Annotated in this window: 42 protein-coding genes, 5 tRNA genes and 5 pseudogenes; 31 read left to right on the top strand and 21 right to left on the bottom strand. The window is 72.9% G+C overall.

All coding sequences use genetic code 11. The annotated features are described in order from the left end of the window. Positions 1-209: 209 nt before the first annotated feature. Complete coding sequence (locus ACTWQC_RS25625) at positions 210-1,145, bottom strand: DMT family transporter (RefSeq protein WP_443318145.1); 936 nt, start codon at positions 1,143-1,145, stop codon at positions 210-212. Between ACTWQC_RS25625 and ACTWQC_RS25620 the strand changes: the two genes are divergently transcribed. Then, positions 1,144-2,598 carry an aminotransferase-like domain-containing protein gene (locus tag ACTWQC_RS25620; RefSeq protein WP_443318144.1) on the top strand — a complete coding sequence of 485 codons (1,455 nt, stop codon included), beginning with the start codon at positions 1,144-1,146 and terminating at the stop codon, positions 2,596-2,598. The genes ACTWQC_RS25625 and ACTWQC_RS25620 overlap by 2 nt on opposite strands. 73 nt (positions 2,599-2,671) lie before the next feature. On the opposite strand, the gene ACTWQC_RS25615 is transcribed toward ACTWQC_RS25620, so the two are convergent. From ACTWQC_RS25615 to ACTWQC_RS25605, 3 genes are all read right to left on the bottom strand, one after another. Then, complete coding sequence (locus ACTWQC_RS25615; protein ID WP_443318143.1) at positions 2,672-3,571, bottom strand: SRPBCC family protein; 900 nt, start codon at positions 3,569-3,571, stop codon at positions 2,672-2,674. Beyond that, positions 3,568-3,912 carry an ArsR/SmtB family transcription factor gene (locus ACTWQC_RS25610; protein ID WP_443318142.1) on the bottom strand — a complete coding sequence of 115 codons (345 nt, stop codon included), beginning with the start codon at positions 3,910-3,912 and terminating at the stop codon, positions 3,568-3,570. Before ACTWQC_RS25610 ends, ACTWQC_RS25615 begins: the two co-directional genes overlap by 4 nt. A 69-nt stretch (positions 3,913-3,981) precedes the next feature. After that, entirely contained in the window at positions 3,982-4,941 is a 960-nt protein-coding gene (locus ACTWQC_RS25605; RefSeq protein ID WP_443318141.1) for a GlxA family transcriptional regulator, read from the bottom strand. 101 nt (positions 4,942-5,042) lie between these two features. On the opposite strand from ACTWQC_RS25605, the gene ACTWQC_RS25600 reads away from it, so the two are divergent. Together ACTWQC_RS25600 and ACTWQC_RS25595 are read left to right on the top strand one after the other, a co-directional pair. After that, the gene (locus ACTWQC_RS25600; RefSeq protein WP_443318140.1) at positions 5,043-5,342 is read left to right on the top strand and encodes a putative quinol monooxygenase; all 300 of its coding nucleotides are present in this window, start codon (positions 5,043-5,045) and stop codon (positions 5,340-5,342) included. A gap of 296 nt (positions 5,343-5,638) precedes the next feature. Further along, entirely contained in the window at positions 5,639-5,980 is a 342-nt protein-coding gene (locus ACTWQC_RS25595) for a DUF4326 domain-containing protein (protein ID WP_443318139.1), read from the top strand. A 34-nt stretch (positions 5,981-6,014) separates the two neighbouring features. On the opposite strand, the pseudogene ACTWQC_RS25590 reads toward ACTWQC_RS25595, so the two are convergent. Together ACTWQC_RS25590 and ACTWQC_RS25585 are read right to left on the bottom strand one after the other, a co-directional pair. Next, positions 6,015-6,387 (bottom strand): annotated as a pseudogene (locus ACTWQC_RS25590) (carboxymuconolactone decarboxylase family protein); the annotation flags it as partial. A gap of 59 nt (positions 6,388-6,446) precedes the next feature. After that, a complete protein-coding gene (locus ACTWQC_RS25585) occupies positions 6,447-6,653 on the bottom strand; it encodes a MerR family DNA-binding protein (protein WP_443318138.1) in 207 nt (68 codons plus the stop codon). 12 nt (positions 6,654-6,665) lie between these two features. On the opposite strand from ACTWQC_RS25585, the pseudogene ACTWQC_RS25580 reads away from it, so the two are divergent. Continuing rightward, positions 6,666-6,800: pseudogene (locus ACTWQC_RS25580) on the top strand (VOC family protein); the annotation flags it as partial. A 155-nt stretch (positions 6,801-6,955) separates the two neighbouring features. On the opposite strand, the gene ACTWQC_RS25575 reads toward ACTWQC_RS25580, so the two are convergent. Beyond that, positions 6,956-7,894 (bottom strand): sigma-70 family RNA polymerase sigma factor, encoded by a 939-nt coding sequence (locus ACTWQC_RS25575; RefSeq protein WP_443318137.1) that lies wholly within the window; start codon positions 7,892-7,894, stop codon positions 6,956-6,958. Between the two features lie 10 nt (positions 7,895-7,904). Then, entirely contained in the window at positions 7,905-9,095 is a 1,191-nt protein-coding gene (locus tag ACTWQC_RS25570; RefSeq protein WP_443318136.1) for an NAD(P)/FAD-dependent oxidoreductase, read from the bottom strand. Positions 9,096-9,377: 282 nt separating this feature from the next. Between ACTWQC_RS25570 and argC the strand changes: the two genes are divergently transcribed. From argC to ACTWQC_RS25545, 5 genes are read left to right on the top strand one after another with little or no spacing between them, the layout of a single operon-like run. Then, positions 9,378-10,406 carry an N-acetyl-gamma-glutamyl-phosphate reductase gene (argC, locus tag ACTWQC_RS25565; RefSeq protein ID WP_443318135.1) on the top strand — a complete coding sequence of 343 codons (1,029 nt, stop codon included), beginning with the start codon at positions 9,378-9,380 and terminating at the stop codon, positions 10,404-10,406. Further along, on the top strand, positions 10,403-11,554 hold the full coding sequence (argJ, locus tag ACTWQC_RS25560) for a bifunctional glutamate N-acetyltransferase/amino-acid acetyltransferase ArgJ (RefSeq protein WP_443318134.1): 1,152 nt from the start codon (positions 10,403-10,405) through the stop codon (positions 11,552-11,554). Before argC ends, argJ begins: the two co-directional genes overlap by 4 nt. Continuing rightward, positions 11,551-12,465 carry an acetylglutamate kinase gene (argB, locus tag ACTWQC_RS25555; RefSeq protein ID WP_443318133.1) on the top strand — a complete coding sequence of 305 codons (915 nt, stop codon included), beginning with the start codon at positions 11,551-11,553 and terminating at the stop codon, positions 12,463-12,465. The genes argJ and argB overlap by 4 nt, the downstream gene beginning before the upstream one ends. Further along, positions 12,462-13,655: an acetylornithine transaminase gene (locus ACTWQC_RS25550; protein ID WP_443318132.1), complete on the top strand. Its 1,194-nt coding sequence runs from the start codon at positions 12,462-12,464 to the stop codon at positions 13,653-13,655. The genes argB and ACTWQC_RS25550 overlap by 4 nt, the downstream gene beginning before the upstream one ends. A 5-nt stretch (positions 13,656-13,660) precedes the next feature. After that, positions 13,661-14,227, top strand: a complete 567-nt coding sequence (locus tag ACTWQC_RS25545; RefSeq protein WP_443318150.1) for an arginine repressor — start codon at positions 13,661-13,663, stop codon at positions 14,225-14,227. 57 nt (positions 14,228-14,284) lie between these two features. Here ACTWQC_RS25545 and ACTWQC_RS25540 read toward each other — a convergent pair whose 3' ends face one another. The 3 genes from ACTWQC_RS25540 to ACTWQC_RS25530 are packed head-to-tail and all read right to left on the bottom strand — an operon-like array spanning position 14,285 to position 17,046. Beyond that, positions 14,285-15,025, bottom strand: coding sequence for an FAD:protein FMN transferase (locus ACTWQC_RS25540; RefSeq protein WP_443318149.1), 741 nt, complete (start codon positions 15,023-15,025; stop codon positions 14,285-14,287). A 31-nt stretch (positions 15,026-15,056) separates the two neighbouring features. After that, the gene (locus ACTWQC_RS25535; RefSeq protein WP_443318131.1) at positions 15,057-15,656 is read right to left on the bottom strand and encodes an FMN-binding protein; all 600 of its coding nucleotides are present in this window, start codon (positions 15,654-15,656) and stop codon (positions 15,057-15,059) included. 4 nt (positions 15,657-15,660) lie between these two features. Beyond that, positions 15,661-17,046, bottom strand: a complete 1,386-nt coding sequence (locus ACTWQC_RS25530) for a ferredoxin reductase family protein (RefSeq protein WP_443318130.1) — start codon at positions 17,044-17,046, stop codon at positions 15,661-15,663. Positions 17,047-17,496: 450 nt separating this feature from the next. Here ACTWQC_RS25530 and ACTWQC_RS25525 point away from each other — a divergent pair, with 450 nt between their 5' ends. From ACTWQC_RS25525 to ACTWQC_RS25505, 5 genes and pseudogenes are all read left to right on the top strand, one after another. Further along, the gene (locus ACTWQC_RS25525; protein ID WP_443318129.1) at positions 17,497-18,690 is read left to right on the top strand and encodes an argininosuccinate synthase; all 1,194 of its coding nucleotides are present in this window, start codon (positions 17,497-17,499) and stop codon (positions 18,688-18,690) included. A 125-nt stretch (positions 18,691-18,815) separates the two neighbouring features. Then, positions 18,816-20,246: an argininosuccinate lyase gene (argH, locus tag ACTWQC_RS25520; RefSeq protein ID WP_443318128.1), complete on the top strand. Its 1,431-nt coding sequence runs from the start codon at positions 18,816-18,818 to the stop codon at positions 20,244-20,246. Positions 20,247-20,275: 29 nt separating this feature from the next. Beyond that, positions 20,276-21,250: an aldo/keto reductase gene (locus tag ACTWQC_RS25515; protein WP_443318127.1), complete on the top strand. Its 975-nt coding sequence runs from the start codon at positions 20,276-20,278 to the stop codon at positions 21,248-21,250. Positions 21,251-21,261: 11 nt separating this feature from the next. Continuing rightward, positions 21,262-21,345: pseudogene (locus ACTWQC_RS25510) on the top strand (TetR family transcriptional regulator); the annotation flags it as partial. 38 nt (positions 21,346-21,383) lie between these two features. After that, positions 21,384-21,886 (top strand): annotated as a pseudogene (locus ACTWQC_RS25505) (MFS transporter); the annotation flags it as partial. A gap of 85 nt (positions 21,887-21,971) precedes the next feature. On the opposite strand, the gene ACTWQC_RS25500 reads toward ACTWQC_RS25505, so the two are convergent. Beyond that, positions 21,972-22,643: a lysophospholipid acyltransferase family protein gene (locus ACTWQC_RS25500; RefSeq protein ID WP_443318126.1), complete on the bottom strand. Its 672-nt coding sequence runs from the start codon at positions 22,641-22,643 to the stop codon at positions 21,972-21,974. A gap of 303 nt (positions 22,644-22,946) precedes the next feature. On the opposite strand from ACTWQC_RS25500, the gene ACTWQC_RS25495 reads away from it, so the two are divergent. The 3 genes from ACTWQC_RS25495 (at position 22,947) to ACTWQC_RS25485 (ending at position 25,511) form a co-directional block, all read left to right on the top strand. Continuing rightward, positions 22,947-24,092, top strand: a complete 1,146-nt coding sequence (locus ACTWQC_RS25495) for a glycerophosphodiester phosphodiesterase (RefSeq protein ID WP_443318125.1) — start codon at positions 22,947-22,949, stop codon at positions 24,090-24,092. A gap of 188 nt (positions 24,093-24,280) precedes the next feature. Beyond that, positions 24,281-24,865: a sigma-70 family RNA polymerase sigma factor gene (locus ACTWQC_RS25490; protein WP_443318148.1), complete on the top strand. Its 585-nt coding sequence runs from the start codon at positions 24,281-24,283 to the stop codon at positions 24,863-24,865. 142 nt (positions 24,866-25,007) lie between these two features. Beyond that, positions 25,008-25,511 carry a GNAT family N-acetyltransferase gene (locus tag ACTWQC_RS25485; RefSeq protein ID WP_443318124.1) on the top strand — a complete coding sequence of 168 codons (504 nt, stop codon included), beginning with the start codon at positions 25,008-25,010 and terminating at the stop codon, positions 25,509-25,511. 38 nt (positions 25,512-25,549) lie between these two features. On the opposite strand, the gene ACTWQC_RS25480 is transcribed toward ACTWQC_RS25485, so the two are convergent. Together ACTWQC_RS25480 and ACTWQC_RS25475 are read right to left on the bottom strand one after the other, a co-directional pair. Beyond that, positions 25,550-25,990, bottom strand: a complete 441-nt coding sequence (locus tag ACTWQC_RS25480; RefSeq protein WP_443318147.1) for a hypothetical protein — start codon at positions 25,988-25,990, stop codon at positions 25,550-25,552. A gap of 19 nt (positions 25,991-26,009) precedes the next feature. Beyond that, positions 26,010-26,378, bottom strand: coding sequence for a hypothetical protein (locus tag ACTWQC_RS25475; RefSeq protein ID WP_443318123.1), 369 nt, complete (start codon positions 26,376-26,378; stop codon positions 26,010-26,012). 112 nt (positions 26,379-26,490) lie between these two features. Between ACTWQC_RS25475 and ACTWQC_RS25470 the strand changes: the two genes are divergently transcribed. From ACTWQC_RS25470 to ACTWQC_RS25440, 7 genes and pseudogenes are all read left to right on the top strand, one after another. Next, a complete protein-coding gene (locus ACTWQC_RS25470) occupies positions 26,491-27,138 on the top strand; it encodes an HAD family hydrolase (protein WP_443318122.1) in 648 nt (215 codons plus the stop codon). Between the two features lie 58 nt (positions 27,139-27,196). After that, positions 27,197-27,385, top strand: a pseudogene (locus ACTWQC_RS25465) (ATP-binding cassette domain-containing protein); the annotation flags it as partial. Positions 27,386-27,644: 259 nt separating this feature from the next. Next, positions 27,645-28,283, top strand: a complete 639-nt coding sequence (locus ACTWQC_RS25460) for a GNAT family N-acetyltransferase (protein WP_443318121.1) — start codon at positions 27,645-27,647, stop codon at positions 28,281-28,283. 141 nt (positions 28,284-28,424) lie between these two features. After that, positions 28,425-29,684 carry a precorrin-6y C5,15-methyltransferase (decarboxylating) subunit CbiE gene (gene cbiE / locus ACTWQC_RS25455; RefSeq protein WP_443318120.1) on the top strand — a complete coding sequence of 420 codons (1,260 nt, stop codon included), beginning with the start codon at positions 28,425-28,427 and terminating at the stop codon, positions 29,682-29,684. A 316-nt stretch (positions 29,685-30,000) separates the two neighbouring features. Further along, complete coding sequence (gene cobT / locus ACTWQC_RS25450; RefSeq protein WP_443318119.1) at positions 30,001-33,747, top strand: nicotinate-nucleotide--dimethylbenzimidazole phosphoribosyltransferase; 3,747 nt, start codon at positions 30,001-30,003, stop codon at positions 33,745-33,747. 376 nt (positions 33,748-34,123) lie between these two features. Next, the gene (gene cobA, locus ACTWQC_RS25445; protein ID WP_443318118.1) at positions 34,124-35,362 is read left to right on the top strand and encodes a uroporphyrinogen-III C-methyltransferase; all 1,239 of its coding nucleotides are present in this window, start codon (positions 34,124-34,126) and stop codon (positions 35,360-35,362) included. A gap of 64 nt (positions 35,363-35,426) precedes the next feature. Further along, positions 35,427-36,245 carry a TrmH family RNA methyltransferase gene (locus tag ACTWQC_RS25440; protein WP_443318117.1) on the top strand — a complete coding sequence of 273 codons (819 nt, stop codon included), beginning with the start codon at positions 35,427-35,429 and terminating at the stop codon, positions 36,243-36,245. Between the two features lie 7 nt (positions 36,246-36,252). Here the strand turns inward: ACTWQC_RS25440 and ACTWQC_RS25435 are convergent, their stop codons facing one another. Further along, positions 36,253-37,527, bottom strand: a complete 1,275-nt coding sequence (locus ACTWQC_RS25435) for a serine/threonine-protein kinase (RefSeq protein WP_443318146.1) — start codon at positions 37,525-37,527, stop codon at positions 36,253-36,255. Between the two features lie 631 nt (positions 37,528-38,158). Here ACTWQC_RS25435 and ACTWQC_RS25430 point away from each other — a divergent pair. From ACTWQC_RS25430 to ACTWQC_RS25420, 3 genes are all read left to right on the top strand, one after another. Beyond that, entirely contained in the window at positions 38,159-38,365 is a 207-nt protein-coding gene (locus tag ACTWQC_RS25430; RefSeq protein ID WP_443318116.1) for a hypothetical protein, read from the top strand. A 968-nt stretch (positions 38,366-39,333) separates the two neighbouring features. Beyond that, positions 39,334-40,446, top strand: a complete 1,113-nt coding sequence (locus tag ACTWQC_RS25425; RefSeq protein ID WP_443318115.1) for a phosphotransferase family protein — start codon at positions 39,334-39,336, stop codon at positions 40,444-40,446. A gap of 71 nt (positions 40,447-40,517) precedes the next feature. Further along, on the top strand, positions 40,518-40,799 hold the full coding sequence (locus ACTWQC_RS25420) for a TFIIB-type zinc ribbon-containing protein (protein WP_443318114.1): 282 nt from the start codon (positions 40,518-40,520) through the stop codon (positions 40,797-40,799). A gap of 66 nt (positions 40,800-40,865) precedes the next feature. On the opposite strand, the gene ACTWQC_RS25415 is transcribed toward ACTWQC_RS25420, so the two are convergent. The 5 genes from ACTWQC_RS25415 to ACTWQC_RS25395 all read right to left on the bottom strand — a co-directional run bounded on the left by ACTWQC_RS25415 (position 40,866) and on the right by ACTWQC_RS25395 (position 41,389). Then, positions 40,866-40,937, bottom strand: a tRNA-Val gene (locus ACTWQC_RS25415). A 29-nt stretch (positions 40,938-40,966) separates the two neighbouring features. After that, positions 40,967-41,038, bottom strand: a tRNA-Val gene (locus tag ACTWQC_RS25410). A gap of 99 nt (positions 41,039-41,137) precedes the next feature. Beyond that, positions 41,138-41,209: transfer RNA gene (locus ACTWQC_RS25405), tRNA-Val, on the bottom strand. 4 nt (positions 41,210-41,213) lie between these two features. Then, positions 41,214-41,284 (bottom strand) — tRNA-Cys (locus ACTWQC_RS25400). A 32-nt stretch (positions 41,285-41,316) separates the two neighbouring features. Continuing rightward, positions 41,317-41,389, bottom strand: a tRNA-Gly gene (locus ACTWQC_RS25395). 197 nt (positions 41,390-41,586) lie between these two features. Here ACTWQC_RS25395 and ACTWQC_RS25390 point away from each other — a divergent pair. The 3 genes from ACTWQC_RS25390 to ACTWQC_RS25380 all read left to right on the top strand — a co-directional run bounded on the left by ACTWQC_RS25390 (position 41,587) and on the right by ACTWQC_RS25380 (position 44,378). Further along, a complete protein-coding gene (locus ACTWQC_RS25390; protein ID WP_443318113.1) occupies positions 41,587-42,648 on the top strand; it encodes a chorismate-binding protein in 1,062 nt (353 codons plus the stop codon). After that, positions 42,645-43,469 carry an aminotransferase class IV gene (locus tag ACTWQC_RS25385; RefSeq protein WP_443318112.1) on the top strand — a complete coding sequence of 275 codons (825 nt, stop codon included), beginning with the start codon at positions 42,645-42,647 and terminating at the stop codon, positions 43,467-43,469. Before ACTWQC_RS25390 ends, ACTWQC_RS25385 begins: the two co-directional genes overlap by 4 nt. Positions 43,470-43,538: 69 nt before the next feature. Beyond that, positions 43,539-44,378, top strand: a complete 840-nt coding sequence (locus ACTWQC_RS25380; protein ID WP_443318111.1) for a GNAT family N-acetyltransferase — start codon at positions 43,539-43,541, stop codon at positions 44,376-44,378. Positions 44,379-44,389: 11 nt separating this feature from the next. On the opposite strand, the gene ACTWQC_RS25375 is transcribed toward ACTWQC_RS25380, so the two are convergent. Then, positions 44,390-44,896 (bottom strand): DsbA family protein, encoded by a 507-nt coding sequence (locus ACTWQC_RS25375; protein WP_443318110.1) that lies wholly within the window; start codon positions 44,894-44,896, stop codon positions 44,390-44,392. 161 nt (positions 44,897-45,057) lie between these two features. Here ACTWQC_RS25375 and ACTWQC_RS25370 point away from each other — a divergent pair, with 161 nt between their 5' ends. Next, complete coding sequence (locus ACTWQC_RS25370) at positions 45,058-45,525, top strand: hypothetical protein (RefSeq protein ID WP_443318109.1); 468 nt, start codon at positions 45,058-45,060, stop codon at positions 45,523-45,525. Positions 45,526-45,553 lie beyond the last annotated feature (28 nt).

The raw sequence follows: 45,553 nt of genomic DNA, 5'->3' as shown, positions 1-45,553 counted from the left end.
TCTTCAAGCGGTCGTCGATGTGCACGTACAGTGCGGTCAAGAGGGTGTCTAACTCGGTCGTCACAACCCGATGTTGGACACCCTCCCCGCGTCCGTGAACCCCGCAATCGGAACTACTCGTCTAGCCTTCGGCAGGGGGGACCCCAGAGGACGATCCGCCGCCTTGCGATGTACCGCACCAGACGACGCGGGACGTCACGCCTGCTTCCTCAGGGCCTTGCCCGCTGTGTGACGGCGATGCAGACGAGGACGGCGAGAGCGGCGAGCGGGGCTGCGGGGGTGAGGTGTTCGCCGAGCAGCAGCACGGACCAGACGAGGGTCAGCAGGGGCTGGGCGAGCTGGAGCTGGCTGGCCCGGGCGACGCCGATCGCGGCCATGCCGCGGTACCAGACCAGCAGTCCGAGGAACTGGGAGCCCGCGGCGAGCCAGAGCAGCCCGGCGACTGCGTGGCCGGTCAGCCGTACGGGCTCGGCGAGGAGCGCGAGCGCGGCGCCGGGGACGGCGAGCGGCAGGCAGGCGATGAGCGCCCAGCCGATGACCTGCCAGCCGGGCAGGTGCCGGGCCAGCCGCCCGCCCTCGGTGTAGCCGGCCGCGCAGATCAGCAGGGCGGCGAAGAGGTAGAGGTCACCGGCCGTCGGTGCGCCGCCGCTCTGCAGCAGGGCGAAGGCGATGACGGCCGCGGCGCCGGCGAGGGCGGCGAGCCAGAAGGTCCCGGACGGCCGGGCGCCCGTGCGGACGGCCGAGAACGCGGCCGTGGTCAGCGGGAGCAGGCCCACGACCACGGCGGCGTGGGAGGTCGAGGAGGTCTGCAGGGCCAGGGTGGTCAGCAGGGGGAAGCCGACGACGACTCCGGCGGCGACGACGATCAGGCCCGCCCAGTGGCGGCGGTGGGGGACCGGGACGCGGAGGGCGAGCAGGCAGCTTCCCGCGATGAGGGCGGCGAGCACCATACGGACGGTGGTCACGGTCCACGGGCCGAGCCCCTCCAGGGCCCATGCGGTCGCCGGGAAGGTGAGGGAGAAGGCGGCCACGCCGAGGGCCGCGAGGACGGATCCGCCGGGTCCGTCCGATGCCCTGGCCGGGCGGCCGGTTCCGCTGGCGACCGCTATCGTCACCGGGGCAGTAGCGCTATCCTGTGCTCTCATGCAAGAGCGTAGCAGTGTGGCTGATCTGGCGGAACGCCTGCGGAAGGACCTGAACCGCTACTCGACAGGCGAGAAGCTGCCGTCGAGCCGGGCGCTGGTGGAGCGCTACCGGGTGAGTCCGGTGACGGTGACGCGGGCACTGGCCGTACTTGCGGGGGAGGGGCTTGTCGTGACCCGGCCGGGTGCCGGTGCCTTCCGCGCCCAGCCGCGCAGCCGGGCGCCCGAACCGGGCGACACCTCCTGGCAGGAGCTCTCGCTGAGCGCCGAATCGGCAGCAGCGTCCGGTGAACCGATCCCGCGCACCGTCGACGCCTCCGGGGTGCTCGCGACGCTCGCCGCGCCGCCGCCCGGCGTCATCGAGTTCAACGGCGGCTATCTGCACCCCGCGCTCCAGCCCGAACGTGCGCTGGCCGCGGCCCTGGCCCGCGCCGGGCGCCGTCCCGGCGCGTGGGGCCGCCCGCCGATGGAGGGCCTGGCGGAGCTGCGCGCGTGGTTCGCGCGGCAGATCGGCGGGCCAGGCGGTCCGGTGGGAGCCTCCGAGGTGCTGATCACCGCGGGCGGCCAGAGCGCCCTCTCCACGGCCCTTCGCGCGCTCGCCCCGCCCGGCGCCGCCGTCCTCGTCGAGTCGCCCACCTACCCGGGGATGCTCGCGGTCGCACGCGCGTCGGGGCTGCGCCCGGTGCCGGTCCCGGTGGACGCCGAGGGCGTACGGACCGAGCTGCTGGCCGCCGCCTTCCGGGCCACCGGAGCCCGGGTGTTCGTATGCCAGCCGCTGTTCCAGAACCCGACCGGGGCCGTGCTGGTGCCGCGGCGCCGGAGCGAGGTCCTGCGGGCGGCGCGCGAGGCCGGTGCGTTCGTGGTGGAGGACGACTTCGCGCGCGGGCTCGTGCACGAGGGCGCGGGGGAGCTGTCGCCGCCGCTCGCCGCGGAGGACCCCGACGGCGTCGTCGTCCACGTACGGTCGCTGACCAAGGTCACCTCGCCCAGCCTGCGGGTCGGCGCGCTGGCCGCCCGCGGTCCGGTGCTCAGCAGGCTGCGGGCGATCCAGGTCGTCGACAGCTTCTTCGTCCCGCGCCCGCTCCAGGAGGCGGCCCTCGAACTCGTCGGCGCGCCCGCTTGGCCCCGCCACCTGCGCACCGTCGCGGCCGAACTGCGGGCCCGCCGCGAGGCGATGGCGAGTGCGCTGGGCCGGGAACTGCCGGAACTGGGGCTCGGCCACGTCCCGTCGGGCGGCTACCACCTGTGGCTGCGGCTGCCGGAGGGCACACAGGAGGACGCGGTGGTCACCGCCGCCCTCCGCGCGGGCGTCGCGGTCGCCCCCGGCAGCCCGTACTTCGCAGCCGAACCGCCCGCGCCCCACCTGCGGTTGAGCTTCGCCGGTGTGGCGGGAGCGGGCGAGATCGCGGAGGGCGTACGGCGCCTGCGGACCGCCTGCGGCGAGGCCATGGCGTAACAGCGGTGCCCCGGGCCGGTCGGCACCGCCCCGCCCGGCGGGCCCCCGCGCCTTGGGCTCGCAGCGCTGCGGATCAGGCCCGCGGCAGCGCGCGCAGCTGCTCCGCGAGCTGGGCGATGCGGGACTTCCACGCCTTCAGGGCGGTATGGCGTTCCGCTGTCAGGTCGTTGGGGCCGGTCTGGGTCAGGACGAGCCGGGCGCCGTGGCCCGTTCCGGTGCTCAGCTCCCAGCGGACGCGGCCGCCGGTACGGCCGCCGGACTCCCACTCGTATTCGAGCAGCGCCGGTGCCTTGACCGACGTGACCGCTCCGGGGTGCACCTTCTTGCTGGTGAAGGCCTGCGGCACGGCGTCGCCGGCCTCGGGCTCCGTGGCGCCCTCGCCGGTCAGCTGCGCCCACACCTGCTCGGCGGGCTGGGTCAGCTGGCGCTCGAAGCGGACGAGCCAGCCGTCGGCCGTGTCCGAGAAGGTTCCGCTGTCCAGGCCGAACTTCTCGACGTACGAGTCGTGCAGCTCGGCTGCCGGATAGCCGGGCTCGAAGGGCCGCTCGGCGACCACCGCCTCCAGGGCGTCGAGGCAGACCTGCCAGCCACTGGCGTAACTGGCCGCGCCGTACCGGTCGTCGAAGATGTGGGTGAAGACGAGCAGAGTGCCCGCCGCGCCCTCGGGCCGCAGCTCGAAGCGCACCAGGTCGTCGCTCTCCCGGGTCGTCCCTGGGGGAGCGTGCTGGCTGAAGGCCAAGAGGCGGGGCGGGTCGAGCTCGGTGACGATCGCGTCCATGGTCGTGCCCGCGCCGTCGTCGAAGTGGATCTTCCCGCCGATGCGCAGCTCCAGCTCGGTGGCCCGGAACGGGTACCACTGGCTGAGGTGCTCCGGCTCGGTGATGGCCCGCCAGACCTTGTCCGGCGGGTGGGCCAGCCGCCGTTCGATGCGCAGGACGGGGCGGCCGTCCACGGTGGTCAGCGTCTCGTTCATGACTGATCCTTCGGGTCGCGGTCGGTACCGGGGTCGTCCGGCATGGCGTCGAGGTGTCGTTCGAGTACGTCGAGCCGCTCCTCCCAGAGTCGCCGGTACGGCGCGAGCCACGCGTCGACCTCCGCCAGGGGATCGGGGCGCAGCTCGTACCACCGCCGCTGGGCGTCCCGGCGGACTCGCACGAGGCCGGCCTCGCGCAGCACGCGCAGGTGCTTGGAGGTGCCGGGCTGGCTCAGGCCGAGGCGGTCGGTGAGTTCACCGACCAGGCGGGGGCGCTCCAGCAGCAGATCCAGGATCTGCCGGCGGGTCGGCTCTGCCAGCACGTCGAAAGGTATGGACACACCTCGAACATACTGCGAGGGCTATATAACCTCAAGGGAATGTAGCGCCCGCGGCACAGGACCGGGGCGTCAGCGTTTGCGCAGGGCGCCCGCGGTCGCGCCGGTGCGTTCGCGGAGCAGGATCCGGAGGGTGTTGGCGTGCTCGTAGCCGACCTTGCGGGCGATGACCTCCAGCGGCAGGTCCGTGGTCCGCAGCAGATGTGAGGCCCGCTCGACCCGGAGGTCCTGGACGAAGCGGACGGGCGAGGTGCCGAGCGTGCGGCGCACGACGCGCTGGAGGGTGCGCTCGCTGACGCCGAGGGCGCGCGCCGCGTCCGTCATGGCGATCGGCTCGTCCAGGTGCAGCCGCGCCCAGCGCTCGAAGGCGGCGACGGTCGGATCGCTCTGCGCGAGGGCGGCGGAGATGGTGTACGACGCCTGGGAGGGGCGTTCGTCGATCACCAGGTACCGGGCGACGAGATCGGCGAGTGCCGGGCTGGTCATCCGGACGACCGCGAGGGCGAGGTCGACGTGCCCGAAGGCGGCGCCCGCCGTCGTCACGCCGTCGGACGGGACCACCATGCGGGTCTCGTCCACCGTCACCGCCGGGTAGCGCTTGCGGAAGACGGGGGCCAGCCACCAACTCGTCGTGGCCCGGCGCCCGTCGAGCACTCCCGACTCGGCGAGCAGGAAGGTCCCCGTACAGGCCGAGGCGACCGGCGTGCGGCGTGCGCGCGTCTCGGCGACGAGGCGGCGGGTGGCCGCGGAGCCGGGTCCCGAGACATGCGCGATCAGCGCGTCCGGCCGCCGCTCGGCCAGCGCCGGAACCAGCAGCAGGTCCGCCCCCTCGGCCTCGGCGACGGGCGCGGTCGTGACCACGTGCCCCGCGCCCGTACGGACGCGGCGGCGGAAGCCGACCGTCGTGACCCGCCATGCGGGTGGCGGCTGCGGGAGTTCGCCGCGCATGGCGTTCGCCCCGTCCAGCACGTCGAGGAGCGCGGCGAGTCCCGAGTCGAAGACACCGTCGTACGCGAGCACGGCTATATCCATGACGGAAACGATATCGGATGAGTCGTTTACGACACTGGGTGCCCGGTGCCCTGGGCCTTAGATTCCCTGGTGTTCACCGAAAACCACCCGTGGAGTGCCCCATGACGAATCTCGGTCTGCTCGCCCGGATCGAAGCCAAGCCCGAGTTCGCCGACAAAGTCGAGACCCTGCTGCGCGATGCGCTGCAGCTCGCCAGGGAGGAGGACCACACCGTCACCTGGTTCGCGTTCCGGGAGAACGCCACCACCTTCGGTGTCTTCGACACCTTCGAGGACGAGCAGGGCCGCTCCGGCCACCTGCAGGGCAGGATCGCCGCCGCGCTGATGGAGGCGGCGGAGACCATGCTCGGCTCGGCACCGGACATCCGCCCCGTGGACCTCCTGGCGGTCAAGCTTCCCTGATCGGGTCCGCCCGCGGGCGCGAGCGCGTCCGGCGTGACGGGAAAGCTATGCGAGCTGTCGCAAGCGACGCTCCCGAGATCGCCGGACGCGCCCGGGTCCGCTGTATCGGCAAGCACAGGCAAGCACAGGCAAGCGCATCGGCAACGGCTCCGCGACGCGGAGCCGGCTCCCGACCGCGCCGATCTGCGGCGGCGAGGGTGGTCGTGGCGGCCGACGGGAAGCTGTACGCGCACGGGACCACCACCTGCGCCCTCTTCTCCCTGCCGGGCGCGGCCTGAAAGGCGAGGATGGAGAGCATGGGCCGGACGACCGTCGTCAATCTCAAAGGCCACCGGGACGATCCGGACTACGCGGACGTGGTCTATGTGGGCCGTCCGATGCATCGCGGCGGATGGGATCTCAAGGGCTCGCCGCTCGCCAGCCCCTTCCGCCCCGGGCCTGACGGCACGAGGGAGGAGGTCGTCGAGAAGTACCGGGCGTACCTCCTCGGCCGCCCCGACCTCCTCGCGCTGCTGCCGGAGCTGCGCGGCCACAGGCTCGGCTGCTGGTGCGTCCCCGAGCCGTGCCACGCCCAGGTCATCGCGGAACTCGCCGACGCCGGTGCGGGCGCACGCTCCGGCGACGCGGGCGGCGTCTGAGGGCGCGCGCTGCCGCGATGTCCGCGGACGGCCGGGGCTGTTGCTGCGCCCCGACGGGGAGTAGGCCGCGCTCGCCGAAGACCTTCTTGGCGACGAAGGTCGCGTTGAGTGCCTTGGGCATGCCGCAGTAGACGGCGGAGTGCAGCAGTGCCTCGACGATCTCCTCGGGGGCGAGGCCGAATTGAGGGCGGCGTTGATGCGGACCTCCAGCTGGGGCTCGCATCCGCCGAGGGCGGTGAGCAGGCCGAGCGTGACTAGTTGCCGGTCGCGCGGGGCCAGGCCCGGACGGTCGTAGATGTCGCCGAAGGCCCAGGCGACGACCTCATGGCCGAGCTTGGGCGAGATGTCGGCCAGGGAGTCGATGACCCGCTGCCGGCCTCCCCGTCTATGCGGGTCAGGACCTCCATGCCGTGGTCGAAGCGGTCCTGGCGGGTCTCGGCGGCATCGCCGGTGGTGGCCGTGGTGCTCATACGTGGTCCGTTCCGGGCTGCTCGTCGAGGAGCCGCTCATCGTGGTCGATCTTCTCGTCCAGGGCCGCGGCGTTCTGCTGCAGGCTGCGAATGCGTTCGGCCAGCCGGCTCCGGTGGTCGCGCAACATGGCGAGCCGGTCGCCGACCGTGCTGTCGCCACCGGCCCGCAGTCGCGCGAAGCTCTGCATGGCGGCGATGGACATGCCGGTCTCCCCGCGATGGACTGGACCCTGCACGAGGTGACCGACGATCATGCGGTGTTGCGCTCCGCCAAGGGTGTCGGCCCGTATCTCGAGTTCCTCCGCACGCCCGGCGTGAAGACCGTGCCAGACCGCGTCCATCTGCCCCTGTGTCGACCGATAGTTGGCCATCGGGGATCCGAACGGCATGGCCGAGTCTGATTCGGGAGAACGACGTGCTCGGCCCCCGTGATGCTGTGCAGCGCGGGGGCCGAAGGGGTGCCGTCCTCGCTCCGACTCAGGTCACTGGATTCCGGTGGCTCTGGTCACCATGCGTTGATGACCGGCGCGTCGGGTTCGTGCTGCCGCCAGGCCTCATTGATGCGCTCGAGCCGGGCCGCGGCGGCGATGCCGCACAGGGACGCGACCTTGCCGTCGCTGACTTCGAACCACACGACGCCCACGACCCGGTCGTCGACCACGGCGAGGGCGGCCGGGGAGCCGTTGACCAGCGCGAGGTGGATCGCGGGGGAGCCGCCGGCCAGCCGCCGCTTCGCGGGCGTGGGCTTGAAGCCGGCCCGCACGTAGGCGGCGATGCGCTCGCGTGTGTTGTACCGCAGCAGCCGCCTGGCCAGTCCGGCGCCGTCCGAGACCATCGTCGCGTCGTCGGTGAGCAGCGCCACCAGCCGTTCGGTGCGCCCCGACGTGGCGGCGGCGAGGAACTCCTCGACGACCCGGCGCGCGGACGCGGGGTCGGCCTCGCCGCCGCGGCGGCGCTCGGTGGCGACTCGGATCCGGGCCCGGTGGACATGCTGCTGGCTCGCGGACTCGGTGATGTCGAGGATCCCGGCGATCTCGGCGTGGCGGTACGAGAAAGCCTCACGCAGGACGTAGACGGCCCGCTCGACCGGCGAGAGGCGCTCCAAGAGGGTCAGTACGGCCAAGGACACCGATTCGCGCTGCTCGAAGGTGTCGGCCGGGCCGAGCATCGGGTCGCCCTCGAGGAGCGGCTCGGGCAGCCAGGCACCGGCCGCTCGCTCGTGGCGCGCCTGCGCCGAGCGGAGCCGGTCGAGGCAGAGATTGGTGACGACCTTGGTCAGCCACGCTTCCGGCACCTCGACCCGTTCGCGGTCTGCGGCCTGCCAGCGCAGGAACGTGTCCTGCACGGCGTCCTCGGCGTCGGCGGCCGAGCCGAGCAGACGGTACGCGAGCGAGGCCAGCCGGCCCCGGCTGGCCTCGAACCGATCGATGGCTGCGCTGTCCATGCGGAACAACCTACGCGGCGACCCTCACACCGGCCCGGTCAGGCGCGGTGGCCAGGCGGCGCTTGCGCTTCGGCATGCCGAAGGTCGGGTGGGCGATGCCCCACCCGGCCCCCTTGAGCACGCCCGACTTGAGCCGCGCAGCGGTCCGGCCGCCCAGGTACCAGGACTTCGACCGGACGTCCCCGTCCACCATCTGGAAGATCGCGTCCCGCCGCCCGAGGCTGATGTGGTTGCCGTGGTACTTCAGCCCGGTGGTCGGGACCTCGCTGCCCGTCAGGCGCGCGATGATCGCGGCGGTCGCCTGCATGTTGGTGAAGCCGGCCGAGGCGCAGGACATCGGCAGCGGCCGGCCGTTCTCGCCGATCGCGTAGGCGCAGTCACCGGCGGCGTAGACGTCCGGGTGCGAGACCGAGCGCATGGTGCGGTCGACGACGATCTGGCCGGTCTCGGCGACCTCCAGGCCGCTGGCGGCCGCGATGGGGTGCACGGCGAACCCGGCCGACCACACGGTCACGTCGGCCGGGATGGACGTACCGTCTGCGGCGATCGCCCGTGCCGGCTCGACGGCTTCGATGCCGGTGTGCTCGTGGACGGTGATGCCGAGCCGGTCGAAGGCATGGCGCAGGTGACGGCGGGCCCTCGGGGAGAGCCAGGCGCCCAGCTCGCCGCGGGCGGCGAGCGCGACCGAGAGGTCGGGCCGGGACTCGGCGAACTCGGTGGCGGTCTCGATGCCGGTCAGCCCCTCACCGACGACCAGCACGGTGCCGCCCTCGCCCAGGCCGGCCAGGCGCTCGCGCAGACGCAGCGCCGAGGACCGGCCGGTCACATCGAAGGCGTACTCGGCCACGCCGGGGACGCCATGGCGGGCTACGGAGCTGCCGAGCGCGTAGAGAAGCGTGTCGTACGCGAGCTCGCCATCGCCGTCCTCGCCGGTCACGGCGACGGTCCTGCGCTCGGGGTCGACGCCGGTGACGCGCGCCAGGCGCAGCCGCACCCCGGTGCCCGCGAATACGTCGGCGAGCTTGCGGAACGCCAGGTCCTGGCCGATCGCGAGCTGGTGGAGCCGCATCCGCTCAACGAAGTCGGGCACGGCGTTGACGACGGTGATCTCGGTGTCGGCGGGGGAGAGCCGGCGGGCCAGGTTTCCGGCGGCGAAGGCCCCGGCATATCCGGCGCCGAGTACGACGATGCGGTGCTTCATGGCGTTGCTCCTGTCTCGTTCGCGTGCCCTTCGAACGGGACGGCGCCCCGATTGCTGACAGGAGCCGGGTGTGACGCGGGTCACCGAACTAAGACGAGCGGCTGAGCCTCCGACAGACGCTTGGACCTGTCCTGGGCAGTCGAAACGGGGCGATGGCCAACTACGGATCGAGATGGCGAACGATCGGTCGGCGTCACACAAGTCAAGCGCCGGCCGGGGCGGCCTGCATTGCATAAAGCTGCCGCAGTCCGTATAGTCATGCCATCGATGAGGAGGATTTCGATGGCAGTGCGAGCGGCAGTGGCGGGAGCGAGCGGATACGCGGGCGGGGAACTGCTCCGTCTGCTGCTCGCGCACCCCGAGGTCGAGGTCGGTGCCCTGACGGGGAACTCGAACGCGGGTCAGCGGCTCGGCGCCCTCCAGCCGCACCTGCTGCCGCTCGCCGACCGCGTGCTCGAGCCGACCACCCCCGCGGCCCTCGCCGGCCACGACGTGGTCTTCCTCGCCCTGCCTCACGGGCAGTCCGCCGCCGTCGCTGACGAGCTCGGCGAGGACGTCCTGATCGTCGACTGCGGCGCCGACTTCCGGCTCCGGTCCGCGGCGGCCTGGGAGAAGTTCTACGGCTCCCCGCACGCGGGCACCTGGCCCTACGGCCTGCCCGAGCTGCCCGGGGCCCGCGGCGCGCTGCAGGGGTCCAAGCGCATCGCGGTCCCCGGCTGCTACCCGACCGCCGTCTCCCTCGCCCTCTTCCCGGCGTATGCGGCCGGGCTCGCCGAGCCGGAGGCCGTGATCGTCGCCGCCTCCGGCACCTCGGGCGCGGGCAAGTCGCCCAAGCCGCACCTGCTGGGCAGCGAGGTCATGGGCTCCATGAGCCCGTACGGCGTCGGCGGCGGCCACCGCCACACCCCCGAGATGGTCCAGAACCTCTCGGCCGCGGCGGGCGAAGAGGTCACCGTCTCCTTCACCCCCACCCTCGCGCCCATGCCCCGCGGCATCCTCGCCACCTGCCATGTGAAGGCCAGGCCGGGGACGACTCCGCTCCAGGTCCGGGAGGCGTACGAGAAGGCGCTCGCCACCGAGCCGTTCACCCACCTGCTGCCGGAGGGCCAGTGGCCGTCCACCGCGGCCGTGTACGGATCGAACGCCGCACTGATCCAGGTCGCCTACGACGAGGCCGCCGGCCGCATCGTCGCGATCAGCGCCATCGACAACCTGACCAAGGGCACCGCGGGCGGCGCGGTGCAGAGCATGAACGTCGCCCTCGGACTGCCCGAGGAGACGGGACTTTCCACGATCGGAGTCGCGCCTTGAGCGTCACGGCAGCAAAGGGATTCACGGCGGCGGGCATCGCCGCCGGGATCAAAGAGAACGGCAACCCCGACCTGGCGCTCGTCGTCAACACCGGGCCGCGCCGCGCCGCCGCGGGCGTCTTCACCTCCAACCGCGTCAAGGCCGCCCCCGTCCTCTGGTCCGAGCAGGTCCTTAAGGGCGGCCGGGTCTCCGCCGTGATCCTCAACTCCGGTGGCGCCAACGCCTGTACGGGACCGCTCGGCTTCCAGGACACCCACGCAACCGCCGAGAAGGTCGCGGACGTGCTCGGTGAGAGCGCGGCCGAGGTCGCCGTCGCCTCCACCGGCCTGATCGGCATCCGGCTGCCCATGGACAAGCTGCTGCCCGGCGTGGAGAAGGCCGCGGCCGAACTCTCTGCACACGGCGGCGAGAAGGCCGCCATCGCCATCAAGACCACGGACTCCGTCCACAAGACGGCCGTCGCCGAGGGCGAAGGCTGGACCGTCGGCGGCATGACCAAGGGCGCGGGCATGCTCGCCCCCGGTCTGGCCACCATGCTCGTCGTCCTCACCACCGACGCCGACCTCGAGGCGCCGGCGCTGGACAAGGCGCTGCGCGCCGCGACCCGTACGACCTTCGACCGGGTCGACTCCGACGGCTGCATGTCCACCAACGACACCGTGCTGCTGCTCGCCTCCGGGGCCTCCGGAGTCACGCCCGGCTACGACGCGTTCGCCGACGCGGTCACCCAGGTCTGCGACGACCTGGCCCGCCAGCTCATCGGCGACGCCGAGGGTGCCTCCAAGGACATCCGCATCGAGGTCGTGGGCGCGGCGAGCGAGGACGACGCCGTCGAGGTGGGCCGCTCCATCGCCCGCAACAACCTCCTCAAGTGCGCCATCCACGGAGAGGACCCCAACTGGGGCCGGGTGCTGTCCGCGATCGGCACCACCTCAGCCGCCTTCGAGCCGGACAGGCTGAACGTCGCCATCAACGACGTCTGGGTCTGCAGGAACGGGTCGGTCGGCGAGGACCGCGATCTGGTCGACATGCGCTACCGCGAGGTCCGTATCACCGCCGACCTGGCCGCGGGCTCCGACTCCGCGGTCATCTGGACCAACGACCTCACCGCCGACTACGTCCACGAGAACAGCGCCTACTCCTCATGAGCACCCGTAAGCACACCGCCCTGCCCAAGGCGCAGACCCTCATCGAGGCGCTGCCCTGGCTGACCCGCCACCACGGCAAGACCGTCGTCATCAAGTTCGGTGGCAACGCCATGGTCGACGAGGAGCTGAAGGCCGCCTTCGCCCAGGACGTGGTCTTTCTGCGGCACGCCGGACTCAAGCCGGTCGTCGTGCACGGCGGCGGCCCGCAGATCAGCGCGCACCTCGACAAGCTGGGCCTGGTCTCGGAGTTCAAGGCCGGCCTTCGCGTGACCACGCCCGAGGCGATGGACGTCGTACGGATGGTGCTCGCCGGGCAGGTGCAGCGCGAGCTCGTCGGGCTGCTCAACCAGCACGGCCCGCTCGCGGTCGGCATGACCGGCGAGGACGCGCACACCATGACCGCGACCAAGCGCTACGCCCGGATCGACGGCGAGACCGTGGACATCGGCCGGGTCGGCGATATCACCGAGATCGACGCGGGCGCCATCCAGGCGCTGCTGGACGACGGCCGGATCCCCGTCGTCTCCTCCATCGCCCGCAGCGCCGACGACGGCCACGTCTACAACATCAACGCGGACACCGCCGCTGCCGCGCTCGCCGCCGCGCTGGGCGCCGAGACGCTGATGGTCCTCACCGACGTCGAGGGCCTGTACGAGGACTGGCCGAACAGCGACGACGTGATCAGCAGACTCACCGCGAGCGAGCTGGAGAAGCTGCTGCCCGGCCTCGCCAGCGGCATGGTCCCCAAGATGGAGGGCTGCCTGTACGCCGTACGCAACGGCGTACACACCGCGCGCGTCATCGACGGCCGCGTCCAGCACTCGATCCTGCTGGAGATCTTCACCGACGAGGGCATCGGCACGATGGTCGTGCCCGACTCGCCCGATACGTCCGAGGAGGGGCACGCATGACCAACCAGGAGCTGACCCAGCGCTGGCAGGGCGCCCTGATGGACAACTACGGCACGCCGCGGCTGCCCCTCGTCCGCGGCGAGGGCACCAAGGTCTGGGACGCCGAGGGCACCGAGTACACCGACTTCGTCAGCGGCATCGCCGTCAACTCCCTCGGCCACGCCCACCCGGCCGTCGTCCTGGCCGTGTCGGACCAGATCGCGACGCTCGGGCACGTCTCCAACCTCTTCGTCGCCGAACCGCCCGTCGCCCTCGCCGAGCGGCTGCTCCAGCTCCTCGGCCGCCCGGGGAGGGTCTACTTCTCCAACTCCGGTGCGGAGGCGGTCGAAGCGGCCTTCAAGATCGGGCGGCGCACCGGCCGTACCCACATGGTCGCCGCCCTCGGCGGCTTCCACGGCCGCACCATGGGCGCCCTCGCACTCACCGGACAGCCCGCGAAGCAGGACCCCTTCCTGCCGCTGCCCGGCGAGGTCACCCATGTGCCGTACGGGGACGCGGACGCGCTCCGGGCGGCCGTCACCACGGACACCGCCCTCGTCGTCCTCGAACCCGTCCAGGGCGAGAACGGCGTCGTCGTCCCGCCCAAGGGCTACTTGGCCGCCGCCCGCGAGATCACCCGCGCCACGGGCACGCTGCTCGTCCTCGACGAGGTCCAGACCGGCATCGGCCGTACGGGCCACTGGTTCGAGCACCAGGCCCAGGGCGTCGAGCCCGATGTGGTCACCCTGGCCAAGGGCCTCGGCGGCGGCCTGCCGATCGGCGCCACCATCGCCTTCGGGGCGGCCGCCGACCTCCTGACGCCGGGTCAGCACGGCTCCACCTTCGGCGGGAACCCGGTCGCGTGCGCCGCCGCGCTCGCCGTCCTCGACACCATCCAGACCGAGGGAATCCTCGACCAGGTCAAGCGCATCGGCGAGCGGCTGCGCTCCGGAATCGAGGCGCTCGGGCACCCGCTCGTCGGCCATGTCCGCGGCGCGGGCCTCCTGCTGGGTATGGTGCTCACCGAGTCCGTTGCGCCCGGGGTGCAGCGGGCGGCGCAGGACGCCGGTCTCCTGGTGAACGCTCTTCAGCCCGACGTGGTGCGGCTCGCCCCGCCCCTGATCGTCGGTGACGACGAGGTGGACGCGTTCCTCGGGGCGCTCCCGGCCGTTCTCGACGCCGCGTACGGGGACCGACGATCCGGAGAATGACGACGATGACCGAGGCGCAGGACAGCGAGCGCGGCAGAGCCGACAACGGAGGGCCCGAGCACGGCGGGCAGGCCGTACCGCAGACCCGTACCGCGCGCCACCGCCGGATCGTCGACATCCTCAACCGGCAGCCGGTGCGATCGCAGAGCCAGCTCGCCAAGCTGCTCGCCGACGACGGGCTCTCCGTCACCCAGGCCACCCTCTCCCGCGACCTGGACGAGCTCGGCGCGGTGAAGATCCGTAACACCGGCGGCGAGCTGATCTACGCGGTGCCGAGCGAGGGCGGTGACCGTACGCCGAAGGCCCCGCTCGGCGAGTCGGCCAAGGAGGAGCGGATGCGCCGCCTCTCCGGCGAACTCCTCATCTCCGCCGAGGCCTCGGCCAACCTGGTGGTGCTGCGCACCCCGCCCGGCGCGGCCCAGTTCCTCGCCTCGGCCATCGACCAGGCGGAGCTGCACGACATCCTCGGCACGATCGCGGGGGACGACACGCTGCTCCTCATCAGCCGCGCCTCGGACGGGGGCCAGGCTCTGGCGGACCATCTGCTGCGGCTGGCGCAGAAGGCGCGCTGAACTGCCCGGTACGCCCTGGGCGTACGGCAGCCCGTACGCGGCCCGCGCAGCCGCGAGTCACCCCACCTCGGCGAACTGCAGGAAGCCCGCCGTGCACCAGGTGCTGCCGTCGAGGCCCACCGCGACCGCCTCCACGCCGGGGAGCTCCTCCAGCCAGTCGCGCGCGGCCGAGCCCCGGGCGAAGGCCGCCGTGGCCCAGGCGTCCGCAGCGGTCAGGCCGCGGGCCAGCACGGTGACGGAGGCGAGCGGGTGGCGGGGCGGGGCGCCGGTACGCGGGTCCAGCACGTGGCAGCCGCGCTCCGCGGTGCCCGAGGTGGCCACGGCCAGCTCCCCGGCCCCTTCGACCACGGCCACGAGCTCGCCCGGCTGCAGCGGATCACTGATGCCGATGCGCCACGGACGGCGCTCCTCCCGGTGGCCGCTCAGCTGGATGTCCCCGCCGCCGTTGATGCAGCTGTCGCCGACACCGCGGACGGCCAGCAGCCGCGAAGCGCGCTCCACCGCCCACCCCTTGACCAGCCCGGTGGGGTCGAGCCCGCCCGCGTACCGGGTGCTGAACCAGCCGTCGCTGCGCGCCTCCGCGGCCTCGCACAGGGCCAGCACCTCGCAGACCAGCGGATCGCACTCCGCCGCGGTCAGCTCGCCGCGGGCCAGCCGGCTCAGCTCGCTCTCCGGCTTGTAGAGCGAGAACAGCCGGTCCACCTCGTGCAGCCAGTGCACGGCCTCGTCCACCGCCGCGGCCGTGCTCGCCCGCGCGGCCGCCTCGCCGCGGATGTCGAACGAGAACACCGTGCCCATCGCGTGTTCGACGCGGCGCAGCCGCCGCCGCTCAGACACCGGCCTTGTCCAGTGCGCTCTGCAGGGAGCTGATATAGCCCTCGCTGGTGTACGAAGCCCCGGACACGGCGTCGATCGCGCTGCTCTGAGCCGCTACCGCCGCCTTGTTGAGCTGGGGGACCGCCGACGACGTGATCTCCTTGGAGCGCGGGGCCGACGAAGGGGCCTGCACCGCGGAGGCCTCCGTGATCCGGCTTCCGGCCACGGTGATCCGGACCTGCACCGGACCGTAGTCGGTCTCCGCGGTGTCACCGGTGACGGTGCGGGGCGCGGCGGCCTCAGGGGGATCGGCGGGCTGCTCCGGCGCCTCCGGCTGCCCGGATTCCTGCGGCGGCTCAGCCGGTTGCTGGGGCTCCTGCTGCCCGCCGGGGTTCCCGCCGCCCAACTGCTCCGACTGCCCCTGGCCGCCGGCCGGGGGAGCGGAGGCGGCGGGGACGGAGGCCGGCGGCGCCGCGGGCAGCCCGCCCACCGGAGCCCCGGCCTGTGTCGAACTGCCGGGCAGCCCCGGCGCCTTGAGCGCCAGCAGCAGCACGACGCCGGAGACCGTGGCGGCGGTGCTCAGCAGCACGCGCCGCATCGGATGCTTCTTCATGGGCTCACCATTCGAAGGACTCGTGGTGGATACGGGGGGCCGGGACGCCCGCCTCCCGCAGGGCGGCGAAGGACTCCTCGGCAAGACCCGGCGGTCCGCACAGATACGCGTCGTGCTTGTCGATGTCGGGGAGGACCCTGCGCAGGTTCTCCGCGCTGATCTCGGGACGGGCGCCGTCCGGTCCGTTCACCGCGTACAGCAGCTTGGCTCCGCGCGCGTCCGCGATGGCCTTCAACTCGTCCCACAGCGCCAGGTCTTCGTGCCGCCGCGCCCGGTAGAGCAGGGTCAGGTCCCCGGGCCGGGCGGGGATCGTCTCGAAGAGCGCGCGCATCGGGGTGATCCCGGCCCCGCCCGCGATGAGCAGCACCTTGGTACCGCGGCCGCGCTGCCTGCGGGCGGCGGTGAGCGCGCCGTACGGCCCCTCCGCCCAGACCCGGGTGCCGGGCTCCAGCCTGGCCAGTGCCGTGCTGTGGTCGCCCGCGGCCTTCACGGTGATCCGGAGCCGGTCGTCGCGGGGTGTGGCGGAGAGCGAGTACGGATTGGCCGTCCAGCGCAGCTTCTTGGCGAGGAACCGCCAGCGGAAGAACTGCCCGGCCTCCGCGCCCAGCTTGTCGAGCCGCCGCCCGGTCATGATCACGGAGACGACGCCGGGCGCCTCGTCGACCGTCGACTCCACGCGCAGGCGGTGCCGGAGGTTGAGGCGTACGGGCGTGAGCACCCGGTACCAGATCACCAGCCCGGTCGCCGTGCCGTACAGCGCGTACCAGACGGTGCGGGCGGCCGGGTCGGTGGCGAATTCGGCGCCGGTGGAGAGCTGGTGCCAGAAGGCGAGGAAGACCGCCGCGTAGGTCAGCAGATGCAGGTAGTACCAGGTCTCGTAGCGGATCCGGCGGCGTACGAGGCCGGCCGAGATACCGGCGACGAGCAGCAGCAGGCCCGTGCCGATGGCCGCCTCGATCATGTCGGGATAGTCGAGGACGACGCTGAAGGCCTGCTCGACGAAGGCGGTGCCCGCCTGTGTCGCGTAGCCGCCCACGATCAGCCCGATGTGGGCGAGGACGAGACAGACGGTGTAGCGGCCCGCCATCGCGTGCCAGCGCGTCACCCGGTCGGAACCCACCCGGCGTTCGAGGGCGGGGACCCGGGCCATCAGCGCGACCACGACGGCGGTGGAGTAGCCGGACAGCAGGCCGGTGATCCGGCCCGCGCCGGTGAGCCAGTCGGCGGTGGCCGAGACCGCCGTGGTGTTCTGCCACCACAGCCCGAGCACCGCGACTGCACCGCCCCACAGGAATGCGAGCAGGGGTTTCTCGGGGGAGCGGCGCGGCCGCATGCGCCGCTCGGCCTGACGCTTGGCGGCCCTGCCCTGGTACGGAATGGTCGTCGTCAACGGTCTCGCCTCCCATGGCGCCCTGCGCGACCTGTGTTGACGAGTGATACGGAGAGGGCGGGGCGGCGACTCAATGGCCGGGAGGATTCGCCGCGAGGTTCACGACGACCGCCCCCGCGCCCGGCCCGTTGGCCTCGCCGAAGTGGCTCCGGATTCCGGCCGTTCTCGCGGAGGTGGGCGGTCGTGATCGATCAGTGCCACCAGCTCTGGCGGGCCCCCGGCCGGGATCGCGCTGGTCGGACCGGGTGCCCAAGGCGAGGCGGGCCGTACGGGCCGTGGCCCGTAGCCGCGGGTCCTCGTCCGCCGACGTGCGCACGGCTGCACCTCGTCGCACGCACCGTCGGCCGCCCTCCCGAGCGCCGCCTCCAGCTCCGCTTCGGTGCCCGTTGACGAAACATACGGAGGAGTGCATACTTATTCCATCAGTGAATGCACCGTAAGGAGAGACCCGTGACCGAGCGCGTCGTACTCGCCTACTCAGGCGGCCTGGACACCTCCGTCGCCATCGGCTGGATCGCCGAGGAGACGGGCGCCGAGGTCATCGCCGTTGCCGTGGACGTCGGCCAGGGCGGCGAGGACCTGGACGTCATCCGCAAGCGCGCGCTCGCCTGCGGTGCGGTCGAGGCGGAGGTCGCGGACGCCAAGGACGAGTTCGCCGATGAGTACTGCCTCCCGGCGATCAAGGCGAACGCGCTGTACATGGACCGCTACCCGCTGGTCTCGGCGCTCTCCCGGCCCACCATCGTCAAGCACCTCGTCGCCGCCGCCAAGAAGCACGGCGCGACCACCGTCGCCCACGGCTGCACCGGCAAGGGCAACGACCAGGTGCGGTTCGAGGCGGGCATCTCCTCCCTCGCCCCCGGCCTGAAGTGCATCGCCCCGGTCCGGGACTACGCGATGACCCGGGACAAGGCGATCGCCTTCTGCGAGGAGAAGGGCCTGCCGATCGCGACGACCAAGAAGTCCCCGTACTCCATCGACCAGAACGTCTTCGGGCGGGCCGTCGAGACCGGCTTCCTCGAGGACATCTGGAACGGACCGGTCGAGGACGTCTACGAGTACACGGAGAACCCGGCGACCCCGCGCGAGGCCGACGAGGTGACCATCACCTTCAAGCAGGGCGTCCCGGTCGCCATCGACGGCAAGCCCGTCACCGTGCTCCAGGCGATCCAGCAGCTCAACGAGCGGGCCGGCGCCCAGGGCATCGGCCGGATCGACATGGTCGAGGACCGGCTCGTCGGCATCAAGTCCCGGGAGATCTACGAGGCGCCCGGCGCGATCGCGCTGATCACCGCGCACCAGGAGCTGGAGAACGTCACCGTCGAGCGCGAGCTGGCCCGCTACAAGCGGCAGGTCGAGCAGCGGTGGAGCGAGCTCGTCTACGACGGCCTGTGGTTCTCCCCGCTCAAGCGGGCCCTCGACGGCTTCGTCAACGAGGCCAGCGAGCATGTCTCGGGCGACATCCGGATGACGCTGCACGGAGGCCGGGCGGTCGTCACGGGCCGGCGGTCGCAGGAGTCGCTGTACGACTTCAACCTGGCGACGTACGACACGGGTGACACCTTCGACCAGTCGCTGTCGAAGGGCTTCATCGAGATCTTCGGCATGTCGTCGAAGATCGCGGCCAAGCGGGATCTGGCCTGATTCGATAGGCACAGGCACAGGCACAACAGCCGCATCCTCGCCGTGACAAGGCGGGGAGGCGGTCGGCTGGGGGCCTGGGGGGCGTCCCCCAGAAAACGCAGCACCACCCTTGAGGAGCGTAAGCAGTGAGCAACGGCAACAGTGGCGATGTCCGGCTGTGGGGCGGCCGGTTCGCCGACGGACCGGCCGAGGCCCTGGCCAAGCTGTCGGCGTCCGTCCACTTCGACTGGCGGCTCGCGCCGTACGACATCGCCGGTTCCCGTGCCCACGCGCGCGTGCTCCACAAGGCCGGGCTGCTGACCGCCGACGAGCTGGAGCGGATGCTCACCGGACTCGACCGGCTCGAAGCCGACGTCGCCAACGGCAGCTTCACCGGCACGATCGCCGACGAGGACGTGCACACCGCCCTGGAGCGCGGGCTGCTGGAACGGCTCGGCCCCGACCTCGGAGGCAAGCTGCGGGCCGGCCGGTCCCGCAACGACCAGATCGCGACGCTCTTCCGGATGTACCTGCGGGACCACGCCCGCATCATCGGCGGCCTGATCGCCGACCTCCAGGGGGCGCTCATCGGCCTCGCCGAGGCGCACCCCGACGTCGCCATGCCGGGCCGTACGCACCTCCAGCACGCCCAGCCCGTCCTCTTCGCCCACCACGTCCTCGCCCACGTCCAGGCGCTCATCCGGGACGCGGAGCGGCTGCGCCAGTGGGACGAGCGCACGGCGGTCTCGCCGTACGGCTCGGGCGCGCTCGCGGGCTCCTCGCTCGGCCTCGACCCGGAGGCGGTCGCCGCCGACCTCGGCTTCGAGCGCGGCTCCTCGGGCAACTCCATCGACGGCACGGCCTCCCGTGACTTCGTCGCCGAATTCGCCTTCATCACCGCGATGATCGGAATCGACGTCTCCCGGATCGCCGAGGAGGTCATCATCTGGAACACGAAGGAGTTCTCCTTCGTGACCCTCCACGATGCGTTCTCGACCGGCTCTTCGATCATGCCGCAGAAGAAGAACCCGGACATCGCGGAGCTGGCCCGCGGCAAGTCGGGGCGCCTGATCGGCAATCTGACGGGCCTGCTGACGACGCTGAAGGCGCTCCCGCTCGCGTACAACCGCGACCTGCAGGAGGACAAGGAGCCGGTCTTCGACTCCTGCGACACGCTGGAGGTGCTGCTGCCCGCGTTCACCGGGATGATGGCGACCCTCACGGTCAACCGCGAGCGCATGGAGGAGCTGGCCCCTGCCGGGTTCTCGCTGGCGACCGACATCGCGGAGTGGCTGGTCAGGCAGGGTGTGCCGTTCCGCGTGGCGCACGAGGTCGCGGGCGAGTGCGTCAAGGAGTGCGAGGCGCACGGCATCGAGCTGGATCAGCTGACGGACGATCAGTTCGCCCAGATCTCGCCGCATCTGACGCCGGAGGTCCGTACGGTCCTGAACGTGCCGGGCGCGCTCGCCTCGCGCAGCGGACGCGGCGGCACGGCGCCGTCCGCGGTGGCCGTCCAGCTCGCCGAGGTCAAGGCCGACCTGGCGGAGCAGAAGGCCTGGGCGACGGCCAAGGGCTGAGGAGAGCTGAGGGATTGGGAGGTTTCGCCATGGCCTTCGCCCGGCTCGCGGAAGCCGCCACGCCGACCGCCCGCATCGGGCTCGGCCTGGCCGCCGTCGGCCGGCCCGGGTACATCAACCTCGGCCGGGGCCGTGATCTGCCCGCCGGTCGCACGGTCGACGCGATGCGCGAGCGCGCGCACGAGCTGCTGGATTCGGCGTACGAGCGCGGAGTGCGGTACGTCGACGTGGCGCGCTCGTACGGGCGGTCCGAGGAGTTTCTCGCGGACTGGCTGCGGCGGCGCCCGGACACGCGGGACGTCGTGGTGGGCAGCAAGTGGGGCTACACGTACACCGCGGACTGGCGCACCGACGCCGAGGTGCACGAGGTCAAGGACCACGGTGTGGCGACGTACGACCAGCAGCTCGCCGAGACCCGGCGGCTGCTGGGGAAGCGGCTCGACCTGTACCAGGTCCACTCCGTCACGCCGGACAGCCCCGCCCTCACCGACCGGGCGCTCCACGACCGCCTGGCCCGGCTCGCCGGCGAGGGCGTGACGATCGGGCTGTCGACGAGCGGGCCAGGGCAGGGGGATGCCATCCGCGCGGCGCTCGACGTCACGGTGGGCGGTGAGCCGCTGTTCAGGAGCGTTCAGGCCACGTACAACGTGCTGGAGACCTCGGCCGGGCAGGCGTTGGCCGAGGCCCATCAGGCGGGCCTCGCGGTGATCGTCAAGGAGGCCATGGCCAACGGCCGTCTGGCGACGGCCGCGGAGGCTCCTCCGGAGGTGACCGCGATCGCCGAGGCGACGGGTACGGCGTGCGACACGGTCGCCCTCGCTGCCGTGCTCCATGAGCCGTGGGCCACGGTAGTCCTTTCCGGCGCGGCCACGGTCGGCCAGCTCGCGTCCAACATCGCGGCCGCGCACGTGGAACTGGACGAGCGGCAGCTCGCGCGTCTCGCCGGACTTGCGGAGGACCCCGGCGCCTACTGGCGCCACCGCTCGTCCCTGCCATGGGCTTGAGCCGCCCACGCGTCGCCAAGGCCGCCGGGATGAGCCGGGCCACTGTGCACCGGCAGTTCGCCGGTCGGGACGCGCTCGTACGCGCATGCTCGGAGTGCTCGGCACCCAGCTGGTCGAGGAGGGCCTCCCCTTGTTCGCCCGGCGCCAACTCACGCTCCCCGCGCCCCTGCTGGACATGCGGCTCTTCCGGCACCGCGCGAGTTCTCCGGCGCCGCGCTGGCCGACCTGCCCACGATCCTGGGCCTGTCGGGGCTGGTCTTCTTCCTGTCGCAGTTCCTGCAACTCGTGCAGGAGCGCGAGCCGCTGGAGGCCGGGCTCGCCGAGCTGCCCGCCGCCGTCGGCGCCGTGGCGACCGGGCTCGTGGCCGGAATCGTCGCCCGGCGCTGCTCCGTACGGGCGGTCGTCGCGGGCGGTCTTGCGGCCCTCGGCCTCGCGCTCGTCGCGCTGACCCCGCTGCACGCGGGCACCGGCTACCCGCTGGTCGGTGCGGTGCTGCTGGTCGTCGGCGCCGGCGCGGGCTTCTCGTTCACCGTCACCGCGGACGTCATCCTCTCCAGCGTCCCCAAGGAGCAGGCGGGCGCCGCCTCGGCCGTGTCCGAGACGGCGTACGAACTGGGCTCGGCGCTGGGCATCGCTCCTCGGCGCGGCCGTCACCAGCGGGAGCCAGGAGATTCGTTCCGCCGCGGCGGCCGGTAACGACGGTGGCCGCGCCGGAACGCATCTACGCCGCCTTCGCCTTGGTGGCGTACATGTCCACGTACTCCTGGCCCGACAGCCGCATGACCTCGCTCATCACCTCGTCGGTCACCGCCCGCAGCACGTACCGGTCGCGGTCCATGCCCTCGTACCGGGAGAAGTCCAGCGGCTTGCCGAAGCGGATGGTGACGGGGTGGATGTGCGGGCGGCCGCGGCCGCCCGGCTGCACCTTGTCGGTGCCGATCATCGCGAACGGCACCACCGGCGCGCCGGTCATCAGGGCCAGCCGCGACACACCCGTACGGCCGCGGTAGAGGCGGCCGTCGGGGGAGCGGGTGCCCTCGGGGTAGATACCGAAGACCTTGCCCTCCTCGAGCACCCGGCGGCCGGTCATCAGCGCCGCGACACCGCCGTGCCCGCCGTCCCGGTCCACCGGGATCATGCCGCCGATGTTGCTGAAGAACCAGGCCATCGCCCGGCCCTTGATGCCCTTGCCCGTCACGTACTCGTCCTTGCCGATGAAGAGCACCTGCCGCTTCACCACCAGGGACAGGAACATCGAGTCGATGAACGTGACGTGGTTGCCGGCCAGGATCACCGGGCCGGTCTCCGCGATGTGCTCGGCGCCCTCGACCTTCGGCCGGAACAGGACGCGCATGAGCAGTCCCAGCAATGCCTTGAGCAGGATGCGCAACAAAGGGCCCTCCGGTCGTCATGGTCGGCTTCAGTCACACACCGCGGGAGGCTGTCCACCGCACGAGTGTGCAGGTGAGGACGATACTCGCGGCTCCTTCAGGATCGCACGTCGGGTTCACGCCTCTGATACTCAACGTTGACGTGTGTTTCCACCGCGTTCTGGCCGTTGTCTCCCACACGCAAGGCGCGGACGCCTACGATCAGGCGTTGTTTGTCAGGTGCGGGACACAATTCCGGGACACCGGGACAATCACACATTCGCAGTGCACCCGGCACAGCATGGGATGAGAGGCGAGGAGTGCTCATGGAGCAGGAGCAGCAGCCGAGACGGCGGGCCCTTCTGGGCGCGGCGGCCGCACTCGGCGCGGGAGCGGCGGTGTTCGGCGGGTCCGGTGCGGCGGCGGCCGCCGAGCCCGCGGGGAGCGGTGACCGCGGCCGCCTGCCGGTACCGACCGTCATCGCCCACAGGGGCGCCAGCGGCTACCGCCCGGAGCACACCCTCGGCTCGTACCAGCTCGCCCTCGACATGGGTGCGCACGTCATCGAGCAGGACCTCGTACCGACGAAGGACGGGCACCTGGTCTGCCGTCACGAGAACGACATCACCGGCACCACCGATGTCGCCGCGCACCCCGAGTTCGCGGACCGCAGGACGACGAAGACGGTCGACGGCGAGCAGCTCACCGGCTGGTTCACCGAGGACTTCACGCTCGCCGAGCTCAAGACGCTGCGCGCCAAGGAGCGCATCCCGGCCGTCCGCCAGGAGAACACCCTCTACGACGGCCGCTGGCAGGTGCCCTCCTTCGAGGAGGTGCTGCAGTGGGCCGACGAGCAGGGGCGCAAGCGCGGCCGGCCGGTCTGGTTGCACGTCGAGACCAAGCACCCCTCGTACTTCCGCAAGCTGGGTCTCGGCCTGGAGGAGCGGCTGGCCAAGCTGCTGCGTGCGTACGGGCGTGACAGAAACGATTCGCCGAACTTCCTCCAGTCCTTCGAACCGAGCAGCATCGAGCGGCTCGCGGGGCTCGTCGACTGCCCCAAGGTCGTCCTGCTGTGGACGGCGGACTACCGCCCCTGGGACTTCGAGGAGTCCGGCGACCCGCGCACGACCGCGGACCTCATCACGCCGGAGGGGCTGAAGTGGATTGCGGGCTTCGCGCAGGGCATCGGCCCGGTCCTCGACCTGGTCATCCCGCCGGGGCCGGACGGCAAGCTGGGCGAGCCGACGACGCTCGTACGGGATGCGCACAAGGCGGGCCTGATCCTGCACCCGTACACGATGCGCAACGAGAACCAGTTCCTGCCCGCCGAGTTCCGCCGCGGCACGGACCCGACTGCGTACGGGGACGCCTTCGGCGCGTTCAAGGTCTACTTCGAGACGGGCATCGACGGCATCTTCTCCGACAACGCCGACACGGCGCTGCTCGCGCGGGCGGACTTCGTCGGGGAGTAGGGCGCGCCGCGCCAGGCAGCGGGCCCGCCTTCTCCCTGTTCAATCTGCCGCTTTTCTCCCCGCAACGTGGGGAGAAAAGCGGCAGATTTGCGTGAAGGCGGCGGAGCCCCTTGGGCGTGGCGCCACACGGATGGGTGAGTTCGGTGCGGCCGGGCAACCGGGGGCCTGTGGCCGGTGTCACGGTCGGTATGGGACCGACCGAGTTGCTCAGCGCGCTGCGCCCGCTCCTCGCCGCCGAGGCCGAAGCCGAGGCGTACGGCACGGGTGTCGACCCCGCCGACCTCGAACAGGGGGTCTGGCTCCGCCTGTTGGAGCACACCCGCGACGCCGGGCCGCCGCCCGCCCCCGCGGCCTGGCTCCGCGCCGCCGTCCGCACGGAGGTGCGCAGCGCCCGCCGCCGGGCGCGCCGCGAGGTCCCGTACGACGGCCGCCGCGCCCCCGCGGCCGCCCCGGATGCGCTCCGCCACGCAAACCCCCGCACCCTCCCCGCCGCCGACCGCATCGGCGACCCTGGGACGGCCGTGGAGGACCGCGTCCTCGACGCCGAGGCCCGGCAGACGCTGCGCGCCGCCGTCGCGCGGCTCCCCGGCCGCTGCCCGCGCCTGCTCCGCGCGATGCTGTCGCCGAGGGACCCCACGTACCGCGAAGTCGCAGGCGAGTTGGGAATCTCACAAGGCAGTTTGGGGCCCGTACGTTCCCGGTGCCTTGGATGTTTGCGCAGAATGCTGCTGGCGGAGGTTGCGGCTTCGGACTTCAGGGGAAGGGAGCGTTAGCCGACCGGCGCCACGGAGGCGGCGTGCACCTCCCAGCGGTAGCTGGGGAGCACCCCACGACGGCTCCGGTCAGGGCCCACAGCCCGGGCATCCCAACACCCTCAATGCGCCCGGGCGGACCGACTAGGGGAGGCATGCGCACATGGGCACGAGCGTGACCATCTCTGACGCTACCGAGCAGGACGCCGAGCAGATCCTGAAGCTGCAGTACCTGTGCTACCAGAGTGAGGCGGAACTCTACGGCGACTACACACTCGAGCCGCTCACCCAGACGCTGGACGACCTCCGCGCCGAGCTGAGCCAGGGCCGTGTGCTCGTGGCCCGGCTCGGCGAGGAGGTCGTCGGCTCGGTGCGCGGCACCGTCGACGAGGACGGCACCGCCAGCCTCGCCAAGCTGATCGTGCATCCCCGGATGCAGCGGCACGGCCTCGGCGGGCGGCTGCTCGGGGCGATCGAGGCGCGGCTCGCGGAGGACCTGGCGGCCAAGCGGTACCGGCTGTTCACCGGCCACCGCAGCCAGGGCAACCTCCGGCTCTACCGCAAGTACGGGTACGCGCCCGTCGGCACCGAGGAGGTCTCCCGCCGGCTCAGCCTGATCACGCTGGAGAAGGACCGGGCGGCCACGGCATTCGTGGCCAGCGCCTGAACCGAACGCGCCAGAGGGGCCCGTCGGGCGATGTGCGGTTACGCCCGGCGGGCCTTGCGCAGCCAGAGCAGGCCGGTCACCGGCAGCACCATGGGCAGGAACAGATAGCCCATGCCGTAGTCGGACCAGACGGTCGCGTCCGGGAAGGCGGACGGTTCGACGAGCGTCCAGGTGCCCACGGTCAGGACGCCGACGAGCTCGGCGGCGCAGCAGCCCATGGCCAGCCGGCGCGCGGTCTCGCCGCCGCGCACCAGCGAGACGAGGATGAACGCGTAGACGGCCGCGGCGACCGCCGACAGCACGTACGCGAGCGGCGCCTCCTCGAACTTCATGATCATCTGGGCGATCGAGCGGGACGCCGCGCCGACGGTGAACACCCCGTACAGCAGGACCAGCAGTCGCCCCGGGCCCTGGCCGAGCCGTCCCGCGGCGCCCGGTCCTGACCGGCCGTCCGCGCCGGTCGATGCCGTCTCGGCCACGGCGGACTCAGGAAGCGATTCAGGCACCGGAGGCTCCCCAGATGTCGAACAGCCGGACCTCGAGCACGGCCAGCACCACCGCTCCTGCCGCCACGGTCGCCGAACCCCAGCGCGTCCGCTCCGCCAGCGACATGAAGCCCGCGGCGGGCACGGCCGCTGCCGCGCCCAGCAGATACGCGACGAAGATGCCGGTGCCGTCGCCCGGCTTCTCGCCGCGCGCCAGCAGGACCACGCCCACGACCAGTTGCACGACGACGAGGACCGTCACCACGGCCATGCCGATGAAGTGCCAGTCCTTGGTCGGCTGGTCCCGGTATGCGGCGAAACCGCACCACGCGGCCAGCGCCAGCGCGGCCGCGCCGACGGCAACCGTCAGCGCATCGATCACCGTGACCTCGCCGTGGAGGCCGAAGAGCGGTTGAACAGCATGGGAAGACTCTAATGCGCCCGATTGATCCCGCTGTACGCGCCCCCGGAGCCACCCCGTAGGCTCGCGGACCATGAAGATCTCCGCCGACGCTCTGCTGTTCGACATGGACGGAACCCTGATCTCCTCCATGGAGTCGGTGATCCGCTGCTGGACGCGGTGGGCGCAGGAGTACGGGATAGCGGCCGAGGACTTCGCCCGCGTACCGCTGCACGGGCGCCCTGCTGTGGAGATCATCGCCGAACTGCTGCCCGCCGAGCGGATCCAGGAGGCCCTCGCCCGTATCGAGCAGCTCGAGGTCGAGGACGTGTCCGGCGGCGTCGTCATCCTGCCCGGCACCAAGGAGCTGCTCGCCTCGCTGTCCGACGGCAGTTGGGCCGTGGTCACCTCCGCCACGCGCCGCCTGGCCGAGGCGCGGCTGCACGAGGTCGGCATCCACCCGCCGCTGCTCGTCGCCGCGGACGACATCACCCGCGGCAAGCCCGACCCGGAGCCCTTCCTGCTCGCGGCCGTGAAGCTCGGTGCAGAGCCCGCCCGTTGCGCCGTGTTCGAGGACGCTCCCGCGGGGCTGGCGTCGGGCCGGGCCGCCGGGATGAGGACCGTGGCAGTGGCCACGACCCATGAGCGTGCGGAGCTGGCCGCGGACGTGGTCGTCGCCGACCTGTCGGCCGTATCCGCGCAGGCCACGGACGACGGAGTGGCGATCACGGCGGGCGGCTGAGGCGCCCGTCCCAGTACCTGATCAGATCTGTCCGATACGAGGACGCAGGTGATCGGGCAGCGGAGCGGGCACGTCCACCCTGATCCGGTGCGTGAACCTGCTGGAGCGGCCCAGCTCCGGCACGGTCACCGTCGGCGGCCAGGACCTCACCGCCCTCGCCGGCCGGGGCCGGCGTGCGAGCGCCGCCCTGCGCGAGGCGCGGACCCGTATCGGCATGGTCTTCCAGCACTTCAACCTGCTGTCCTCACCGCAGGGGCCCTCACCCTCGGGCTCTCCGCCTGCGGCTCGGACTCCGGCGACAAGGGTTCGGTGCTGCCGGTCGCCGCCGGGTAACCGCACCCCCGCACACCGCGGAAGCGATGGGCTCCCCCCGGCAGGTGCGGAGCCCCTCGCACTCGCCTGCGCACAGCGACCGGGGTGTGACCCGGAGCTGACCCGGTGCTGCCGTTGCGCAGCCCCATGCTGCATCCTGGGGTACTCCATCACCCCCTGTTACGGAGTGGCGCATGACATCCACCTTCCCGGACATCTCCATCAGCACGGACCGGCTGGTGCTGCGCCCGTTCGAGGAAGGGGACGTACCCGAGCTCGCGGACATGATGAACGACGAACTCGTCACGGCCTGGACGTCCGTACCCCAGCCGTACACCCTCGACGACGCCCGCGCCTGGGTCACCCGGCTCGCGCCCGCCGAGCGCGCCCAGGGCCGCGGCATCGTCTTCGCCGTCACCGAGCTCCTCACCCAGCGGCTCGTCGGCACCGTGCATCTGCAGAACACGGACTGGCGCTGCCGCTCCACCGAGGTCGGCTACGTCACCGCACCCTGGGCCCGCGGCGAGGGATACGCCTCCGAGTCGGTGCACGCCCTGGCGCAGTGGCTCTTCCGGGACCAGAAGTTCGAGCGCATCGAGCTGCGCACCGCGGCCGACAACACCGCGTCCCAGCAGGTCGCGCAGAAGATCGGCGGCATCAGCGAAGGCGTGCTCCGCAACGCGTGGATAGCCCGCACCCAAACGGAGGACGGCAGCTGGACCGACATCCGCACCGACCTGATCGTCTGGAGCCTGCTGCCGGAGGACCTCGAGGACCTCTCCGAGCCGGTGGCCGACGGCGGCGGCCACGCCGCGTTCCCCGACTGGGGCTGACCGACCCCCGACCTGGGATTACCGGTCCGTACCAGCCGGGGTACTGTGCTCATCCGGGGCAAACCCGTACCCCCGATGTGCCACCCGTGCCCGCCCGCCCCGCGGGCCCCGACCTGCGACTTGCCCAGGAGACTGACGACGATGGCCGACCGGGTCACGGTGATCGGCTGGGACGGCTCGCCCCTGACCGGCGCAGCCCGCTCCGCGCTCGGCGCGGCCACCCTCGTGGCCGGCGCCGCCCACCACCTGGCGCTCCCCGAAGTTCCGCCCGCCGCCGAGCGCATCAGGCTCGGCAGCGTGGACCTCGCCGCCCGCCGGATCGCGGGGCACCGCGGCACCGCGGTCGTCCTCGCCGACGGTGACCCCGGATTCTTCGGCGTCGTACGGGCTCTGCGCGCGCCCGAGCACGGACTCGAGGTCGAGGTGGTGCCCGCGGTCTCCTCCGTCGCCACCGCCTTCGCCCGGGCCGGCATGCCCTGGGACGACGCCCAGATCGTCGTCGCGCACAGCCGCGACCTGCGCCGCGCGGTGAACGTCTGCCGGGCCCACCCCAAAGTCGCCGTCCTCACCGCGCCCGGCGCCGGACCCGCCGAACTCGCCCTGCTCCTCGGCCCGGTGCACCGCACCTTCGTCATCTGCGAGGAACTGGGCACCGCCCGCGAGCAGGTGACCGTCCTGACCTCCGACAAGGTCGCCGACCACACCTGGCGCGACCCGAACGTCGTCATCTCCATCGGCGGTTTCCAGACTGCCTCCGTGCCCGGCGTCGCCGTCCAGGGCGGCAGCTGGATCGCGGGCCGGGACCCCGGGCAGCCCCCCACGGTCCGCGGCTGGGCGCTCCCCGCACACGACTACGGCTTCGGCCCCGGGGCGCACGACGGACCGGGCGAGGGCGAGTCGCCCCAGCTCAGAGCCGCCCAACTCGCCCGGCTCGGCCCCCGCGTGGGCGACCTCGTCTGGGACATCGGCGCGGGCAGCGGCGCGGCCGCCGTCGAGGCCGCGCGGTTCGGCGCGGCCGTCATCGCCGTCGACAAGGAGCCCGACGCCTGCGGGCGCACCGCGGCCGTCGCCCGCCACTACGGCGTCCAGCTCCAGCTCGTGCACGGAACCGCGCCGCACATTCTCGAAGATCTGCCCGAACCCGACGTCGTACGGGTGGGTGGCGGGGGAGCCCCCGTCGTGGCCGCCTGCGCCGCCCGCCGCCCGGAGCGGATCGTCGCCCACGCCCCGACGCGCGACGCCGCGGAAGCCATTGGCAGGGCACTCTCCGACGGTGGCTACGCCGTCGAATGTGCCTTGATCCAGTCTGTGGAGTTGGACACGTCGGTGGCCTCGGCATGGGCGGAGCACAACCGTGCAGTGGCGTTTCTGCTGTGCGGTCACCGCCTTTCCAGGGCCTGAGAAGCCGCCGGGGGCCCGTCCGGTGGGCCGGTTGCAGACTGGCTGGGAACCGGCGTTCCGGCATGCGGCCCGTGACGTGCGGACAGCCTCCGGGCGGTAGGCTGGCGGACTGTTGTACCGCCGCACGGCGTTCGATGCTTCGTTCGCCAATGTCCTGAAATCTCCCCCGTATTGAGGGTGAGTGGTACGGCGGTCGGGGGACGCGCGACGTGCCGCGCGGCGTACACGCTCGTTGTTCCTACGGGGCGGTCGCTGCGCCGCGGCCGGGCGGCCGGAAGCGGTTGGAAGGAGCACTACCGATGGGCGAGGGGTACGCATGACTGACACCGGCCAGGTCCCGGGCGAGGGGCTGCCGGAGAACGCAGGCGGACAGCAGGAGACGCCGCGGTACGCGGCTCCCGCCACCCCTGCAGGCCCCGGCCTGCCGGAGCAGCCGGGCGGCATCCCGGCGCCGGGTGCGTACGCCTTCCACGACCCGGCGACGAACGGGCGTGAGGAGGACGACCTGCTGCTGATGCCGGGGGCGCAAGGGGCCTGGAGCGAACAGCCCCAGGGCACGGCGCCCTCTCAGGCGCACGCCCAGCCCCATGGCGGGGTGCCGCCTCGGGCTCAGGACCAGCAGCAGGGCGCGGTGCCGCCCCAGGCGCAGGCCCAGCCGCAGATTCCGGCTCAGGCCGCCGGATATCCGCAGCAGCCCGGGCAGGAGCAGGAGCCGTATCAGCAGCCGTATTTCGCCCCGCAGCCGCACGCATACGTGCCGCCGCAGGCTCAGCAGCCCGCGGACTCCGGGGCGTACGAGCCGGGGATGGATCACGCTCAGGCCGGGACGCATGAGACCGGAGGCCGCGATACCGGGTCCGTCGACTACGGCGCGGTGCGGATGCCCCAGGGTTCCGCGCCCCAGCGCCCCGCCCAGCAGCCGATGGCGTCCCCGTCGCACCCGTCGCCCGTCTCCTCGACACCGCCTGCCGGGACGCCGACGCCCGCGCGGCGGCCGCTTCACCTCGGGCCTCCGGTACCGGAGGCGTCCGGCGGGGTCGTGCGTTCACTCGCCGACCGCGGTCCGGCGGGTGTGCGCGCCCAGGCGGGGGCAGCGGCCGCCCCCCTGGCCGGACCGGTGACCACCGGGCCCGAGTACCTCGACGTGCCTCAGGAGGAGGCGCCCGCCGTCGCCGTATCCGTAGCGGCGTACGCGGAGCAGGCCGCGGGAGTGCTGCCCGGGCCGCAGCTGGGCGAGATTCCGCCGCTGGCGCACTGGAATCCGCAGCCGCCGCATGACGGATCGGCTGTGCGGGCGGAGAATCCTGCGGGAGTGGCCGCACCGGCTGGTGTTGCGGAGTCCGCAGAAACGGTGGGCCGGGCCAACGGAGACGGCACCCCGGCGGAGCCGTCTCAGGCGCCGGCGCAGGCGCCGTCTCAGGTGCAGGCGGAGGCGCAGGTCCAGGAGCAACCGGGTGGCCCGGTACCGGTCCAGGCGCCGGCGCAGGTCCAGGAGCCCGTACCGGCGCCCGGGTCCGGGCAGGCACCTGGGGCCTCGCTGCCGGAAGAGCCGCCGGCACCCGCCGGGGCCGGTGGTGCCCGTGAGACCGAGGCTGCAAGGACGCCGGGTGACCATCCGGGCGTGCCGGATGTGCCGGAAGCCGCCGGCGGGCAGCCGGAACCGACTGATGCGCAGCGCGAACCGGGCAGTGCAGAACTGCCGTTGAGCCCTGCCGTACCGCCACAGCAGTCGGCCGCTCCGGCCGATACCGGCTCCGCGCCCGAAGGAGTGGCTCCGGAGGCCCAACAGCCCGCGGGTGCAAGCGACGTAGCAGCCGATGCCGGCGCCGATGGCGACGGCAGCGGCAGCGGCGCGGAACAAGTGCCGGCGGAGTCGGCGGAGTCGGCCACGGCGCAGGCGCCGGAAGAGACGGCTGCCGCCCGACCGGGAGCGTCCGCCGGGGAGTCGGCGGCCGAAGCCGGGACACCGGCCACGTGGCCCGAGCCCCAGCCGCAGTCCGAGGCCGAGCAGGAGGCCGAACAGAGGGCTGAGCAGGTCGCCGAGCAGTTCGCCCCGGCGGAGGCAGACGAGGGAACGGCCGCGCACCGCTCTGAGCAGGAGCAGCAGGAGCAGGCTCCGGCCGAGCCCGCCAAGGTCCTGGCCGACGAACTCGTCGCGCCCAGGTCCGTGCCGCCGCAGGCCGATGCCGAGCCGGCCCCGGAGCCCGCGGCCGCCGATGCGACCGAGCCCGAGCCCGAGGCGCAGCCCGCGCCCACGGCTGCCTCCGACGACGAGGCAGCGGCCGACAGCGACGACGCGGCCGCGGACCATGCCGAGGGCACCCTCCGCGCCCCCGCAGAGGGGTACGGAGACGCCGAACGCGAAGCCGTACTCCGCGTCATGCGCGAACGCCGCGACATCCGCAACGGCTTCCGCTCCGACCCGGTCCCGCACGACGTACTGCTGCGGGTCCTCGAGGCCGCCCACACCGCGCCCAGCGTCGGCCACTCCCAGCCCTGGGACTTCGTCGTCATCCGCTCCGCCGAGACCCGGCGCACGATGCACGAACTGGCCACGCGCCAGCGCGAGGCGTACGCCAAGTCCCTCCCCAAGGGCAGGGCGAAGCAGTTCAAGGAACTGAAGATCGAGGCCATCCTCGACACGCCGGTGAACATCGTCGTCACCGCCGACCCCACCCGCGGCGGCCGCCACACCCTCGGCCGTCACACGCAGCCGCAGATGGCGCCGTACTCCTCCGCGCTCGCCGTCGAGAACCTCTGGCTCGCGGCACGGGCCGAGGGCCTGGGTGTCGGCTGGGTCAGCTTCTTCGACGAGCGCGAGATGGTCCGGGCCCTCGGCCTGCCCGAGCATCTGGAGGTCGTGGCCTACCTGTGCGTCGGGTACGTCGACGAGTTCCCGGACGAGCCCGAGCTGATGCAGGCGGGCTGGTCCAAGCGGCGCCCGCTGTCCTGGGTGGTCCACGAGGAGACGTACGGCCGCCGGGCGCTCCCCGGCGAGCAGCCGCACGACCTCCTGCAGGAAACCCTCCAGGGCATCCGCCCGCTGGACGCCAAGGCGCTGGGCGAGGCGTGGGAGCGGCAGAAGCGGATGACGAAGCCGGCGGGCGCGCTCGGCATGCTGGAGATCATCTCCGCGCAGCTGAGCGGGCTTTCACGGCAGTGTCCGCCGCCGGTTCCTGAACCCGCGGCGGTGGCCATCTTCGCGGGTGACCACGGCGTCCACGCCCAGGGCGTGACCCCGTGGCCGCAGGAGGTCACCGCGCAGATGGTCGCCAACTTCCTGGGCGGCGGGGCGGTGTGCAACGCCTTCGCCAACCAGGTCGGCGCCGAGGTGTGTGTGGTCGACGTGGGTGTGGTGGGCGAACTGCCCAGCACCCCGGGGCTGCTGCCGCGCAAGGTGCGATACGGCACCGGCGACTTCACGACCGGCCCCGCCCTGAGCCGCGAGGAGGTGCTGCGGGCGATCGAGGTCGGCATCGAGACCGCGAGGGATCTGGTCGCGGCGGGCAACAAGGCGCTGCTCAGCGGCGAGATGGGCATCGCCAACACGACGGTTTCGGCCGCGCTGATCTCGGTCTACACCGGCCAGGACGCGTCCGAGGTGACCGGCCGCGGCACGGGCATCAACGACGAGACGCACGCCCGCAAGGTGGACGTGGTGCGCCGCGCCCTCGAACTGCACCAGCCGGATCCGGCCGACCCGGTGGGGGTGCTGGCCGCGGTGGGCGGTCTTGAGCACGCGGCGATCGTCGGCCTGCTGCTGGGCGCCGCGTCGCTCCGTACGCCGGTGATCCTCGACGGCGTCAGCGCGGGCGCGGCGGCGCTGGTCGCCCGGGCGATCGCTCCGGAGGTCCTGGCTGCGTGCATCGCGGGCCACCGCAGCGCGGAGCCGGGCCATGTCGCGGCGCTGACGAAGCTGGGCCTGCGCCCGCTGGTCGACCTCGACCTCCGCCTCGGAGAGGGCACGGGCGCGCTCCTGGCCCTCCCCCTGGTCCAGAGCGCGGCGCGCGCGATGCACGAGGTGGCGACGTTCGACTCGGCAGGGGTCACGGAAAAGGCGTGACCCTCGCCGGGTGGCCGCTCCGCGCTGCGGTTCGTGGCCGGAGGCGGGGTGGGGCGGCCCCTCTTCCGGCGGCATGATTTACCGGCCGACGCGCAGGTTGTTCGCCCCTGCGGGCCACCGGTAAGCCGGCCCGCACATCACGCTTCAGTGCCCGGAGAGGGACCACCCCGCCCCACCCCTGACTCGCCACCGGACAGGAGCCGCCTCCCCCGCCCCCCGCACACCCGGCCGGGGATGATCTTCGGCGGAGGCCGCGCAGACGCGCGCGGCGCCGCCCCGTAGGGTGGGCGGCGAGGGCCGTCGCACGGCCGAACTCGCCGCTTCAGCGCCGCAGCGGCCCCGCACCCGCCTCTCCGCACGGAGGATCCGCACCGCCATGACCGACAACGCCGCCCACCCCGCGACCCCCGCCTACCCCGTCGGACTGCGTCTCGCCGGACGCCGGGTCGTCGTCGTCGGCGCCGGCCAGGTCGCGCAGCGGCGGCTCCCCGGACTGCTGGCCGCAGGCGCGGACGTTCTGTTGATCGCGCCCTCGGCGACCCCCTCCGTCGAGGCGATGGCAGAGGCGGGCGAGCTGCGCTGGGAGCGCCGCCGCTACCGCGCAGGCGACCTGGCGGACGCCTGGTACGCGCTGATCACCACCGACGACGCCGAGGCGAACGCCGCAGCCTCCGCAGAGGCCGAGGCCCACCGCGTGTGGTGCGTGCGCAGCGACGACGCCGAGGCGGCGACCGCCTGGACCCCGGCCACCGGCCGCAGCGAGGGCGTCACCGTCGCGGTCCTCACCGGCCGCGACCCGCGCCGCTCGGCCGCCGTACGGGACGCGGTGGTCGAGGGCCTGCGCGACGGTACGCTCGCCGCCCCCCGCCACCGCGCCCGTACGCCGGGCGTCGCCCTGGTCGGCGGCGGTCCCGGCGACCCGGACCTGATCACGGTGCGCGGCCGCCGGCTCCTCGCCGAGGCGGACGTCGTGATCGCCGACCGCCTCGGCCCGCGCGATCTGCTCGACGAACTCCCGCCGCACGTCGAGGTGATCGACGCGGCGAAGATCCCGTACGGCCGGTTCATGGCCCAGGAGGCGATCAACAACGCGCTCATCGAGCACGCGAAGGCGGGCAAGGCCGTCGTGCGGCTCAAGGGCGGCGACCCGTTCGTCTTCGGCCGCGGCATGGAGGAGGCCGAGGCGCTGGCGGAGGCGGGCATTCCGTGCACCGTCGTGCCCGGGATCTCGAGCGCGATCAGCGTGCCGGGCGCGGCGGGCATCCCCGTCACCCACCGCGGCGTCGCGCACGAGTTCACCGTCGTCAGCGGCCATGTCGCCCCCGACGACCCGCGGTCGCTCGTCGACTGGCAGGCGCTCGCCCGGCTGCGCGGCACGCTGGTACTGCTGATGGCCGTGGAGCGCCTCGGCGCCATCGCCGAGGCGCTGATCGGGCACGGCCGGGCGGCGGACACACCGGTCGCCGTGATCCAGGAGGGCACCACGGCGGCTCAGCGCCGGGTCGACGCCACACTGGCGACCGTCGCGGAGACCGTACGCGCCGAGGGCGTACGGCCGCCGGCGGTCGTGGTCATCGGCGAGGTCGTCGCAGTGGGCGCGAGCCCCCACGCGTAACCGCCGGTAACCCAACTTGTCCCCAGCCGTTGGCAGCGGATCGAGGACAAGGCAGTATCGCCCTGTGGCAGAACTCATCACGGTCGACGACCCCGACGACCCCCGCCTGAGCGATTACACGGGCCTGACCGACGTCGAGCTCCGGCGCAAGCGGGAGCCCGCGGAAGGGCTGTTCATCGCCGAGGGCGAGAAGGTGATCCGGCGCGCCAGGCACGCCGGTTACGAGATGCGCTCGATGCTGCTGTCGGCCAAGTGGATCGACGTGATGCGCGATGTGATCGACGAGGTGCCCGCGCCCGTCTACGCGGTGAGCCCCGAGCTCGCCGAGCAGGTGACCGGCTACCACGTGCACCGCGGCGCCCTGGCCTCCATGCAGCGCAAGCCGCTGCCCACCGCCGGGGAACTGCTGGCCGGTGCGCGCCGGGTGGTGGTCATGGAGGCGGTCAACGACCACACCAACATCGGCGCCATCTTCCGCAGCGCCGCCGCTCTCGGCATGGACGCGGTGCTGCTGTCGCCGGACTGCGCCGACCCGCTCTACCGGCGATCGGTGAAGGTCTCGATGGGAGCGGTCTTCTCGGTCCCGTACGCGAGGCTGGGAATCTGGCCGCGGGACCTGGAGGCGGTGCGCGAGGCCGGGTTCACGCTGCTCGCCCTGACCCCCGACGAGAAGGCCGCAGCCATCGACGAAGCCGCCCCGCACCGCCTTGAGCGGGTCGCGCTGATGCTCGGGGCGGAGGGCGAAGGGCTGTCCAGGCAGGCGCTGGTGGCGGCGGACGAGTGGGTCCGTATCCCGATGGCGCACGGCGTCGACTCGCTCAACGTGGGCGCCGCCGCGGCGGTCGCCTTCTACGCGGTGGCGACCGGCCGCCCGGAGGGCTGAACCGGCCTCAGCGCGCCGCCGACGGCGATGACCCCGGTGCGGCGTGCTGTGCCGACCAGTCCTTCGTGAGGCCGAGGCCGCGCGCCGGGCCCTGGCAGCCCTGAGCCGCCGCGATACCCAGCGCCACGAGCAGGGTGACCGTGACGAACACGATCAACCGCTGCCGCAGCAGCCGACGGTTGACCCGGGGGCGGCGGCCCGCGCCTCCCGGGCGCGTGGCCGTACGGGTGTTGGGGCGCGTGCCGCCCCGCGCGGCGTTGCGCGCGGTGCCGCGGGCGACGGGCGTGGGCCGGCCGGGGCGCGTCCCCGTACGCGGGGTGGAGGCGCGCGGGGACTGGGCGCGGGGCGCGGCCGACGACGGGCGCCGCTCCGTGCGCTGCCGCGTGTACGCCTCGGTCGGGCGACCCACCGGACGGTCCGCCTCCAGGCGCTGGGCGGGCGGCCGGACCTCGGACAGGCCCTGCGCCTCGCGCGCCGCGATCTCCTTGAGCCGCATGGACAGCTGCAGGGTGGTCGGGCGGTCCACGGGATCCTTGGCCAGGCACGCCTGGATGAGCGGAGCGAGCGAGTCCGGTACGCCGTACAGCTGGGGCTCCTCGTGCACCACGCGGTAGAGCATGACCTCCGAACTGCCCTGGCCGAAGGGGGAGTCCGCGGTCGCGCAATAGGCGAGGGTCGCGCCCAGCGCGAAGACGTCGGTCGCCGGGGTCACGGCGGCGCCCCGCACCTGCTCGGGCGCGAGGAAGCCGGGCGAGCCGACGGCCGTACCGACGTGCGTCAGCGTGCTGGCCCCGGTCGCCCAGGCGATGCCGAAGTCGATGATCCGGGGGCCCTTGGGGGAGAGGAGAATGTTCGACGGCTTGAGATCGCGGTGCACAACACCGGCCTCGTGCACGGCCACCAGGCCCTCGGACAGGGCCGCGCCGATCGACGCGGTCCGTGCCGCCGACAGCGGGCCCTCCTCGGTCACCTTGTCGTGCAGCGAGGGGCCCGGCACGTACTGGGTGGCGAACCACGGCCGGTCCGCCTCCAGGTCCGCGGCCACCAGCCGGGCCGTACAGCCGCCGCGGATCCGGCGGGCCGCCGACACCTCGCGCGCGAAACGCGAGCGGAACTCCTGATCCTCCGCCAGGTCCGGCCGGATCACCTTCAGCGCCACCCGCTGCCCGCGCCGGTCCGAACCGAGGTACACCACGCCCATGCCGCCGGCGCCCAGCCGCCTGTGGAGCCTGAACGAGCCGACGACACGCGGGTCCTCGCGCCGGAGCCGCATCATCGCCATGTCCATCCCCGCTAGCCGGTCCGTCTGACGTGGCACAGCTTACGGATTGAGGGCCCAGTGCGCTCATAGGCGGCGCATGCGTCGGCCGACGGATTGTCAGTACCCGGTGGGATCCTGGGAGTACGGGCGGGGGCAGCTGCGGTATCCGGTCCCTCGATCGGGTGCGAGATCACAACGGCCCATCTCGGAAGGGGGATTGATCCGGTGAAGGTGACCGGGTGGAGATAGCCGTGGACGCCGGGGACACGACGCGGACGTACGACATGGTGGCCTCGCGGGCGGCCGCAGGGTGGAGACGGCGGTGCGCAGGGGAGTGGTGGAGGTGAGCGAAGTCACCCTCTCCCAACGCTTCGCAATGAGAGGGGCCCAGAGCACCCGTGCCCAGAACGGAGGACGGGGACCGCCCCCTCGGGGATGACCCTCAGGCGTAGGAGCGCATCTCCACCCAGGGGAGTATCCGCTTCCGGCCGGTGTCATCCTCCGGGAGGCCCGGCAATCGATACGACGGCATGACGACCGGGCGTGGACGCGCCCCTAATGTTGAAGTCAAGCGGCGGGCGGAGCACTCGTCCCCCGAGGTCAGACGCCCGCCGCCCCAAACGGGAAGCGGTGCGGGAAGGGAGCGGGGGCCATGGCGGAGACGGTGGGACGAGCGGCCTTCCGGTCGCAGGGACGCAAGGCGGTCGCCGCGTTCGGCGTCCGGCCGTCCGGCACGCGCCACCCGCTGGTCGCCACCGCGATGGTGCTGCCGCTTGCGGCACTGCTCGCGGTGGTCTTCGGCGGCTGGGAGGCCGTCGTCACACAGGCGTCGTCCGTGGTCGGTTTGCTGGGGCGCTGAGCGGCGCCCCGGGCCCGGGAGAGCGGCCCGGGCCGGGGATACCGGCCATCAACCCCGTGGGGACGGGGGTGCGGCGGACGGCACGAATGCCCGGACAGTTGGGGAACTGTCCGGGCAGTGCCGTTTCGCTCGCCGCGACGGCCGCTCCGCGGGGGTGGTGGGTGGCGGCGGGTCGGTGGGTGCGTGGGTCGGGGGCGGGGTGGGGTGGCCCCTCTGGGGCTGCATGATTTACGGGCCGGCACGGTCGTACATCCCGTGCGGGCCGCAGTCAAGCCGGCCCATAAATCACGCTTTACGCCCCTGCCGGGACCACCCCACCCCGCCCCCTCCCGCCGGTACCCGCCTGCGGACCGTGCGCGGCGGGCGCTGTAATGGCCATGCGGTCGGTCCCTGTCCGCTCCCGCCAGTGGCTCACTGAGTGCGCCCCGTGGGGGTGCTGTGATGGTCCATGCGGTCGGTCCCCGGGCCCCTTGCGCCCACCCTGACGGCCAGGTGCGGGGGCTCGGGTGTGATGGTGTCTGCGGTCGGCGATGTGCCGTCGGGTGGACCGCATGTCACCCATCTCAGCTTGTTACAGGCCTATGCGGCGCCGCCAGCGTTCACGTGCAGGGGGATACGGCGGTGGCCGACTGGCCCCGGCCGTCATGGCTGAGTTGGTGATGGTTGGGGGAAGTGGGGGACGGGTGGCAGACGCGCGACGGCGGGAAGGGGTGGGGCGGGGTGGTCCCGGCAGGGGCGTAAAGCGTGATTTGTGGGCCGGCTTACCGGCGGCCCGCAGAGGGCGAACGACCGTGCCGGCCCGTAAATCATGCAGCCCCAGAGGGACTACCCCGCCCCACCCCTGACCCACCCACCGCACACGAGGCGCCCCGGCCGAAGGCCGGGCCCAATCACAGCACCGCTAGCCCGCCGTAAGATCCGATCCGAGCCCGCCGGGCGGGAAACGGAGAAACCCGCAGGGGGATGCCTTGGGGACGTCGCTGGCCGAGCAGTTGGCCGCGTTCGGGCGCGGCGCGGAGGCCGCGCGACGCGGGCTCGCGTCGTGCCCCCTCCCCGCCGCGCGGAGCGGCCCCGCCGGCGAGGCGACCGGCGGCCCCGCCGGCGAGGCGACCGTCGTCGCCGACCGCCCCGACGGCACCGTCGTACGGATCGGGCCCGTCGTCTCCAAGGCGCACGCCCCCGGCAGCGATCCCGCCGCGCTCGCCGCGCGGCTCCGGATCGCCGCCCATCCGCGGCTCGGTGGCGTCCTGCTCCCGCCGCTGCCGGTGTCGCGCGATGGCGACCTGCTCGGCGTCCTGCACGACGGGCGCCCGGCTACGCTGTGGCCCGCCGGCGAACCCGTCTCGCCCGATGAGCCCGACGCCGCCCCGTGGGAGGAGGCCGCGGTCCTCCTCGCACGGCTGCACTCCGTTCCGCCTGCCGAACTGGCGGGACCCGTCCCGCCGATGCGCGGTCCGGCCAAGGCCGCGCGGGCCATCGCCCGGCTGCGGGCAGCCGCCTGGACGAGCGAGGGCGCGACCGAGCGCGTGACCGCGACCGCCACCGAGCGCGGGAGCGGCGCCGAGCCCGGCCCCGCGACCGTGCTGCGCGCCTGGGACGCCCTGCCGCCCTGGGCACGGGGCGAGGCCCCGCCGCCGCGCGCCCGCGCCCTCTGCCACGGCGACTGGCACCTCGGTCAGCTCGTCAGGCACCCCGCCTTCCACGGCCCGTGGCTGCTGATCGACGTCGACGACCTCGGCATCGGCGACCCGGCTTGGGATCTCGCCCGCCCGGCGGCCTGGTTCGCCGTCGGCCTGCTCGCCCCAGGTGTGTGGCAGCGCTTCCTGGACGCGTACCGCTCCTCCGGCGGCCCGGCCGTACGGCCCGAGGGCGACCCCTGGCCGGAACTCGACGTCCCCGCCCGGGCGCTGACGGTCCAGTCGGCCGCGCTCGCGCTCGCCAAGGCCCCCGCGGGGCGCCGCCCCCTCGACGAGGCCGAGCGGGCGCTGCTCGACGCCTGCGCCCGCATGGCCGGTTCGGAGCCCGGCACCCATACCGCCGATCCGGAGCCCGGCGGCATGTCGCGGGCCGCCAGGCCGTAGCGTGAAGTCCCAGCCGCCGGGCAGCATTTCCCGGCGTTTCCGACGTTTTACGGCGAGGAGCTGAGCCGACGATGCAGTGTCCCAAGTGCCATGCGCCGATGCACACGTACAACCGCAACGGCGTCCAGATCGAGCAGTGCAGCGGTTGCCGGGGGATATTCCTCGACTACGGGGAGCTGGAGTCGCTGACCCGGCTCGAGGCGCAGTGGTCGCAGCAGGCTCCGCCGCCCCCGCCCGCTCCGCAGGCGTACCCCTCCGCCCCGGCCTGGGGTGCCCCGCACCAAGGTCATCACGGCCATCACGGTCACCGTCACGGCCACCGGAGCTTCGGCCGGATGCTCTTCTCCTCCTGAGAGACCCCGAGCACGGCGAACGGCCGAGGGCCGGAGCTCAAGGCTCCGGCCCTCGGCCGATCGGTGTGGACGATACTGGGATTGAACCAGTGACCTCTTCCGTGTCAGGGAAGCGCTCTCCCGCTGAGCTAATCGTCCTCGGTGCAGCGAATGCCACCGATGGTGCGTGCGCGATACTGGGATTGAACCAGTGACCTCTTCCGTGTCAGGGAAGCGCTCTCCCGCTGAGCTAATCGCGCTGGGCTCCCCGTACCGAAGTCTCCCAGCCACCGCTGGGTAGGGGTCCCCCCCGGCGAAGCCAGGGGGAGTACTTCCGGGGAAGGTCCTCGCGGACCCAGTGGACGATACTGGGATTGAACCAGTGACCTCTTCCGTGTCAGGGAAGCGCTCTCCCGCTGAGCTAATCGTCCGTAGAGGTGGAGACGGGATTTGAACCCGTGTAGACGGCTTTGCAGGCCGTTGCCTCGCCTCTCGGCCACTCCACCAGTGCGGGGGTTCGGGATGATCCCCCACGTCGAGCGGACGACGAGATTCGAACTCGCGACCCTCACCTTGGCAAGGTGATGCTCTACCAACTGAGCCACGTCCGCAGGTGCGTCCCCGGACTCGGTCCGGGATCTGCCCCATCCCCGGGGCGCACCCGCGTCCCGGCGACGTGTTGAACTCTAGCGGATTCCTGGGCCAGCTCAAATTCCGTTTCCCCAGCGTGCACCGCTGCTTGCCCGACTGTGCGCCGCCTCTTGCCCGCCCGGGGCGCCCCGGGCGGGGCCGCCATAGACTCGCAGCCGTGCACGACCTCGTCCCGCTCGCCCGCTTCGGCGGCCTCCTGGCCTCCGATCTGTGCGATGTGACCAGCGATCCTGCCGCCCTGGACTCCTCCGGCTTCTGGGCCGTGGTCGCGGACTTCGAGGGCCGGCTGGTCTGCGCCCGCTTCGGGGACGTACGGCACGAGCCCGTCCCCGGCCCGGAGCCCGGCGCATGGCGCGGCCCCGCCGCCGGCGACTGGACGTCCTCGCTCGACCGCGCCGCGTACACGGCGGGCGTGCGGCGGATACGGGAGCACATCGCCGCGGGCGAGGTCTACCAGGCCAATCTGTGCCGCATTCTGTCCGCGCCGCTGCCCGCCACCGGCGATCCGGCGGACGTCGACGCGCTGACCGCGCTGCTCGCCCGCGGCAACCCGGCTCCGTACGCCGGTACGGTCCGGCTGCCTGCCCATGGCGTCGAGGTGGCCACCGCCTCGCCCGAGCTCTTCCTGCGCCGTGACGGCCGGGTCGTGGAGTCCGGGCCGATCAAGGGCACGGGGCGTACGGCGGCCGATCTCCTGGACAAGGACCGCGCCGAGAACGTGATGATCGTGGACCTGGTCCGCAACGACCTGGGCCGGGTCTGCGCCACCGGCTCGGTGACCGTCCCCGCGCTGTGCGCCGTCGAGGAGCACCCGGGTCTGGTACACCTCGTCTCCACCGTGCGCGGCGAGCTGGCCGACGGCGCGGGCTGGCCAGAGCTGCTTGCCGGGACGTTCCCTCCCGGCTCGGTCACCGGCGCCCCCAAGTCCAGCGCGCTGCGGGTCATCGAGGCGCTGGAGACTGCGCCCCGCGGCCCGTACTGCGGCGGCATCGGCTGGGTCGACGCGGACCGCGGTACGGGCGAGCTGGCCGTCGGCATCCGTACGTTCTGGATCGACCGGGCCGGGCCCGGTCGCCCCGTCCTGCGCTTCGGCACGGGCGCCGGGATCACCTGGGGCTCGGACCCGGACCGCGAGTGGGACGAGACCGAACTGAAGGCTTCCCGGCTGCTCGCGGTAGCGTCGGGCACATACGCCGAGACGGGGAGGTCCCCACGATGAAGATCTGGCTCGACGGCGGGCTGCGGGACGCCGACGCGGCGCGGGTCTCCGTGCTCGATCACGGTCTCACGGTCGGCGACGGCGTCTTCGAGACGATCAAGGCGGTCGAAGGACGGGCCTTCGCGATGACCCGGCACCTCGAACGGCTCGCACGCTCCGCCCGAGGTCTCGGGCTGCCCGAGCCGGACCTCGACGAGGTGCGGCGGGCCTGTGACGCGGTGCTGGCGGCCGAACCGATGCCGCTCGGCCGACTGCGGATCACCTACACCGGCGGGCTCTCGCCGCTCGGTTCCGACCGGGGTACCGCCCCGGCCACGCTGGTCGTCGCGCTCGGTGAGACGACCCGCCGCCCCGACACCACGGCGGTTGTGACCGTGCCCTGGACCCGCAACGAGCGCGGCGCGCTCTCCGGCCTGAAGACCACGTCGTACGCCGAGAACGTGGTCGCGCTGGCCAGGGCGCGCGAGCACGGCGCCTCCGAGGCGCTGCTCGCCAACACCGTCGGGCAGCTCTGCGAGGGCACCGGCGCCAACGTCTTCGTCGTGCTCGACGGCGAGCTCCACACTCCGCCGCTCGCCTCGGGCTGCCTCGCGGGCATCACCCGCGCCCTCGTTGCGGACTGGGCCGGGGCGAAGGAGACCGACCTGCCGCTGGACGTGCTCGAGCGCGCCGACGAGGTGTTCCTGACCTCCACGCTCCGCGACGTCCAGGGTGTGCACCGGGTCGACGGCCGGGAACTGCCCGGCGCGCCGGGCCCGGTCACGGCCAAGGCGATGCGGATCTTCGACGAGCGGTCCGCCGCCGACCCCGACCCGCGCTGAGTCGCAGACCCGGACAGGGCCTGGCCGAAACGGGTGACGCGGGGCCGCGGAGCAGGTACAACACCTCTGATGACCACCACCCTGCGGCCCACGGGGCCGGAACGGCGCGGCCCCGACGGGCTGCGGTCCCGCGACTACGAGGTCTGTGTCAACGGTCGCCGGGTCGGCACGATCGAGCTCAGTACGGACAGCAGGTTCGGCCCGGCCGTGGGCCGCATCGTGGACCTGCGGATCGAGGAGCGCGACCGGCGGCGCGGCCGCGGCACCGTCGCCGCGCTCGCCGCCGAGGAAGTGCTGCGCGGCTGGGGCTGCCGCCGTATCGAGGTGATCGTCCCGGCGGCCGCGACGACGGCCCGGCACCTGGCCGTCGCGCTCGGCTACACCGAGCGCAACCGGAACATGGTCAAGAAGGTCCCCGAGCAGCCGCCCGGACCCCCCGAGGGCAGCGAGGCCCGGCCGATGAGCGAGTCCGAGTTCGCGGCCTGGCTCGACTCCGCGAAGCGGGAGTACGTGGAGAGCTGGACCGACCGGGGCGTGCCCGAGGACGAGGCGCGGGCCAAGGCCGAGGCGGACCACGCCGCCATGCTGCCGTACGGCGTGCGCACGCCGGGCGCCGTGCTGCGCATCCTGTCCCACCAGGGCACCGACGTGGGCACCCTGTGGGTGTCCGTGGCCGAGGACCTGCCCGGCGACTACGACGGCTTCGTCTTCGACGTCCGGGTCGGCGAGAAGCACCGAGGGCACGGCCACGGGCGTTCGCTGATGCTGGTCGCCGAGCACGAGTGCCGGGCCGCAGGGGCCGACCGCCTCGGCCTCAACGTCTTCGCGGGAAACACCCCGGCGATCCGGCTGTACGAGTCGCTGGGCTACGAGACGGCCCGGCGCCACCTGTACAAGCCGCTGATCTGACGCCTGGCGCGTCAGCGGCCCAGCAGCCGGTCGGCGATCTCCTCGATCCGCTGCCGCAGGCCTTCCTGGCTCTTCCCGCCGTCGAGACGCTCGTCGCCGATCACATACGTCGGCGTGCCCGTGACCCCGATCGCCTTCCCCTCCGCCTGGTCCGCGTCCACGATCAGCATGTGCCGCCCGTCGATCAGCGCGGTGTCCATCTCCTCGGTGTCCAGGCCGAGTTCTCCAGCCACCTCCACGAGCAGCGGCTCACCCCGCGCCGCCAGCTCCTCCGTACGTCCCAGCACCGCTTCCACGTACGGCCAGCCCCTGCCCTGCGCCGCGGCCTCCTCGGCGGCCTGGGCCGCGGCGTAGGCGTGCTTGTGCTTCTCGAGCGGGAAGTGCCGAAGGCGCAGCTCGAGCGCCTCGCCGTAGCGCTCGCGCAGGGCGCGCAGGTCTTCCAGGGTGGCGCGGCAGTCCGGGCACTGCAGCTCGCACCAGAGGTCGAGGACGGGGCGGCTCGGGGTGGCGTTGCTCATGGCGCCAGTCTCGCAGGACGACCAGGGCCGCTCGAACCGGCACCTGGGAAGGAGCGCGTCCCGGAGATGTCCCTGAGGGAGCGCCCGGGGCATGGCCGGTGCCATGGCGGGCGGTGCACGATGGAAGCACGACCACCACGACGGGGATGGGAGTGCGCGCGATGCTGACCACGACCGTATGCGTGGCGCTGTCCGCCGCGGGCCTCGCGATCGCGATCCTCACGGCGTACCGGCGCCGCTTCCTGCGCGCGACCCGGATCGCCGCGCTCTCGCTGATCCCCGTCGGCCTGGCCATGGCCGGGCTCGCGGAGCTGGGCGGGAAGGTCGGGCGGGCCGTCGGCGACTGGGCCGCGGACCTGGTGTTCAAGCCGTCGGTGTGGGCGGGCTTCGCGGTCCTCGCCACATCCGTGGTGCTCTTCGCGGCCGCCAGGATCGCGGGGCGGCGCGGCGCGGGACGCAGGGTGCACGGGCCAGCAGGGCGGCCGGCCGTGGAGCCGGGGGCCTCGGCCCCCACGCTGGGCCCGGGCCGCCAGGCGGTCCAGCCCAAGCCGAAGGCCGGGTCCGGATCGTCCGACGGCCTCGAGGACTTCCAGGACATCGAGGCGATCCTCAAGAAGCACGGGATCTGACGAAGCCTTTGTCAAGTCATGACGAAGT

The sequence above is a fragment of the Streptomyces sp. 8N616 genome, from assembly GCF_052246385.1.
GTDB lineage: Bacteria > Actinomycetota > Actinomycetes > Streptomycetales > Streptomycetaceae > Streptomyces.
The sequence above is the reverse complement of the archived record's forward strand: the minus strand, read 5'-3'. Positions and strand labels throughout refer to the sequence as shown.

What these genes read in the sequence shown, in the direction of transcription:
- ACTWQC_RS25420 (WP_443318114.1), top strand. Translation starts at nt 40,518, where the DNA reads ATGCAGTGTCCCAAGTGCCATGCGCCGATGCACACGTACAACCGCAAC.
- ACTWQC_RS25545 (WP_443318150.1), top strand. Translation starts at nt 13,661, where the DNA reads ATGACCGAGGCGCAGGACAGCGAGCGCGGCAGAGCCGACAACGGAGGG.
- ACTWQC_RS25570 (WP_443318136.1), bottom strand. Translation starts at nt 9,095, where the DNA reads ATGAAGCACCGCATCGTCGTACTCGGCGCCGGATATGCCGGGGCCTTC.
- cobT (WP_443318119.1), top strand. Translation starts at nt 30,001, where the DNA reads ATGACTGACACCGGCCAGGTCCCGGGCGAGGGGCTGCCGGAGAACGCA.
- ACTWQC_RS25470 (WP_443318122.1), top strand. Translation starts at nt 26,491, where the DNA reads ATGAAGATCTCCGCCGACGCTCTGCTGTTCGACATGGACGGAACCCTG.
- ACTWQC_RS25615 (WP_443318143.1), bottom strand. Translation starts at nt 3,571, where the DNA reads ATGAACGAGACGCTGACCACCGTGGACGGCCGCCCCGTCCTGCGCATC.
- ACTWQC_RS25490 (WP_443318148.1), top strand. Translation starts at nt 24,281, where the DNA reads ATGGGACCGACCGAGTTGCTCAGCGCGCTGCGCCCGCTCCTCGCCGCC.
- ACTWQC_RS25375 (WP_443318110.1), bottom strand. Translation starts at nt 44,896, where the DNA reads ATGAGCAACGCCACCCCGAGCCGCCCCGTCCTCGACCTCTGGTGCGAG.
- ACTWQC_RS25540 (WP_443318149.1), bottom strand. Translation starts at nt 15,025, where the DNA reads ATGGGCACGGTGTTCTCGTTCGACATCCGCGGCGAGGCGGCCGCGCGG.
- ACTWQC_RS25600 (WP_443318140.1), top strand. Translation starts at nt 5,043, where the DNA reads ATGACGAATCTCGGTCTGCTCGCCCGGATCGAAGCCAAGCCCGAGTTC.
- ACTWQC_RS25485 (WP_443318124.1), top strand. Translation starts at nt 25,008, where the DNA reads ATGGGCACGAGCGTGACCATCTCTGACGCTACCGAGCAGGACGCCGAG.
- ACTWQC_RS25585 (WP_443318138.1), bottom strand. Translation starts at nt 6,653, where the DNA reads ATGTCCATCGCCGCCATGCAGAGCTTCGCGCGACTGCGGGCCGGTGGC.
- cobA (WP_443318118.1), top strand. Translation starts at nt 34,124, where the DNA reads ATGACCGACAACGCCGCCCACCCCGCGACCCCCGCCTACCCCGTCGGA.
- argC (WP_443318135.1), top strand. Translation starts at nt 9,378, where the DNA reads ATGGCAGTGCGAGCGGCAGTGGCGGGAGCGAGCGGATACGCGGGCGGG.
- ACTWQC_RS25460 (WP_443318121.1), top strand. Translation starts at nt 27,645, where the DNA reads ATGACATCCACCTTCCCGGACATCTCCATCAGCACGGACCGGCTGGTG.
- ACTWQC_RS25495 (WP_443318125.1), top strand. Translation starts at nt 22,947, where the DNA reads ATGGAGCAGGAGCAGCAGCCGAGACGGCGGGCCCTTCTGGGCGCGGCG.
- ACTWQC_RS25515 (WP_443318127.1), top strand. Translation starts at nt 20,276, where the DNA reads ATGGCCTTCGCCCGGCTCGCGGAAGCCGCCACGCCGACCGCCCGCATC.
- ACTWQC_RS25605 (WP_443318141.1), bottom strand. Translation starts at nt 4,941, where the DNA reads ATGGATATAGCCGTGCTCGCGTACGACGGTGTCTTCGACTCGGGACTC.
- ACTWQC_RS25435 (WP_443318146.1), bottom strand. Translation starts at nt 37,527, where the DNA reads ATGGCGATGATGCGGCTCCGGCGCGAGGACCCGCGTGTCGTCGGCTCG.
- ACTWQC_RS25385 (WP_443318112.1), top strand. Translation starts at nt 42,645, where the DNA reads ATGAAGATCTGGCTCGACGGCGGGCTGCGGGACGCCGACGCGGCGCGG.
- ACTWQC_RS25380 (WP_443318111.1), top strand. Translation starts at nt 43,539, where the DNA reads ATGACCACCACCCTGCGGCCCACGGGGCCGGAACGGCGCGGCCCCGAC.
- ACTWQC_RS25575 (WP_443318137.1), bottom strand. Translation starts at nt 7,894, where the DNA reads ATGGACAGCGCAGCCATCGATCGGTTCGAGGCCAGCCGGGGCCGGCTG.
- ACTWQC_RS25625 (WP_443318145.1), bottom strand. Translation starts at nt 1,145, where the DNA reads ATGAGAGCACAGGATAGCGCTACTGCCCCGGTGACGATAGCGGTCGCC.
- ACTWQC_RS25620 (WP_443318144.1), top strand. Translation starts at nt 1,144, where the DNA reads ATGCAAGAGCGTAGCAGTGTGGCTGATCTGGCGGAACGCCTGCGGAAG.
- ACTWQC_RS25370 (WP_443318109.1), top strand. Translation starts at nt 45,058, where the DNA reads ATGCTGACCACGACCGTATGCGTGGCGCTGTCCGCCGCGGGCCTCGCG.
- cbiE (WP_443318120.1), top strand. Translation starts at nt 28,425, where the DNA reads ATGGCCGACCGGGTCACGGTGATCGGCTGGGACGGCTCGCCCCTGACC.
- ACTWQC_RS25430 (WP_443318116.1), top strand. Translation starts at nt 38,159, where the DNA reads ATGGCGGAGACGGTGGGACGAGCGGCCTTCCGGTCGCAGGGACGCAAG.
- argB (WP_443318133.1), top strand. Translation starts at nt 11,551, where the DNA reads ATGAGCACCCGTAAGCACACCGCCCTGCCCAAGGCGCAGACCCTCATC.
- ACTWQC_RS25595 (WP_443318139.1), top strand. Translation starts at nt 5,639, where the DNA reads ATGGGCCGGACGACCGTCGTCAATCTCAAAGGCCACCGGGACGATCCG.
- ACTWQC_RS25550 (WP_443318132.1), top strand. Translation starts at nt 12,462, where the DNA reads ATGACCAACCAGGAGCTGACCCAGCGCTGGCAGGGCGCCCTGATGGAC.
- ACTWQC_RS25535 (WP_443318131.1), bottom strand. Translation starts at nt 15,656, where the DNA reads ATGAAGAAGCATCCGATGCGGCGCGTGCTGCTGAGCACCGCCGCCACG.